This is a genomic window from Rhizobium sp. 57MFTsu3.2, from assembly GCF_012932765.1.
Lineage (GTDB): Bacteria > Pseudomonadota > Alphaproteobacteria > Rhizobiales > Rhizobiaceae > Rhizobium > Rhizobium altiplani.
Genome location: NZ_JDWI01000024.1, coordinates 1 through 55,757 on the forward strand (window position 1 = coordinate 1; position 55,757 = coordinate 55,757).

At 60.6% G+C, this 55,757-nt stretch carries 60 protein-coding genes and 1 tRNA gene (1 of these 61 running past the window's edge); 28 read left to right on the top strand and 33 right to left on the bottom strand.

All coding sequences use genetic code 11. From position 1 onward, the window contains the following. Positions 1-271, top strand: a 271-nt coding sequence (locus AF71_RS22135) for a transposase (protein WP_210258344.1), incomplete at its 5' end; no start/stop codon positions are given. A gap of 52 nt (positions 272-323) precedes the next feature. Here AF71_RS22135 and AF71_RS22140 read toward each other — a convergent pair. The 5 genes from AF71_RS22140 to AF71_RS22160 form a co-directional block, all read right to left on the bottom strand. Beyond that, positions 324-1,118 carry an ABC transporter ATP-binding protein gene (locus tag AF71_RS22140; RefSeq protein ID WP_018855792.1) on the bottom strand — a complete coding sequence of 265 codons (795 nt, stop codon included), beginning with the start codon at positions 1,116-1,118 and terminating at the stop codon, positions 324-326. Beyond that, positions 1,115-1,996: an ABC transporter permease gene (locus AF71_RS22145; protein ID WP_016556625.1), complete on the bottom strand. Its 882-nt coding sequence runs from the start codon at positions 1,994-1,996 to the stop codon at positions 1,115-1,117. The genes AF71_RS22140 and AF71_RS22145 overlap by 4 nt, the downstream gene beginning before the upstream one ends. 122 nt (positions 1,997-2,118) lie before the next feature. After that, positions 2,119-3,072: an ABC transporter substrate-binding protein gene (locus tag AF71_RS22150; RefSeq protein WP_169683132.1), complete on the bottom strand. Its 954-nt coding sequence runs from the start codon at positions 3,070-3,072 to the stop codon at positions 2,119-2,121. A 95-nt stretch (positions 3,073-3,167) separates the two neighbouring features. Beyond that, a complete protein-coding gene (rlmN, locus tag AF71_RS22155) occupies positions 3,168-4,400 on the bottom strand; it encodes a 23S rRNA (adenine(2503)-C(2))-methyltransferase RlmN (protein WP_018855794.1) in 1,233 nt (410 codons plus the stop codon). A 227-nt stretch (positions 4,401-4,627) separates the two neighbouring features. After that, complete coding sequence (locus tag AF71_RS22160; RefSeq protein ID WP_018855795.1) at positions 4,628-5,197, bottom strand: invasion associated locus B family protein; 570 nt, start codon at positions 5,195-5,197, stop codon at positions 4,628-4,630. Between the two features lie 333 nt (positions 5,198-5,530). Here AF71_RS22160 and AF71_RS22165 point away from each other — a divergent pair, with 333 nt between their 5' ends. After that, on the top strand, positions 5,531-6,091 hold the full coding sequence (locus AF71_RS22165) for a sigma-70 family RNA polymerase sigma factor (protein ID WP_113469732.1): 561 nt from the start codon (positions 5,531-5,533) through the stop codon (positions 6,089-6,091). Positions 6,092-6,098: 7 nt separating this feature from the next. On the opposite strand, the gene AF71_RS22170 is transcribed toward AF71_RS22165, so the two are convergent. Together AF71_RS22170 and AF71_RS22175 are read right to left on the bottom strand one after the other, a co-directional pair. Further along, the gene (locus tag AF71_RS22170; RefSeq protein ID WP_018855797.1) at positions 6,099-6,488 is read right to left on the bottom strand and encodes a YkvA family protein; all 390 of its coding nucleotides are present in this window, start codon (positions 6,486-6,488) and stop codon (positions 6,099-6,101) included. 51 nt (positions 6,489-6,539) lie between these two features. Continuing rightward, a complete protein-coding gene (locus AF71_RS22175) occupies positions 6,540-6,845 on the bottom strand; it encodes a 4a-hydroxytetrahydrobiopterin dehydratase (protein ID WP_169683135.1) in 306 nt (101 codons plus the stop codon). Between the two features lie 34 nt (positions 6,846-6,879). Here AF71_RS22175 and AF71_RS22180 point away from each other — a divergent pair, with 34 nt between their 5' ends. Then, on the top strand, positions 6,880-7,380 hold the full coding sequence (locus AF71_RS22180) for a low molecular weight protein-tyrosine-phosphatase (protein WP_113469730.1): 501 nt from the start codon (positions 6,880-6,882) through the stop codon (positions 7,378-7,380). Here AF71_RS22180 and thpR read toward each other — a convergent pair. Continuing rightward, positions 7,287-7,880, bottom strand: coding sequence for an RNA 2',3'-cyclic phosphodiesterase (gene thpR, locus AF71_RS22185; RefSeq protein WP_083929825.1), 594 nt, complete (start codon positions 7,878-7,880; stop codon positions 7,287-7,289). The two genes, AF71_RS22180 and thpR, sit on opposite strands and share 94 nt — an antisense overlap. Before the next feature lie 68 nt (positions 7,881-7,948). Beyond that, on the bottom strand, positions 7,949-8,593 hold the full coding sequence (locus AF71_RS22190; RefSeq protein WP_113469729.1) for an arylesterase: 645 nt from the start codon (positions 8,591-8,593) through the stop codon (positions 7,949-7,951). 53 nt (positions 8,594-8,646) lie between these two features. Here AF71_RS22190 and AF71_RS22195 point away from each other — a divergent pair, with 53 nt between their 5' ends. The 4 genes from AF71_RS22195 (at position 8,647) to AF71_RS22210 (ending at position 13,468) form a co-directional block, all read left to right on the top strand. Further along, the gene (locus AF71_RS22195) at positions 8,647-9,354 is read left to right on the top strand and encodes an ABC transporter ATP-binding protein (RefSeq protein WP_018855802.1); all 708 of its coding nucleotides are present in this window, start codon (positions 8,647-8,649) and stop codon (positions 9,352-9,354) included. Then, the gene (locus AF71_RS22200) at positions 9,351-11,894 is read left to right on the top strand and encodes an ABC transporter permease (RefSeq protein ID WP_169683136.1); all 2,544 of its coding nucleotides are present in this window, start codon (positions 9,351-9,353) and stop codon (positions 11,892-11,894) included. The genes AF71_RS22195 and AF71_RS22200 overlap by 4 nt, the downstream gene beginning before the upstream one ends. 178 nt (positions 11,895-12,072) lie before the next feature. Next, positions 12,073-12,801, top strand: coding sequence for a Bax inhibitor-1/YccA family protein (locus AF71_RS22205; RefSeq protein ID WP_018855804.1), 729 nt, complete (start codon positions 12,073-12,075; stop codon positions 12,799-12,801). Positions 12,802-12,910: 109 nt separating this feature from the next. Further along, positions 12,911-13,468 carry a GNAT family N-acetyltransferase gene (locus AF71_RS22210; protein ID WP_026371597.1) on the top strand — a complete coding sequence of 186 codons (558 nt, stop codon included), beginning with the start codon at positions 12,911-12,913 and terminating at the stop codon, positions 13,466-13,468. A gap of 7 nt (positions 13,469-13,475) precedes the next feature. Here AF71_RS22210 and AF71_RS22215 read toward each other — a convergent pair whose 3' ends face one another. The 3 genes from AF71_RS22215 to acnA form a co-directional block, all read right to left on the bottom strand. Next, complete coding sequence (locus tag AF71_RS22215; RefSeq protein ID WP_018855806.1) at positions 13,476-13,877, bottom strand: DUF2794 domain-containing protein; 402 nt, start codon at positions 13,875-13,877, stop codon at positions 13,476-13,478. A gap of 365 nt (positions 13,878-14,242) precedes the next feature. Beyond that, complete coding sequence (locus AF71_RS22220; protein WP_018855807.1) at positions 14,243-14,980, bottom strand: thioredoxin family protein; 738 nt, start codon at positions 14,978-14,980, stop codon at positions 14,243-14,245. A 235-nt stretch (positions 14,981-15,215) separates the two neighbouring features. Next, positions 15,216-17,906 (bottom strand): aconitate hydratase AcnA, encoded by a 2,691-nt coding sequence (gene acnA, locus AF71_RS22225; RefSeq protein ID WP_026371598.1) that lies wholly within the window; start codon positions 17,904-17,906, stop codon positions 15,216-15,218. 258 nt (positions 17,907-18,164) lie between these two features. On the opposite strand from acnA, the gene ccmA reads away from it, so the two are divergent. The 5 genes from ccmA to AF71_RS22250 are packed head-to-tail and all read left to right on the top strand — an operon-like array spanning position 18,165 to position 21,050. Beyond that, positions 18,165-18,812, top strand: a complete 648-nt coding sequence (gene ccmA / locus AF71_RS22230; protein WP_018855809.1) for a heme ABC exporter ATP-binding protein CcmA — start codon at positions 18,165-18,167, stop codon at positions 18,810-18,812. After that, positions 18,809-19,468 carry a heme exporter protein CcmB gene (gene ccmB, locus AF71_RS22235; protein WP_113469726.1) on the top strand — a complete coding sequence of 220 codons (660 nt, stop codon included), beginning with the start codon at positions 18,809-18,811 and terminating at the stop codon, positions 19,466-19,468. Before ccmA ends, ccmB begins: the two co-directional genes overlap by 4 nt. Before the next feature lie 48 nt (positions 19,469-19,516). Next, entirely contained in the window at positions 19,517-20,278 is a 762-nt protein-coding gene (locus AF71_RS22240; RefSeq protein ID WP_169683138.1) for a heme ABC transporter permease, read from the top strand. A gap of 2 nt (positions 20,279-20,280) precedes the next feature. Continuing rightward, positions 20,281-20,448 (top strand): heme exporter protein CcmD, encoded by a 168-nt coding sequence (gene ccmD, locus AF71_RS22245; protein ID WP_062374100.1) that lies wholly within the window; start codon positions 20,281-20,283, stop codon positions 20,446-20,448. Next, positions 20,445-21,050, top strand: a complete 606-nt coding sequence (locus AF71_RS22250) for a DsbE family thiol:disulfide interchange protein (protein ID WP_169683140.1) — start codon at positions 20,445-20,447, stop codon at positions 21,048-21,050. Before ccmD ends, AF71_RS22250 begins: the two co-directional genes overlap by 4 nt. On the opposite strand, the gene AF71_RS22255 is transcribed toward AF71_RS22250, so the two are convergent. From AF71_RS22255 to dapF, 5 genes are all read right to left on the bottom strand, one after another. Next, complete coding sequence (locus AF71_RS22255; RefSeq protein ID WP_169683141.1) at positions 21,051-21,638, bottom strand: DUF2585 domain-containing protein; 588 nt, start codon at positions 21,636-21,638, stop codon at positions 21,051-21,053. Further along, positions 21,635-22,279: a septation protein A gene (locus AF71_RS22260; RefSeq protein ID WP_018855815.1), complete on the bottom strand. Its 645-nt coding sequence runs from the start codon at positions 22,277-22,279 to the stop codon at positions 21,635-21,637. Before AF71_RS22260 ends, AF71_RS22255 begins: the two co-directional genes overlap by 4 nt. 64 nt (positions 22,280-22,343) lie before the next feature. Next, positions 22,344-23,936, bottom strand: coding sequence for a signal recognition particle-docking protein FtsY (gene ftsY / locus AF71_RS22265; RefSeq protein ID WP_018855816.1), 1,593 nt, complete (start codon positions 23,934-23,936; stop codon positions 22,344-22,346). 15 nt (positions 23,937-23,951) lie between these two features. Next, entirely contained in the window at positions 23,952-25,226 is a 1,275-nt protein-coding gene (gene mtaB, locus AF71_RS22270) for a tRNA (N(6)-L-threonylcarbamoyladenosine(37)-C(2))-methylthiotransferase MtaB (RefSeq protein ID WP_113469724.1), read from the bottom strand. Further along, complete coding sequence (dapF, locus tag AF71_RS22275; protein WP_018855818.1) at positions 25,223-26,128, bottom strand: diaminopimelate epimerase; 906 nt, start codon at positions 26,126-26,128, stop codon at positions 25,223-25,225. The genes mtaB and dapF overlap by 4 nt, the downstream gene beginning before the upstream one ends. A 206-nt stretch (positions 26,129-26,334) precedes the next feature. Between dapF and AF71_RS22280 the strand changes: the two genes are divergently transcribed. Next, on the top strand, positions 26,335-28,287 hold the full coding sequence (locus tag AF71_RS22280; RefSeq protein ID WP_018855819.1) for an elongation factor G: 1,953 nt from the start codon (positions 26,335-26,337) through the stop codon (positions 28,285-28,287). Here AF71_RS22280 and AF71_RS22285 read toward each other — a convergent pair whose 3' ends face one another. Beyond that, positions 28,288-29,292, bottom strand: coding sequence for an MBL fold metallo-hydrolase (locus tag AF71_RS22285; RefSeq protein WP_113469723.1), 1,005 nt, complete (start codon positions 29,290-29,292; stop codon positions 28,288-28,290). Between the two features lie 303 nt (positions 29,293-29,595). Between AF71_RS22285 and ffh the strand changes: the two genes are divergently transcribed. The 5 genes from ffh to trmD all read left to right on the top strand — a co-directional run bounded on the left by ffh (position 29,596) and on the right by trmD (position 33,295). Next, positions 29,596-31,164: a signal recognition particle protein gene (ffh, locus tag AF71_RS22290; protein WP_018855821.1), complete on the top strand. Its 1,569-nt coding sequence runs from the start codon at positions 29,596-29,598 to the stop codon at positions 31,162-31,164. Positions 31,165-31,180: 16 nt separating this feature from the next. Then, the gene (locus AF71_RS22295; RefSeq protein WP_016556656.1) at positions 31,181-31,501 is read left to right on the top strand and encodes a chorismate mutase; all 321 of its coding nucleotides are present in this window, start codon (positions 31,181-31,183) and stop codon (positions 31,499-31,501) included. A 49-nt stretch (positions 31,502-31,550) separates the two neighbouring features. Further along, entirely contained in the window at positions 31,551-31,919 is a 369-nt protein-coding gene (rpsP, locus tag AF71_RS22300; protein ID WP_018855822.1) for a 30S ribosomal protein S16, read from the top strand. 117 nt (positions 31,920-32,036) lie between these two features. After that, entirely contained in the window at positions 32,037-32,606 is a 570-nt protein-coding gene (rimM, locus tag AF71_RS22305) for a ribosome maturation factor RimM (RefSeq protein WP_018855823.1), read from the top strand. 8 nt (positions 32,607-32,614) lie between these two features. Then, on the top strand, positions 32,615-33,295 hold the full coding sequence (trmD, locus tag AF71_RS22310) for a tRNA (guanosine(37)-N1)-methyltransferase TrmD (protein ID WP_018855824.1): 681 nt from the start codon (positions 32,615-32,617) through the stop codon (positions 33,293-33,295). A 39-nt stretch (positions 33,296-33,334) separates the two neighbouring features. Here the strand turns inward: trmD and AF71_RS22315 are convergent, their stop codons facing one another. Beyond that, positions 33,335-34,192, bottom strand: a complete 858-nt coding sequence (locus AF71_RS22315; protein WP_348644146.1) for a cytosine permease — start codon at positions 34,190-34,192, stop codon at positions 33,335-33,337. Positions 34,193-34,419: 227 nt separating this feature from the next. Between AF71_RS22315 and rplS the strand changes: the two genes are divergently transcribed. The 6 genes from rplS to AF71_RS22345 all read left to right on the top strand — a co-directional run bounded on the left by rplS (position 34,420) and on the right by AF71_RS22345 (position 40,126). After that, entirely contained in the window at positions 34,420-34,956 is a 537-nt protein-coding gene (rplS, locus tag AF71_RS22320) for a 50S ribosomal protein L19 (RefSeq protein WP_018855826.1), read from the top strand. A 201-nt stretch (positions 34,957-35,157) separates the two neighbouring features. After that, positions 35,158-36,027: an aldo/keto reductase family oxidoreductase gene (locus tag AF71_RS22325; RefSeq protein ID WP_169683145.1), complete on the top strand. Its 870-nt coding sequence runs from the start codon at positions 35,158-35,160 to the stop codon at positions 36,025-36,027. 154 nt (positions 36,028-36,181) lie between these two features. Beyond that, complete coding sequence (locus AF71_RS22330) at positions 36,182-36,979, top strand: transporter substrate-binding domain-containing protein (RefSeq protein WP_018855828.1); 798 nt, start codon at positions 36,182-36,184, stop codon at positions 36,977-36,979. 22 nt (positions 36,980-37,001) lie between these two features. Further along, positions 37,002-37,823, top strand: coding sequence for an amino acid ABC transporter permease (locus tag AF71_RS22335; protein WP_026371599.1), 822 nt, complete (start codon positions 37,002-37,004; stop codon positions 37,821-37,823). Between the two features lie 245 nt (positions 37,824-38,068). Further along, positions 38,069-39,478, top strand: coding sequence for a 3-isopropylmalate dehydratase large subunit (gene leuC / locus AF71_RS22340; protein ID WP_018855831.1), 1,410 nt, complete (start codon positions 38,069-38,071; stop codon positions 39,476-39,478). A 111-nt stretch (positions 39,479-39,589) separates the two neighbouring features. Next, positions 39,590-40,126 carry a histidine phosphatase family protein gene (locus AF71_RS22345; RefSeq protein WP_018855832.1) on the top strand — a complete coding sequence of 179 codons (537 nt, stop codon included), beginning with the start codon at positions 39,590-39,592 and terminating at the stop codon, positions 40,124-40,126. 56 nt (positions 40,127-40,182) lie between these two features. On the opposite strand, the gene AF71_RS22350 is transcribed toward AF71_RS22345, so the two are convergent. Together AF71_RS22350 and AF71_RS22355 are read right to left on the bottom strand one after the other, a co-directional pair. Continuing rightward, positions 40,183-41,013: an aldo/keto reductase gene (locus AF71_RS22350; protein ID WP_169683148.1), complete on the bottom strand. Its 831-nt coding sequence runs from the start codon at positions 41,011-41,013 to the stop codon at positions 40,183-40,185. Positions 41,014-41,151: 138 nt separating this feature from the next. After that, complete coding sequence (locus AF71_RS22355; protein WP_340651761.1) at positions 41,152-41,673, bottom strand: L,D-transpeptidase; 522 nt, start codon at positions 41,671-41,673, stop codon at positions 41,152-41,154. 170 nt (positions 41,674-41,843) lie between these two features. Between AF71_RS22355 and AF71_RS22360 the strand changes: the two genes are divergently transcribed. After that, positions 41,844-42,527, top strand: coding sequence for a response regulator transcription factor (locus AF71_RS22360; protein WP_018855834.1), 684 nt, complete (start codon positions 41,844-41,846; stop codon positions 42,525-42,527). 1 nt (position 42,528) lies between these two features. After that, positions 42,529-42,984, top strand: a complete 456-nt coding sequence (locus AF71_RS22365; RefSeq protein ID WP_018855835.1) for a cyclic nucleotide-binding domain-containing protein — start codon at positions 42,529-42,531, stop codon at positions 42,982-42,984. 4 nt (positions 42,985-42,988) lie between these two features. Here the strand turns inward: AF71_RS22365 and AF71_RS22370 are convergent, their stop codons facing one another. From AF71_RS22370 to tesB, 6 genes are all read right to left on the bottom strand, one after another. Further along, positions 42,989-43,792, bottom strand: a complete 804-nt coding sequence (locus AF71_RS22370) for an exodeoxyribonuclease III (RefSeq protein WP_018855836.1) — start codon at positions 43,790-43,792, stop codon at positions 42,989-42,991. Between the two features lie 126 nt (positions 43,793-43,918). Further along, positions 43,919-44,590, bottom strand: coding sequence for an outer membrane lipoprotein carrier protein LolA (locus tag AF71_RS22375; RefSeq protein WP_025658123.1), 672 nt, complete (start codon positions 44,588-44,590; stop codon positions 43,919-43,921). Positions 44,591-44,726: 136 nt separating this feature from the next. Further along, positions 44,727-47,387 carry a DNA translocase FtsK gene (locus AF71_RS22380; protein ID WP_026371600.1) on the bottom strand — a complete coding sequence of 887 codons (2,661 nt, stop codon included), beginning with the start codon at positions 47,385-47,387 and terminating at the stop codon, positions 44,727-44,729. 241 nt (positions 47,388-47,628) lie between these two features. Continuing rightward, the gene (locus AF71_RS22385; RefSeq protein ID WP_018855839.1) at positions 47,629-49,062 is read right to left on the bottom strand and encodes an ammonium transporter; all 1,434 of its coding nucleotides are present in this window, start codon (positions 49,060-49,062) and stop codon (positions 47,629-47,631) included. A gap of 28 nt (positions 49,063-49,090) precedes the next feature. Then, positions 49,091-49,441, bottom strand: a complete 351-nt coding sequence (locus tag AF71_RS22390) for a P-II family nitrogen regulator (protein ID WP_018855840.1) — start codon at positions 49,439-49,441, stop codon at positions 49,091-49,093. Between the two features lie 211 nt (positions 49,442-49,652). Beyond that, entirely contained in the window at positions 49,653-50,537 is an 885-nt protein-coding gene (gene tesB, locus AF71_RS22395; RefSeq protein WP_018855841.1) for an acyl-CoA thioesterase II, read from the bottom strand. A 53-nt stretch (positions 50,538-50,590) separates the two neighbouring features. Here tesB and AF71_RS22400 point away from each other — a divergent pair, with 53 nt between their 5' ends. Then, positions 50,591-51,838 carry a ubiquinone biosynthesis hydroxylase gene (locus tag AF71_RS22400; protein ID WP_348644147.1) on the top strand — a complete coding sequence of 416 codons (1,248 nt, stop codon included), beginning with the start codon at positions 50,591-50,593 and terminating at the stop codon, positions 51,836-51,838. On the opposite strand, the gene AF71_RS22405 is transcribed toward AF71_RS22400, so the two are convergent. The 4 genes from AF71_RS22405 to AF71_RS22420 all read right to left on the bottom strand — a co-directional run bounded on the left by AF71_RS22405 (position 51,839) and on the right by AF71_RS22420 (position 54,343). Continuing rightward, entirely contained in the window at positions 51,839-52,027 is a 189-nt protein-coding gene (locus tag AF71_RS22405; protein ID WP_007794429.1) for a Trm112 family protein, read from the bottom strand. 9 nt (positions 52,028-52,036) lie between these two features. Next, positions 52,037-52,702 carry an LON peptidase substrate-binding domain-containing protein gene (locus tag AF71_RS22410; RefSeq protein WP_018855843.1) on the bottom strand — a complete coding sequence of 222 codons (666 nt, stop codon included), beginning with the start codon at positions 52,700-52,702 and terminating at the stop codon, positions 52,037-52,039. A gap of 112 nt (positions 52,703-52,814) precedes the next feature. Next, on the bottom strand, positions 52,815-53,780 hold the full coding sequence (gene trxA, locus AF71_RS22415) for a thioredoxin (RefSeq protein WP_113469718.1): 966 nt from the start codon (positions 53,778-53,780) through the stop codon (positions 52,815-52,817). 53 nt (positions 53,781-53,833) lie between these two features. After that, a complete protein-coding gene (locus AF71_RS22420; protein WP_113469744.1) occupies positions 53,834-54,343 on the bottom strand; it encodes a prolyl-tRNA synthetase associated domain-containing protein in 510 nt (169 codons plus the stop codon). 253 nt (positions 54,344-54,596) lie between these two features. Here AF71_RS22420 and AF71_RS22425 point away from each other — a divergent pair. Next, positions 54,597-54,671, top strand: a tRNA-Gly gene (locus tag AF71_RS22425). Positions 54,672-54,844: 173 nt separating this feature from the next. On the opposite strand, the gene AF71_RS22430 is transcribed toward AF71_RS22425, so the two are convergent. Further along, complete coding sequence (locus AF71_RS22430) at positions 54,845-55,018, bottom strand: hypothetical protein (protein ID WP_162745720.1); 174 nt, start codon at positions 55,016-55,018, stop codon at positions 54,845-54,847. A 115-nt stretch (positions 55,019-55,133) separates the two neighbouring features. Continuing rightward, positions 55,134-55,757, bottom strand: partial view of an Ldh family oxidoreductase gene (locus tag AF71_RS22435; protein WP_169683152.1) — the 3' portion only. It continues 426 nt past the right edge of the window; only the last 624 of its 1,050 coding nucleotides appear in the window; the start codon falls outside the window, past its right edge; it ends in the stop codon at positions 55,134-55,136.

The window sequence follows — 55,757 nt, forward strand, 5'->3', positions numbered from 1 at the left end:
CATCCTCGACAATCTCGGCTCTCACAAAGCCAAGGTCATCCGCGATGCTATCAGGGCTGTCGGCGCCAGACTTTGGTTCCTGCCGAAATATTCCCCCGACCTTAATCCGATCGAGCAGGCCTTCGCCAAGATCAAGCACTGGATGCGCCAGGCGCAAAAGCGAACCATCGAGGAAACCTGGCGCCATCTGGGCTTACTCGCCGACACCATCAAGCCAGAGGAATGCGCCAACTACTTCTCAAATGCTGGCTACGCTTCCGTCAAAACATGAAAGGCTCTAAGCGATCGCCGGGAAGCTCTGGCTTCCCGGAAGCTGTCTATCCTCAGCCGATCAGCAGCGCGTCATCGTCCAGGGTCTGGCCGCGCATCTTGCGGAACATCGCGATCAGGTCTTCGACCTGCAGCGTCTTGCGGCTGTCGCCGCTGACATCGAGAACGACCTCGCCGCCATGCAGCATGATCGTGCGGTGGCCATAATCGAGCGCCTGGCGCATGGAGTGCGTGACCATCAGTGTCGTCAGCTTGCGCTCCGAGACGATCGTCTGCGTGAGGCCCATGACGAACTCTGCCATCCCTGGATCGAGCGCTGCCGTATGCTCGTCGAGCAGCAGCACTTCGGAGCCGGCAAGCGTCGCCATCACAAGCGACACCGCCTGACGCTGACCACCCGATAGCAGGTCCATGCGGTCCCGCATCCGATTCTCGAGACCGAGATTGAGCTCGGCAATCCGATCGCGGAAATGTTCGCGCCGCTTCGGACCGAGCGCTGATACGAGCCCGCGCCTTTCACCACGACGCGCCGCAAGCGCAAGATTTTCCTCGATCGACAGCGAGCCGCAGCTTCCCGTCAACGGATCCTGGAAGACACGGGCAACGAGGCCCGCGCGAGCGGCCGTCGATTTGCGCGTGACATCGGTATGGCCAATCAGGACTTGGCCTTCGCTGGCGAGAACATCACCGGCAAGAACGCCGAGCAGCGTCGATTTGCCGGCGCCGTTCGAACCGATAACGGTGACGAACGAACCTTCCTCGATGGTCAGGCTGACGCCGTTCAGTGCCTGTTTCTGCAGCGGCGTGCCCTTGCCGAAGACGACCTTGATGTCCTTGAGCGTGATCACGATGCGGCACCTCCGCGGCGAAGACGGGGAAGAATGAGCGCTATTGTCACCAGAACGGCCGTCACGAAATTAAGGTCCGAGGCTTGCAGCCCGATAACATCGGTGGAGAGCGCCAATTGGATGGCGATACGGTAGAGGATCGAACCGAGCACGCAGCCGACCAGCGCGATCAGCAGGCCACGACGGCCAAGCAGCGTTTCGCCGATGATGACGGCCGCAAGCCCGACGACGATCGTTCCGACGCCCGAGGTGACGTCCGCAAAGCCGTTGGTTTGCGCGAAGAGCGCGCCGCCGAAGGCAACCAGCGCATTCGAGATCGCCATGCCGAGATAGATCTGGCGGCTGGTGTCGACGCCCTGCGCGCGGGCCATTCGGGCATTCGCACCGGTCGCGCGCATCGCCAGACCCGAGTCGCTTTCAAGGAAGCGCCAAACGACGATCACGGCAACCACGACAAGGACGCCGACGAACAGCGGTCGAACATAGAAATCCCGCAGGCCGTGACCGAAGAACGGACTGATCATCGTATCCGCATTGATCAGCGCGACGTTCGGCTTGCCCATGACGCGCAGGTTGACCGAGAAGAGCGCGATCATCGTCAGGATCGAGGCCAGCAGGTTGAGGATCTTGAAGCGCACGTTGAGCATCGCGGTAACGAGACCTGCCGCAGCACCCGCGACCATGGCGATAAGCGCAGCAAGCCAGGCATTGACGCCAGCGATGATCAACACCGCCGTTACGGCAGCCCCGAGAGGGAAGGAGCCGTCAACCGTCAGATCCGGAAAATCCAGCACACGAAATGCGAGGTAAACGCCGAGCGCCACGAAGGCATAAACCAGCCCCAGCTCCACGGCTCCCCAGAATGCGATCTGACTCAAGGCTCATGCCCTTTCTTCTGACTCGGTCCGCCTGTTACCGGACCCAAGCTTTTAATACCATCAGCCGCCCCCGCGTTAAACGGGAGCGGCTGGATGGCTGGTTTCTCCAAAATATGCGGCGATCAGTCGATCGTCTTCGTCGCGCGCTTCAAGACGCTTTCCGGCAGCGTGACGCCCATCTTGGCGGCTGCACCCTTGTTGACGACCAGATCGCTGCCGGCAGCAACCTTCACCGGGATATCGCCCGGGTTTTCGCCCTTGAGGATGCGAACGACGATTTCGCCGGTCTGCTTGCCAACATCGTAGTAGTTGAAACCGAGGGCGGCGACCGAACCGCGCGAGACGGAATCCGTGTCGGCGGTGAAGAGCGGCAGCTTGCTCTCTTCGGCAACGGCAACCGCGCCTTCAAGTGCGGAGATGATCGTGTTGTCGGTCGGGACATAGATGGCATCGGCACGGCCGACGAGGGCACGGGCGGCACCCTGCACTTCCGCGGACTTGGTGGCCGCAGACTCGACGACCTTCATGCCTGCCTTCTCGGCTTCCGTCTTCAGAACGGCGAGCAGAGACACGGAGTTTGCCTCACCGGAGTTGTAGAGATAGCCGATCGTCTTGGCGTTCGGCAGAATTTCCTTGATGAGCGCGACATGTTCGGCAACCGGCGACATGTCGGACAGGCCGGTGACGTTGCCGCCGGGCTTGTCCATGTTCTTGACGAGCTGGGCACCGAGCGGATCGGAAACGGCCGTGAAGACAACCGGAATGTCGCGTGTTGCGGAAACGACCGCCTGAGCGGATGGCGTGGAGATCGGCACGATAACGTTCGGGCCCTCGCCTGCGAACTGGCGGGCAATCTGCGCAGCCGTTGCCGGGTTGCCTTGCGCAGACTCGAACATGAACTTCAGGTTCTCGCCTTCCTTGTAGCCTGCGGCCGTCAGCACATCGAGGACACCCTTGCGTGCGGCGTCAAGCGCCGGATGCTCGACGATCGCGGTGACCGCGACGGTCACGTCTTCGGCCTTGGCAGGCAGGGTCAGGGCCAACGTGGCCGCAACAGCAAGCAGAATTGAACGCATTGGGGTATCCTCCAGACATGATTTTGGCCTGCTTCTAGGAAAAGCAGGCCATGAAATCAATCATTAGAAAACACTGAACGGATCAAACTTGCTGATCAGTCGTCGGCGCCATGGTTGGCGATCATCATCGCCTCGAAGGCCAGCCGCTCGGTCTTGCGCATGCGCTCCGATTCCGACTTCAGCTGACCGCAGGCTGCGAGAATGTCGCGGCCGCGCGGCGTGCGGATCGGCGAGGCATAGCCGGCCGAATTGATGAAATCGGCGAACTTCTCGATCTGCGCCCAGTCGGAACACTGGTAGTTGGTGCCCGGCCACGGGTTGAACGGAATGAGGTTGATCTTCGCCGGCACACCCTTCAGCAGCTGAACGAGGCCCTTGGCATCCTCCAGGCTGTCGTTGACGTCCTTCAGCATCACATATTCGAAGGTGATGCGGCGGGCATTCGACAGGCCGGGATATTTGCGGCAGGCGTCGATCAGTTCCTTCAGCGGATACTTCTTGTTGATCGGCACCAGAATGTCGCGCAGGTCGTCGCGCACCGCGTGCAACGAGATCGCCAGCATCACGCCGATCTCGTCGCCGGTGCGGAAGATCTCCGGCACCACGCCTGACGTCGACAGCGTCACGCGGCGCTTGGAGAGCGACAGTCCGTCGCCGTCGGTGGCGATCAGCAGCGCCTGCTTCACCGCATCGAAATTGTAGAGCGGCTCGCCCATGCCCATCATCACGATGTTGCTGACCTTGCGGCCCTCGGCAGGCATGATCGTTCCTTGCGGCGCTTCGCGGTCCGGGAAATCGCCGAGCCGATCGCGGGCAAGCAAAAGCTGGGAGAGTATTTCTTCAGCGGTGAGGTTGCGGACCAGCCGCTGCGTTCCGGTATGACAGAAGGAACAGGTCAACGTGCAGCCCACCTGGCTGGAGATGCAAAGCGTACCGCGACCCTCTTCCGGGATGTAGACGGCCTCGATCTCGACCGGTCGCCCCGCCCCGCGCGGCGGGAAACGCAGCAGCCACTTGCGGGTGCCGTCGTTCGACACCTGCTCCTCGACGATCTCGGGACGCGCGATGGTGAAATGCTGCTTCAGCATCTCGCGCATGTCCTTGGCGACATTCGTCATGTGATCGAAATCGGAGACGCCGCGCACGTAGATCCAGTTCCAGAGCTGGGCAACGCGCATCTTGATCTGTTTGTCCGGCACGCCCTTTTCGCGCAGCGCAGCCCCCATCTCTTCGCGGCTCAGGCCGATCAGCGAGGGCTTCTGGCCGGCGTCGAGCTGCGGCAACACGCCGGCAGGCTTGGTAACAGTCATCGCATCCATGACGGACATAGTCTCTTATCCCGAATTCAACATGCAATCGCCCCGGTAAGCCGGATGACTTGCGGGCACGACAGGCATGATGGCAGAAATTGAATGCGGACCGGGCGGCAAAGCCGCAATCTATCCGCTGTTGCGCGGGCCTTTAGCATCATTTTCGCCGCGCGTCACTATAGATGGAAACGACGAAGGCCGGCACAAGGCCGGCCTCCTGAAATTTCGTCACCGTAACCGAAGGCTTACTTGCAGCCCTCAACCTGCTTCAGTGCAGCGGAAATCCCGGACAGCGAGTAGCTGTAGGAGGTCGGTGTGCCCTTGCGGGATGTCGCGTTGACCGTCATCGAGTGGCCACCCTTCATCGCCGCGACGAGCGCCGGCTCCTGGGCTGCGTTCTCGACCCAGCCGGCCTTGTCCTTGGTGAACATCACGAAGGTCTTGTTGTCGATCACGACATCGATCTTCGAGTTCTCCTTGACGGTGTAGCCCATCATTGCCTGCGGCTCGTAGGAAATGTTCTGGCCGGGGCGCTGCGAGACGATGAAGAAGTTGTCGCCGTGATCGATGCCGGCCGGCTTCTTTTCCGTCGGCACGGACAGAACGTAGCAGACAGTGCTCGCGCCGGACTTGTAGGAATAGGCGCCCCAAGCCTGGAACTGCTGGATCCGGGTCGGCGCTGTCGAAGCCTGAGTAGCCTGGGGCTGCGCTGCCTGTGGCTGCGCCGCGGGCTGCGACTTCTTGGTCTGAGCGGATGCAATGCCGGCGCCGGCGAGAACGAGGGAAATGGCGATTGCGGTACTTCTAAGAAACATGGATATCCTGCCGGTTCTTGCGATTCGAGCCCGAAGCGAACGGGCGGCGCATAATCACGATCTGCTTTATTTTGACTTAATTCAGGTTACCAAAGCGTCAACGGGGACTGCGAGAAGTCCCTGCCTGTTCCATTCTCACCCAAGTGTCAACATCGGACGCGGCGCCTCGCCCGTAATGAAGTGATGCCGCGTGCGCACACGGCTCAACGTCACGGATGAATCTAAGACATAAAGATTCAGGCAAGAGTTTGACCTTTTCAGAAACCGTTGTACGTCAATAAGTATTAGAAATCCGCTGGAGAACTCGCTGAGCCAGGGGGCTTTAGGCCGGACATGGATGCCGAAGAGAAACAGCGCTTCGCCGCCCTCGCAAGGGCCGTTGCGGAACGCCGCGACCAGGAGGCATACACCGTGCTGTTCGATTACTTCGCACCGCGCCTTAAATCGTGGTTACTTCGCCAAAGAATGTCGAGCGGCGAGGCAGAGGAGCTTGTTCAGGAAGTGATGATCGTGCTCTGGCACAAAGCCGAGCTTTACGATGCAGCGCGATCCTCTCTGTCGACCTGGCTTTTTCGCATCGCCCGCAACCGTCGGATCGATCTCCAGCGCCGGGCCAAAGCACGCACACTGGATCAGGCAGACCCGGCATTGCAGCCGGTCGCCGAAAGCGGCGCAGACGAGATCCTCGTAAACGACGATCGCGATGCCCATATTCGCGCCGCTGTCAGCCAACTCCCCGAAGAACAGCGAGAAATGCTCCGCGCCGCCTTCTTTCTCGGCCAGTCCCATTCGCAAATCGCCGAGGCGACCGGCTTGCCGCTCGGGACGGTAAAATCCCGCATCCGGCTTGCCTTCGGAAAGCTCAGAAAGGTTCTGGAGGCCGAGGGCGCCTGAGGTAACGCTAGATCGTCTTCATGCCTTCAGGCTTATCGGCGAGCGCACGGTCCGCTGCTTCATAGTGCTTCGGTTTCAGATGCCTGCTGACCATGGCGAAGGCCGCGGAAAGGACCGCTACGTCATCCGAAAACCCGATCACGGCAAAAACATCAGGGATCATGTCAACCGGCATGACGAAATAGGCGAGTGCCGCCAGCAGAACGCCGCGCACCCTTGTCGGCGTCTGGGGATCCATCGCGCAGTAGAATGCAGCGACGACATCGCGCGCGAACGGGATCTGCCGTACGGCCTTCTTGAAGGTCGGCCAGAATTTCTTGCGCACTGTCTCTTCGCGCCGGCTTTGCGTATCATCGTCGCCCGGCAGCAGGATCTCACCGAATTTGACGTCGTCCATTCCGATTGGTCCTCTCTTTCACGCGCACATATGGTGACGGCGGCACCGGATTCAATCAAGTCGGCGCACCGCCGCCTTCTCCATCGCTGCCGCCAGCTTGAAATCGAGTTCCGTCAAGCCGCCAGCATCATGGGTGTTAAGCTTTACATCGACGCGCGAATAGACGTTGAACCATTCGGGATGGTGATTGAGCCGTTCCGCAGCAAGTGCCGCTTCGGTCATAAAGCCAAACGCCTCAACGAAATTGCGAAACTTGAAGCTTCGCGATATCGCCGTGCCGGCGGCGTCGAGCGACCAGCCGTCGAGCTTGGCGAGCTCGGCAGCGATGGCTTGCCGTTCCAGTTTTTCCCGTTTCATGCGATTGTCCCTTCTCTTCCGTCATGGACCACAGATGAAACGCATTAGCATCCTGTTTGTTTGCATGGGCAATATCTGCCGCTCGCCTCTTGCCGAGGGGATCCTCTCGCACCTCGTCGATGTGGCCGGCTTTGCCGATCGTTTTGAGATCGACTCGGCCGGCACCGGCGGTTGGCATGAGGGCGAGCATCCGGATCGGCGCTCGATCGCCACCGCGAGAGGCCACGGGATCGACATTTCCCGGCAACGCGCCCGTCAGATCAGGATGAAGGATTTCAGCGGCTTCGACCTGATCCTCGCGATGGATCGCGCAAATGTCGCCGAACTGCATCGCATGAGCCCGGGAGCCGCAAATATCCGCCTGTTCGGCGACTTCGCTTTGGCGAGCGGCGAGGATATACCCGACCCCTATTTCGGCGACAGCGACGGCTTCGAACGCGTCTACGCCAGGCTCTTTGCCGGCTGCAGGAAGCTGCTCGAGACGCTGGGCACCGACAATGCCTCATGGAGAGGGAAGATCTCTTCCGTCAAATAAGGCCCACCGCCGACCGATTCCCTCGACGACAAGAGAACGAAGCGCGGAACGGTGAAGGCCGACGTCTGGAAGTTTCCACGCCCGGCGAGATAGTGCACGACATCGTCGACCCGCGACGACTTCAACCGCGCCAGCGTGACATGCGGCGTGAACTTGCGGGGATCCGGCGGCAATCCGATGCGCTGGCAGATCCGCTCGATTTCCGCCTGGAGGGCGTACATCTCGGGTGAAGGCGAGACGCCGGCCCACACCGAATGCGGTTTTTTGGACCCGAATGCGCCGATACCATCGAGACGTATCTGGAATTCGGGCCGGTCGATGCGGTCGAGCCGATCGACAATTTCGTCTGCCGTGCGTCCATCGACATCGCCGATGAAGCGCAAAGTGATGTGGTAGTTTTCCACATCGATCCATCTTGCACCAGGGAGACCACCGCGCAGCAATGAGAGGCTCATCGCGGCATTGCGCGGAATTTCGAGGGCGGTAAACAGTCTCGGCATAACGAGCACTCCCCGAATCTTTTGCAGGTGCTCACACGGAATCACGCATTGAACACCTGCGCAAGTCCCTAATTCTTCACAGTAGAAATCGTTCCTAAGAATTGCGTGATAGCCGGCTCCATCTTTTCGACCATCACATCGATTCCTTTGCTGTTCGGGTGCATCCCATCCTCAAGCTTCAGACCGGCATCGAGGGCGACACCGTCGAGAAAGAAGGGATAGAGCGCAACGCCATGTTTTTGCGCGAGTTTCGCGTAGATCGGGTTGAAGCGCCCCGCATAGTCGCCGCCCATGTTCGGCGGTGCCAGCATACCGACGAGAAGGACCGCAACACCACGTTCCTTTAGCCGAGCAATCATCTGATCGAGGTTCTTTTCACTTTCCTCCGGAGGGATGCCGCGCAGGGCATCATTGCCGCCCAGTTCGAGAATCACGCCATCGGTGCCGTCGGGGACCGACCAATCGATTCGCGCAAGACCACCGGCCGTCGTGTCGCCGGACACGCCCGCGTTCGCGATCGATACCTCGACACCCTTGGCTGTCAGGGCTGCTTGCAACTTTTCTGGAAAGCCATCACCGGGAGGGAGTTGGTAGCCCGCCATCAGGCTGTCGCCAAAACCGACCAGGCTGATTGTCTTTGCATTGGCTACGACCGCAAAGGCCATCGACGCAACAATGACGGCGATGTGAAGGCCGGCAACTTTAAAACTCATTCCGCTTTCCCTAGATTGGCAAGACAATCGGCATCTATATAGGGCGAATACTGTTGGCAAAAACCATCATCGAGTTGAAGCGCGCCGATTTGACGCTTGGCAGCGCCGCCGCCTCCGTCCATGTTTTGAAGGGCATCGACCTCACGATCGGCACCGGAGAGTCGGTCGGCATCGTCGGACCATCGGGTTCCGGAAAATCGACGTTGCTGATGGTGCTCGCAGGGCTGGAAAGGCTCGATAGTGGCGAAATCAATGTCAGCGGCACACCGCTGCATGCCCTGAGTGAAGACGAGATGGCCGACTTCCGCGGCCGCAATATCGGTATCGTTTTCCAATCCTTCCACCTGATCGCCAACATGACGGCCCTGGAAAACGTCGCTGTGCCGCTGGAGCTCGCTAACCTTCCCAATCCGTTCGAAATCGCCCGCCGCGAACTGAAATCCGTCGGGCTTGGCGATCGGTTGAACCACTATCCCGGCCAACTTTCCGGCGGCGAACAGCAACGGGTGGCGATTGCACGCGCGCTCGCACCGTCACCGGCGCTGCTGATCGCCGACGAACCGACCGGCAACCTCGACACCGACACCGGCCGGCAGATTGCGGATCTCCTGTTTTCCAAACAGGCCGAGCGCGGCATGACGCTGCTGCTCGTCACCCACGACACCGCGCTCGCCAAACGCTGCTCCAGGCAGATTCGGGTTCGTTCGGGCCAGATTGAGAGCGATAGTGCGCCTGTCCAGCCTGAGGCGGCGATTGCATGACATTGCTGACCCCGCGCGTCTCCCTCGCCTTTCGTCTCGCGCTCCGCGAGCTGCGCGGCGGCCTTCGCGGCTTCTACATCTTTCTGGCCTGCATCGCTCTCGGCACCGGCGCCATTGCAGCCGTCAACTCGGTTTCGCAGTCCATCACCAACACGATCGCCACGCAAGGTCAGGAGATTCTGGCCGGCGACGCACGCTTCGAGCTCAACAATCGCGAGGCGACGGAAGCCGAAATGGACTTCTTGCGCGGCTTCGGCAAAGTATCGGTGTCGACGGGCCTGCGCTCGATGGCACGCAAGCCCGACGGCTCGGATCAGGCGCTGGTCGAGGTCAAGGCAGTCGATGGCGCCTATCCGCTCTACGGCACCTTCGCGGCCGAACCGAATTATCCGCTGCACGGGCTTCTGTCGGGGCAGAGCGGTACCTATGGCGCGGTAGCCGCTCCGCTTCTGCTGGATCGGCTTGGCCTCTCCATCGGAGATGAGATCCTCCTCGGCAATGTCATTCTGAACATCACCGGTACGGTCAAGACGGAGCCGGACGCGGTTTCGGAAGGTTTTGGTTTCGCGCCCCGACTCCTTGTGAGCAGGGAAGCACTGAAGGCGTCCGGCCTCATCCAGACCGGTAGCCTGGTCGAGCATGCCTACAAGATTCGCATGGACAACCCGGCCGAAAGATCCACGCTGCGCGATCGCGCCGCGAAGGAATTTCCGTCGGCCGGCTGGTCTATCCGCACCAGCGACCGGGCGGCCCCTGCACTGACGGAGAACATTGAGCGTTTCTCGCAGTTCCTGACGCTGGTCGGATTAACGGCCCTGATCGTCGGTGGTGTCGGCGTCGCGAATGCCGTGCGTGCCTTCCTCGATTCCAAGCGCACGACCATTGCGACATTCAAATGCCTTGGGGCGCCCGCCGCGACCGTCGTGTTGATCTATCTTTTCCAGATCGCCATCATTGCCTTGGGCGGGATGGTGATCGGCCTCGTCATCGGGGCGCTGGCGCCAATCGTAGCGTCGCAATTTCTGGCGCAGTTCCTGCCCGTCTCCACGGCTCTGACGTTCTACCCCGGGGCTCTGGCCCTCGCAGTCCTTTTCGGTATTTTGACAACGCTGGCCTTTGCCATCATGCCGCTTGGGCATTCACGAAAGGTTCCGGCAACGGCCCTGTTCCGCGAGCAGGGCTTCGAGGCGCGGGGCTTGCCTTCCTGGCCCTACATCCTTCTCGCTGCGACCTTTCTTGTTGCCCTTGCCGGCCTTGCCGTCGTAACCGCGTATGATCGTTTCATCGCGATCGTCTTTGTCGGCGCGATCGCCTTCGCTTTCGTGATCCTGCGGCTTGTCGCAGCCGGCATTGCTTGGCTGGCGCGCCGCAGCCCGCGGGTGAATTCGCCAGCCTTGCGGCTCGCAATCGGCAACATCCACCGGCCTGGCGCACTGACGCCCTCCGTCGTCCTGTCTCTCGGTCTTGGCCTCGCACTGCTCGTGACGCTCACCCTCATCGACGGCAACATGCGCCAGCAACTGACCGGGCGCATGTCCGCCGGCGCGCCGAATTTTTTCTTCGTGGACATTCAGGGGTCGGAACTCGAGACATTTCGCAGCGTCGTCAAAGCCGGTTCGCCGGACGGCAAACTGGTCGAAGTGCCGATGCTGCGCGGCCGGATCCTCGCCTTCAACGGCGAGGATGTCACCAAGCGCAAGGTTCCGCCGGGTGGCCAGTGGGTGCTGCGTGGCGACCGCGGCATCACCTATTCGGAAACGCTGCCGGAAAATGCATCGCTGACCGAGGGATCATGGTGGCCGAAGGACTATAGCGGCGAACCGCTCGTCTCCTTCTCTGCCGAGGAGGCAAATGAACTCGGCCTGAAGATCGGTGACACTATCACCGTCAACGTGCTCGGCCGCAACATCACCGCGAGGATTGCGAGCCTGCGCAAGGTCGAGTGGGAGTCGCTTTCCATCAACTTCGTGATGATCTTCTCGCCGAATACATTTCGCGGCGCCCCGCACGCCTGGCTGGCGACGCTCACCGACCCGACGGCGACCTCTGGCCAGGAGGCCGCGATCTTGAAGTCCGTTACAAACACGTATCCGACCATCACAAGCGTGCGGGTCAAGGACGCGATCGACATCGTCAACACGCTGGTGGCGCAGTTGGCGACGGCGATCCGCGCCGCCGCCTCCGTTGCGCTGATCGCCTCGGTCCTGGTTCTGGCCGGCGCGCTGGCCGCCGGTAACCGCGCCCGTACCCATGACGCGGTCGTCCTCAAGACACTCGGCGCGACGAGGCGAATGCTGATCCGTGCCTTCTGCTACGAATATTTGATCCTTGGGGCGGCGACCGCAGTCTTCGCCCTTTTTGCCGGCAGCGTTGCGGCCTGGTTCATCACCGCCCGGATCATGCGCATCCCCTCGCACTTCCTGCCCGATGTTGCCGGCCTGACACTTGTGACGGCTCTGGTCCTGACCGTTGGTATCGGACTCATCGGCACCTGGCGCATCCTCGGCCAGAAAGCGGCACCCGTTTTGCGCGAACTCTGATTGATCAAACGGAGAAATTTCCTTCACCTTACGGCGATTTAACCCGATCGCGGGTTGCAAGGGCCTTGTTTGCGAAAGCCGAAAGGCTCATATTGTGTGCAGGCATGCTGGGCTCCGCAGCGGCGCCCGGGTCGTTGACCCGCCACCGTGTCCACACCGGAGCTTATAAGAGGAAACTATGGCTGACCTTCGTAATTACCAAGGCCGCGTACAGACTGGCGAGATGATCGACCAGGGCCTGCGCAGCTATATGCTCAAGGTCTACAACCTGATGGCGCTGGGTTTGGCGATCACGGGTGTAGCCGCCTATCTGGGCTTCAATTTCGCCGTCCAGGACGGCCAGCTGACGCAGTTTGGCGTATTGCTTTTCCAGTCGCCGCTCCGTTGGGTGATCATCCTTGCACCGCTGGCTGCCGTGTTCTTCCTGAGCTTCAGGATTAACCGGATGAGCGTTGCCGCCGCGCAGACGACCTTCTGGGTCTACGCCGCGCTGGTGGGCCTGTCGCTTTCGTCGATCTTCCTGGTCTACACGCAGTCGAGCATCACGCAGACGTTCTTCGTGACGGCCGCCTCCTTTGGTGCGCTGTCGCTTTACGGCTACACGACCAAGCGTGATCTCTCCGCGATGGGCTCGTTCCTGATCATGGGTCTCTTCGGCCTGATCATCGCGTCGATCGTGAACATCTTCCTGGCATCGTCTGCCCTGCAGTTCGCGGTCTCCGCGATCGGCGTGCTGATCTTCGCAGGCCTTACCGCCTACGACACGCAGCGCATCAAGGAAATGTACTACGCAGCAGACGGCGCGGATGTTGCCGGCCGCAAGGCAATCATGGGCGCACTGACCCTGTATCTGGACTTCATCAACCTCTTCATGTTCCTCCTGCAGTTCATGGGCGACCGCAAATAAGGAACAGGAACGTTATCGAAAAAGGCGGCTTCGGCCGCCTTTTTTGTTGCTCGATCATGCCGAGGATGATTTCTGGAAGAGTCCAACGTCATATCTGCCGGCCGACCGAATGCCCATCTTCCTCCGCGACGCTTCCTCATCCGACCTCCCTGCCATCACGGCCATCTATCGCGAATCCGTACTGAACGGTGTCGCAAGCTACGAGATCGTCCCACCGGACGAGAGCGAGATGGCGGCACGATTTTCCGCAATCACGGGCCAGAGCTACCCCTACATCGCCGCGATCGATGAGAATGGCGGGCTGCTTGGTTACGCCTACGCCTCGGCCTTCCGCACGCGGCCGGCCTATCGCTGGATGGTCGAGGATTCGATCTACCTGGGGCCGGAAGCGCGCGGCAAGGGAATTGGAAGGCTGCTGCTCGCCGAACTGATCCAACGCTGCACCGATCTCGGCTTTCGCCAGATGGTGGCCGTGATCGGCGGCGCGCATCCGGCATCCATTGCCCTGCATCAGACACTGGGCTTTGCAGAAACCGGCCGACTCAAGGCAACAGGCTACAAGCACGGTCGCTGGCTCGACACGATGATCATGCAGCGTGCCCTGGGTGATGGGGCGGCGACCGACCCCGATGCCTCGACCTATCCAGGCACGCTGTTCAAGGCCTGAGCTCGAGCTACTTCTCGACCAGCTTCAACGCCTTGTTGAAGACCTTCAGAACCTGGGGGAGTTCGTGCCCACGCTTCAGGATAACGCCGTGCGTATTGATAACGGAATAAGCACCCTGCTTGGCAGTGAGCTTCGGATTCTTCTCGATGCGAAAGAGTGGCATTTCACCTGATCGCTTGAAAACGGAGAAGACGGCACGATCCTTCAGATGATCGATCGCATAGTCCCGCCACTCGCCCTCGCCGACCATGCGGCCATAAATCCATAAAATCGCGTCGAGCTCGCGTCGGTGGAATGTAACCGGCGCTGGATCCTTGCTCTGCTTGTATTCCTTGAGATCTACGACGACTGAGGAACTGTTGTCGGCTGACCGGCTCTCGCCGCGCCGCAAATCCGGCTGATCTGTCATCAGTCTCCCTGTGCCTCCGCTTGTGACGGGTACATGACAGTTTGCCTTAGCGTTTACAAATTGCAAGCGGGCGATCAGTCACATTAATCATAGTCTGTGCAATCTCCCGAGCGCCGCAATTCAGTCAAAACAGCGCCTCATTTGGAGGAGAAATTCCCTCACGACTGCGCCGCGGGGCCGTTCGGACCCGCGTCGCACCTGATTTGCGCATGATCTTTTTGCCGGATTTGGTCTGCTGAAAAGGTTTTGTGCGAGTTTGGCGCCAGCGCGCCAAAGGGCCCGGCTGACCGTATCGACCTTAACCCCAGCCCCGAATACGATCAGCCGGGCCGCCCCGTTTTCCATCCGCAAGGCAGATGAAACGGTCAGATATTCTTCCCAGCCATGACGACCGTCGCTCCGAGAATCGCCGATGGATTGCCGTCGGCGGTGGAGGATTGAAGTAGAATCGCGCAGCCCTCAAGATCCGGCTTCTGCATCACGCTGGCCGGCAGCGTCAAGCTCGTTTCCTTGCCCTCCCACATGCCGACGGTTTCGACATCGGCAACGCTGTTCAGATAAGCAATCTTCTGACCGCTGTTTTCGCCCTTCTCGACCTCGATGGTCTTCTCGCGGTTGAAATAGACCATGACGACATTGGCTTTGCCCTGGCCCGCGCCAATCTTGATCTCGAGTTGGTCGTCGCGCATCTGTGCGGTGACCGGCACCGACAATCCCTTGCCTTCGGCTGCATAGCTATCGATTTTCTTATTGATCGCGCCCAGGTCGGCCCCTGCCACATGATCACGACCATTGACGATCACCTGCGGCGTATAGACATTGGCGCGGCCCATGGTCTGCGCGTAGCCATACTGGCGCTCGGTGTTTTCTTTCGAACTCAGCGTGTCGGCCCAGCCCATGTAGTTCCAGTAGTCGACGTGATAAGCGAGGGCAATAACGCCGCCAGCCTCGACAATCTTGCGGAAAGCCGCATCGGCTGGAGGACAAGAAGAACATCCCTGCGAGGTGAAGAGTTCGACCACGCCTTTTGGCGCGTCCTGGGCAAACAGTGGGCCGGCAAGCGCCACACCTGCAACCAGAGAAATCAGAAACCGCGGGGACATTCACTGCACCTTTTCTTCAGCAACCACCGCCACCCTTCGCCATAGGTTCCGATGTCTGAACGTAGAGATAATGGTTCCCGATCTAAACGGAAAGTCACGAAGGGGTGAGACCAAGCTTCGGAGAAGCCAAGCTGAAACACATCAGCGTGACCGGGCATCTAAATACCTCGTACTCAAACAAAAAACCGCCGGAAATCTCTTTCCGGCGGCCATTGTCATGCAAGTCTGTTAACAATCAGGCAGCGAGATCGCGCAGAACCGTCTGCAGGATGCCACCGTTGTTGAGGTAGACCACTTCGTCGAGCGTATCGACGCGCGACAGCAGCGGAACTTCCTTCACGGTGCCGTCCCCGTAGGTAATCTTGGCGATCTTCTTTTCGCGCGGCTTGATGTTCTCAAGGCCCTCGATGCTGACGATTTCGTCGCCCTTCAGGCCGAGGCTTGCCCAGGTCGTGCCCTCTTCGAAGACGAATGGGATGACGCCCATTCCGACCAGGTTCGATCGGTGAATACGCTCGAAGGACTGTGCAATGACCGCCTTCACGCCGAGCAGGTTGGTGCCCTTCGCTGCCCAGTCGCGGGACGAGCCGTTGCCGTACTCGACGCCAGCAAAGATGACGAGCGGAACGCCCTCGGCCTTATACTGCATAGCCGCGTCATAGATCGATTCCTCTTCCTTCGACGGATAGTGGATGGTGTAGCCACCTTCCTTGCCGTTCGGGCCGAGCATGTGGTTGCGGATACGGATATTGGCGAACGTGCCACGCATCATGACTTCATGGTTGCCGCGACGCGTGCCGTACTGGTTGAAGTCGGCAACACCGACGTGGTTCTCAAGCAGGTAAGCACCAGCCGGAGACGCAGCCTTGATCGAACCGGCAGGCGAAATGTGGTCGGTGGTGATCTTGTCGCCGAAAAGGCCGAGAACGCGCGCACCCTTGATATCGGAGATGCCGGTGCCGGTCTTGCCCATGCCCACAAAGTAGGGCGGGTTCTGCACGTAGGTCGACTTGTCATCCCAGGCGTAGGTCTGTCCGGCCGGAACGTTGACGGCTTGCCAGTTTTCATCACCCTTGAAGACGTCGGCGTACTTCGTTTCGTAAAGTTCGCGGGTGACGTACTTCTGGATGAAGTCCTGCACTTCGTGCGAGGTCGGCCAAATGTCCTTGAGATAAACAGGGTTGCCGTTCTGGTCTTCACCGATCGGCTCCTTGGTCAGATCCTTCTGGACCGTGCCGGCCAGAGCGTAGGCAACGACGAGCGGCGGCGAAGCCAGGTAGTTCGCCTGAACATCCGGAGAAATACGGCCTTCGAAGTTGCGGTTGCCCGAGAGCACGCCTGAAACGATCAGGCCCTTGTCGTTGATCGTCTTCGAGATCGGCGCCGGCAGCGGACCGGAGTTGCCGATGCAGGTCGTGCAACCGAAGCCGACGAGGTTGAAGCCGAGCTTGTCGAGGTCGGCCTGCAGGCCGGACTTCGCCAGATACTCACCAACGACCTGCGATCCCGGTGCCAGCGAGGTCTTGACCCACGGCTTGGACTTCAGGCCCTTGGCAACGGCGTTGCGGGCAAGAAGACCGGCAGCGATCAGAACCGACGGGTTGGAGGTGTTGGTGCAGGAAGTGATGGCGGCAATCGCCACGTCGCCATGGCCGAGATCGAAGTCGGTGCCTTCGACCGCGTAGCGATTGGAGAGCTGACCGGGCTTCTTGTAATCGGTGTCCATCGAGCCGGCGAAACCGGAAGCGATGTTTTCGAGCGGGATACGGCCTTCAGGACGCTTCGGGCCGGCCATGGCAGGCACAACGTCGCCGAGGTCGAGTTCCAGCGTATCTGTGAAGACGAGGTCCGAACCATCGCCTTCGCGCCACATGCCCTGTGCCTTTGAGTAGGCTTCGACGAGAGCGATACGGTCCTTACTGCGGCCGGACATGTTGAGGTAGTTGATGGTTTCGCCGTCAACCGGGAAGAAGCCGCAGGTCGCGCCGTATTCCGGACCCATGTTGCCGATGGTCGCGCGGTCGGCGAGCGGCATGTTGTCCATGCCAGGGCCGAAGAATTCAACAAACTTCGAGACAACGCCCTTCTTGCGCAGCATCTGCACGACCATCAGCACGAGATCGGTCGCGGTGACGCCTTCCTTGAGCTTGCCGGTGAGTTTGAAGCCGATGACTTCAGGCAGGAGCATCGAGACCGGCTGACCGAGCATGGCCGCTTCCGCTTCGATGCCGCCGACGCCCCAGCCAAGAACGCCGAGACCGTTGATCATCGTGGTGTGCGAGTCCGTACCGACGCAGGTGTCCGGATAAGCAATCGTCTCGCCGTCCTCTTCCTTCGTCCAGACGGTCTGGCCGAGATATTCGAGGTTGACCTGGTGACAGATGCCGGTGCCCGGAGGAACGACGCGGAAGTTCTTGAATGCCTGCTGGCCCCACTTCAGGAAGCGGTAGCGCTCGCCGTTGCGCTGGTATTCCAGCTCGACGTTCTTGGCGAACGCCTGCGGCGTACCGAATTCGTCGACGATAACCGAGTGGTCGATGACGAGATCGACGGGAACCAGCGGGTTGATCTTTTCCGGATCGCCGCCGAGCGACACCATCGCGTCGCGCATTGCAGCGAGGTCGACGACGGCGGGAACGCCGGTGAAGTCCTGCATCAGCACGCGCGCCGGGCGATAAGCGATTTCGTTTTCGACAGCGCCCTTGTTGTTCAGCCATTCGGCAACAGCAAGGATGTGGTCCTTCGTCACGGACTGACCGTCTTCGAAGCGCAGCAGGTTCTCAAGCAGAACCTTCATCGAGTAAGGGAGCTTCGAAACACCCGGCAGGCCATTCGCCTCAGCCTTGGGCAGGCTGTAATAGACGTAGTCCTTACCATTCACGGAAAGCGTGGAACGACAATTGAAGCTGTCAAGAGATTTAGACACGAGAGACCCCGTTTCTGATAGCGAACACAATCGTGCGGACGCCTATGCACGTAATGCACATCAGGATGCGGGTACGGCCATTTCCGCTGTCCGCACGTGGAGCGAAGCCCATGTTCGGCGCAAGGATGATATTCACGCCGACCGCTGGCGTGGTTGCGGGTCTTATAGATAATTTCTATGAAAGGTGCCAGAGAGTGCGTGACCCATTTCGGATTTTTTTGCGTTGCGATGACTGAAAAATTAAACCACGGAAAAGTCATGTCTCTCGAGGCCGCCAATCTGGCTGCGCGCCGGGGCGAAGACCTGATTTTCGAAGGCCTCTCCTTTCGCCTGGAATCGGGCGAAGCACTGGTTTTGACAGGCAAAAATGGATCAGGAAAGTCGACTTTGCTGCGCGTCGTCGCCGGTCTGCTGCATCAGGAAAAGGGCTCGGTCAGCTTCACCGATTCGCTCGGCAACACTCACCGGCGCGTCGGGGAAGTCAGCCACTATCTCGGTCACCGCAATGCAATGAAGAGCGAGTTGACGGTCGCCGAAAACCTCGATTTCTGGCGGTGCTTTCTTGGCGATAGCCATGGCGCTTCCACCGTCTCGATCGACGAGGCAGCCGAGGCGGTCGGTCTCGAGGGCATCACGCACCTTCCGTTCGGCTACCTCTCTGCCGGGCAGCAGCGCCGCTTCGCGTTCGCCAAGCTGCTTATCGCCCACCGGCCGGTCTGGATCCTTGATGAGCCGACTGCTGCGCTGGATAAAAGCGGCGACCGTCTGTTTGCCGAGCTTGTTGAAGCGCATCGCTGCAACGGCGGCATCGTGCTCGCGGCAACCCACCAGCCGCTAGGACTGGAAGGCGCGCAGGAATTGCGGATGGCGGGATTTGCCCACGCCGGACCGGGAGTGTGGGAATGACTGCCCTGCTTCTGCGAGACCTCAAGCTTTCGATACGCGCCGGCGGCGGCGCGCTGATCGGCGTTCTCTTTTTCTTGACCATTGTCGCGGTCATCCCCTTCGGTGTCGGGCCCGATCTCGCACTGTTGTCCCGCATCGGCCCGGCAATCGTCTGGATCGGTGCGCTGCTTGCGGCGCTGCTCGGTCTTGACCGCCTGTTTCAAGCCGAGCGCGATGATGGCTCACTCGATCTGATGCTGATGCAGGAAACGCCGCTGGTGCTGACGGTGCTCGTCAAATGCCTTGCGCACTGGGTCGCCACCAGCCTGCCGCTGGTTATCGCCTCGCCGTTGCTTGGCCTCTTCATGAATATGAGCGAGACCGCCATCGGCGCGACCATGCTGACGCTGCTCGTCGGTTCTCCCGCGATTACCTTCATCGGTGCCGTCGGCGCGGCCGTTGCTGTCGCCTTGCCGCGTGGCGGTCTGCTGGTGTCGATTCTGGTGCTGCCGATGACGATCCCCGTGCTGATCTTCGGCGTCAGTGCCACTTACGCGGCGGTCGAGGGGCCATCGCCCTTTCTGCCGCCCTTCCTCATCCTGATGGCGCTGACCCTCTTCTTCGCGGTGATCGGACCGGTGGCTGCCGCGCTTGCGCTGCGTCACACGTCGGATTGATCGGGCACTCGATTGCGGCGTCAGGCATATCGCGGTAAGGAAAACAGCATGAGCGAAACGAGCCTTGCCATCACGAAATTCAGCGATCTCGCCAACCCGACGCGGTTTCTGGCGCTGGCCGCGCGCATCCTCCCGTGGATGGCCGGTTTCACGGCCCTCTGTTTTATCGTGGGGCTGTATCTCAGCTTCACGACAGAAGGCGACTACCAGCAGGGCGAAACGGTTCGCATCATGTATGTCCATGTTCCGGCCGCCTGGCTGGCGATGATGGGCTACACGATCATGAGCCTCTCGGCGATCGGCACGCTGGTCTGGCGCCATCCGCTGGCGGATGTGTCGGCGAAGGCCGCAGCCCCGCTCGGCGCCGCCTTCACGCTGATTGCCCTGGTGACTGGGTCCCTCTGGGGCAAGCCGATGTGGGGCACCTGGTGGGTCTGGGACGCCCGGCTCACCTCCGTCTTCGTTCTGTTCCTGATGTATCTCGGGCTCATCGCCCTCAATCGCGCGATCGACGACCCTTCAAAGGCCGCCCGCGTCAGCGCCGTCCTCATTCTCGTTGGCTTCGTCAACATCCCGATCATCAAGTTTTCGGTCGAATGGTGGAATACGCTGCATCAATCCGCGAGTGTGCTGCGCCTCGATGGTCCGGCCATCGATCCCGAGTTCCTGCGGCCGCTGCTGGCGATGGCCGTTGCATTCACCGCGCTCTTCCTCACGCTGCATATCATGGCGATCCGCAACGAGATCTGGCGTCGCCGCGTCGCCGCTCAGCGCCGACTGGCCGCCCGCCTGGCAAGCCGCGAGGGATAGTCATGACACACGCTTTCTATGTCTATGGCGCCTACGGCTTTGCCGCCCTTGTCGCGGCCGCGGTTACCCTTTGGACCTGGGCCGATGGCCGCGCTCGCCGGAAGGAACTGGCAGCCCTTGAAGCCTCCGGCATCCGCCGCCGCTCGGCGCGAACAACGGATGGCAAATGAGCACCACCCCTGAAACGAACTCCGCCAAGCGCGGATTTGGACGCTATGCCGTCGCCTTGATCCCCTTGGTTGTCTTCGCCGGCATCGCAGCCACCGCAGCAAAGATGCTCTATGATCAGGACGTCCACGGCAAGAATATCTCGGAAATCCCCTCCGCACTGATCGGCACGAAGGCGCCGGCGCTGAACCTTGCGCCGCTCGAAGGCGCCAACCTGCCGGCGCTGACCGACAGTGCCATCAAGGGAAAACTGACGCTCGTCAACGTCTTTGCCTCCTGGTGCATTCCCTGTCGCGACGAGCATCCGATCCTGATGCAACTGGCAAAGGACAGCCGGCTCAATGTGGTTGCCATCAACTACAAGGACAAGAACGACAACGCGCTTCGCTTCCTCGGCGAACTCGGCAATCCCTTCGCCGCCATCGGCGTCGATCCCAAAGGGCAGGCGGCCATCGATTGGGGTGTCTATGGCATCCCCGAAAGCTATCTCGTCGCCCCTGATGGCACGATCCTCTACAAGCGGGTCGGCCCGTTCGACGATGTCAGTCTCAGGGAAGGCCTCTTCCACGCCGTGGAGACGGCGCTCGGCAAGCCGGCCTCCTGATCAGAGCGCACTCTGCCAGGTCTTGATCGCCTCGACCGGCCAGATCAGCATCAGCACGTTGAGCGTCAGGTTGTCGCGGATCAGGTAGCCGGTCAGAAGCTCGAAGAAGATCGCGATTGCGATCGTCAGTGCGACCGGCGCCCGCGAGGCGAAGAAGAACCCGATCACCATGAAGACCGTGTCCATTGCCGAGTTCACGATGCTGTCGCCGTAATAGTCGAGCGAGATCGTCGCCGTTCGATAGCGGTCGATGATGACAGGCGAATTTTCCAGCAGTTCCCAGCCGGATTCGATGACGAGCGCCAGAAGCAGCCGCATCGCAATCGGCTTGCCGCGCAAAAGAAGGTGCGTAACGCCGTAGAATATGAAGCCGTGAATGATGTGAGACGGCGTGTACCAGTCGGAAATATGCTGAGAGTTACCGCTGGAATTGACGGTGCCTTCCCAAAGCTTGATGTATCCGCAGGTGCAGATGGGGGTGCGGCCCATCATATATTCGGCGATGATCTGGATCAGCAGGACCGCACCGCATGCCGCGAACCAGAAGGTCTGGTGCTTGGCTCTCTCTGCCGTATCCAGTGTCGTCACTTCTCGGTCTCTCCCGCCGAGGTCACAGTGTGCTTCATGATGAGCGGCATCTGCGCCATGGTGAAGATGATGGTGATCGGCATCGTGCCCCAGACCTTGAAGGCGATCCAGAAGTCATCGGAGAAGTTGCGCCAGACGACCTCGTTCAGCACCGCCAGGAAGAGGAAGAAGATCCCCCAGCGGATCGTCAGCTTGCGCCATCCCTCGGCATCGAGCTGAAAGGCCGCATTGAAGACGTAGCCGAGCAGCGACTTGCCGAAAGCCAGGCCGCCCAGCAGCGCAACGCCGAAGAGCGCGTTGACGATGGTCGGCTTCATCTTGATGAAGGTCTCGTTCTGCAAGTAGATCGACAGCGATCCGAAGATGACGACCACGATGCCCGACACGAAAGGCATGATCGGCAGATGCCCGAGAATGATCTTCGAGACCACCAGCGAGGTCACCGTCGCCGCCATGAAGAGGGCCGTCGCCACGAACAGTGGTCCGCCAAGCTCCGACAGAGCCGGAAACCTTTCGACCAGCCAGGCGCCGCGCAGGTTGGCGAAGAAGAAGATCAGCAGCGGGCCAAGCTCCAGCGCCAGCTTCAGCATCGGGTGATGCCGGTCGGCCGCGCTTGGGGTGATATCGCTCTCTGTCGTCATTCTATCTCAAATCCGTTTGTGCCACACGAGACGCTTGCCCGTGTTTGTCGGCATATCTGTGGCATTATTGGCCGAGCCCGGCAATGGCATGCGCGAAATCCTCGGCCTCGAAAGGCTCGAGATCATCGACGCCTTCGCCGACGCCGATGAAATAGACCGGCAGCTTGTGCTTGGCAGAGATCGCCACGAGAATGCCGCCACGCGCCGTGCCGTCGAGCTTCGTCATGATCAGTCCGTTCACGCCGGCAACGTTCCTGAAGATTTCCACCTGCGACAGGGCGTTCTGCCCCGTCGTCGCATCGAGCGTCTGCAGCACCGTATGCGGCGCATCCGGATCGAGCTTGCCGAGAACCCGAACGATCTTCTCGAGCTCTGCCATCAGCTCCGCCTTGTTCTGCAGGCGGCCGGCGGTATCGATGATCAACACATCGCACTTCTTCGCCTTGGCCTGCTCGAAGGCATCGTAGGCGAGACCCGCCGCATCGGCACCGAGCTTGGTGCCGATGAATTCAGACTTGGTGCGGTCGGCCCAGATCTTCAGCTGCTCGATGGCAGCGGCGCGGAAGGTATCGCCGGCGGCAACCATCACCTTGAGGCCAGCGCCCGAGAGCTTGGCCGCCAGCTTGCCGATCGTCGTGGTCTTGCCTGTTCCGTTGACGCCGACGACGAGGATGACGTGCGGCTTGTGGGTGAGATCGAGCTGCAATGGTTTGGCGACCGGCTTCAGCACCTTGGCGATCTCGCTTGCCATGATGCGGCTCACGTCCTCGCCGGTGACGTCCTTGCCGTAGCGCTCGGAGGCCAGCGTATCGGTGACGCGCATGGCCGTCTCGACGCCAAGATCGGCCTGGATCAGCAGATCCTCGAGATCCTGCAGCGTGTCGTCATCGAGCTTGCGTTTGGTAAAAAGGGCCGCGATCTGGCCGGTAAGTTGCGACGAGGTGCGGGCAAGGCCGGCGCGCAGGCGCTGGAACCAGGAAAGTCTTGAGGCCGGCACCAGAGGCGCGGACTCGGAAGCCGCGGGACCGGTGGCAAATCCCTTTGGAAGAACGGGAGTCACGGAGATATCTCCGGAAACGCTATCATCCTCCGCCGGCGTAGATACCTCATGCTCGGCGGGAGAGGCCCGATCGGCGATAGGCTGCTGTTCCACATCGGCTTCAGCTGTAAGCTCTGCAGCCGACGTCTCTTCGGTTTCGCCGAGAGATGCTAGTTCCGCGACACTATCATCCTCTGCCTCATCGCCGATTTCCGGCTGCAGGGAAGGCGCAACAGGAACCGTCTCTCCCAGCGTGCTTCCAGCAGGAGTATCGAGCTCCGCTTCGTCTTCAAGCAACGAGAGCGGCACAAGACCCACATCGCCTACCTGCATCTCAGGCGGCAAGACCTCGGAAACGTCGTCCTCAACGGGTGTGAACGCTTCGGCCTGCTCGGCAAGCTCCTCGATCGAGGCGTCCTCAGCTACGTCATCGGCAGGCCCGCCGGCCGTATCCACCTCTTCCGCCAGAACCAGGTCTGCGGCAACCGGAAGGTTCTCCTCGCGCGAATGCGGCTCCAGCTCGGTTTCGAGCGCTTTCGTCTCGACCGCCCCCGGCGCCTGCTCTTCCTCCGGCTTGGGGCCGAAGGTGAAGACCTTTTTGATGAAATTGAACGCCATGAGGATTCCGTAAACTCAGGCCGCGTCGGCGGCCGTCAATTGCATGTCGAGGTGTTTGCCGTTGTGTCCGGTGATGACAGCCTGCACGAAGCTTCGGGGCGCAAGTCCCGCCGCTGCGACAAGCGTGAAGTTCTCGGTATGCGCCAAACCGTTGTTTTCCACCAGCAGCCATTGCTGCGTTCCGACCATTCCGTCGAGATGGGACTGATGCAGGCGATGTCCAGTGGCGCGCAGTCGCGCTGCCCGCTCCTTGACCAGCGCGCGATCGAGCTGCGGCATGCGCGCGGCAGGTGTCCCCGGCCGCGGGCTGTAAGGGAACACGTGGAGATGAGCGATATTGGCCTCTTCCGCCAGCCGCACCGCATTGGCGAACATTTCTTCGCTCTCGGTTGGAAAGCCGGCGATCATGTCCGCGCCGAAGCTCATCTGCGGCCGCAGACGGCGCACGTCGTTGACGAAAGCTAGGGCATCCGCGCTCGAATGGCGACGCTTCATCCGCTTCAGGATCATGTCGTCGCCATGCTGCAGCGAAAGGTGGAGATGCGGCATGAACCGCACTTCGTCGGCAATGAGGTCCAACAGATGCTTGTCCGCTTCGATGCTGTCGATCGACGAAAGCCGCAGGCGGCGAATATCCGGCACCTGCTTCAACAGCGTCTTGGCAAGCAGCCCGAGCGTCGGCTCACCGGGCAGGTCAGCGCCATAGCTGGTCGCATCGACCCCGGTCAGCACGATCTCCCGGTAGCCGGTTTCGACGAGCTTTCGCGCCTGGTCGACGACCGCCCCCATCGGCACGGAGCGCGAATTGCCGCGGCCATAGGGAATGATGCAGAAGGTGCAGCGGTGGTCGCAGCCGTTCTGGACCTGGATGAAAGCCCGCACATGACCATCGATATGCTTGACCATCTGCGGCGCCGTCTGGCGCACGCTCATAATGTCGTTGACGCGCAGCTTCTCTTCCGCCGAAACGCCGAAATCCGGCAGGGAGCGATAGGAAGCGCTCTTCAGTTTCTCCTCGTTGCCGAGGACAGCATCGACCTCGGCCATATCGGCGAAGGTTTCTTTTTCCGTCTGGGCCGCGCAGCCAGTGACGATGATGCGGGCGTGAGGATTGTCGCGCCGCGCACGTCGGATCGCCTGGCGTGCCTGACGCACAGCTTCGCCGGTAACCGCACAGGTATTGACGAGGATGGCATTATTGAGCCCGGCCTTCTCGGCCTCCGCCCGCATCACTTCGGATTCGTAGGTATTGAGACGACAGCCGAAGGTGATGACCTCGACGCCGCTCACCGCGCTTCGGCTCCCGGCGCCGCATCGCGCGACCACGCACCCGTCGACGGATCGAGCGTGCCCGACCATTCCCATTCAGCCGGGCCCGTCATGATGACGTGAGCATCGCGTTCGCGCCATTCGATCGTCAGAACGCCCTGATTGGGGCTGCTTGCAACCTTCACCGCGACTTCGCGCCCTGTCCGACCGGTGCGGGCGGCGGAAACGGCCGTCGCACAAGCGGCCGAACCGCAGGCGAGCGTCAGTCCTGCGCCCCGTTCCCAGGTGCGCGTCGTGATCGAGTTCGGAGAAGTCACCTGCGCCAGCGTGATATTGGCGCGCTCCGGAAACATCGGATGGTTTTCGAGAAGCGGCCCGAAGCGGCCGAGATCGAACGACATCGGATCACGGTCAACCCAGAAGATCGCATGCGGATTGCCCATGGAAGCGACCGAGGGCGAATGCAGCACGGGATTGTCGATCGGCCCGATTTGCAGCTCGATGCGGCTGGTATCGTGGAATTCTTCCGCAAGCGGGATCTTGTCCCAGTCGAAGACCGGCTTGCCCATATCGACGGAGATCGTCCCGTCTTCATGCTCGGTGGCATTGAGGATGCCGGCCACCGTCTGGAATGTGAAAACCTTCTTGCCGGTTTCCGAAGCAAGCGCCTGCACAACGCAGCGCGTGCCGTTGCCACAGGCCTGCGCCTTCGAGCCGTCGGAGTTCAGAATATCGATCCAGGCATCTGTGCCAGCTGCCTTTGGATCATGGATCGCCATGATCTGGTCGAACTGTGTGTCGTCAGCGGCATTCAGCGCGATTGCCGCCGCAGGCGCTACCTTGTCTGTGCGGCCGCGCATGTCGACGACCAGGATCTTGTTGCCAAGCCCGTTCATCTTCGCGAATTCGACCGTTGCGCTCATAGTGTCATGTCCGCCTCTGTTTGGGCTGTATATGGCGGAAATGCGGGGGAATTACCAGTGGCTTGACTGGCGGTGGATGAGCCACACATTGCCAGAGAGCAAATGCCGTGACCTCATATTTAAGAATGAGTGCAGATATCTAGCGCTTTTCGCCGCTTCGGGGCATTCTTGCTCTGGGATGGTGCTTTTGGCAGGGAGGATCGCCGATGCGCTGCGTCACCGTACTTGGGCCCTCGCAGACGGGAAAAACGACACTCGTCGCAAAGCTGGCCTCGCTCGAGGGAACGCCCAGAAAGTCAGCCTCTCCATATGGATCAAGCCTGACGGAATTTGACTTCAAGGACGAAGCGTGGTGTGCGATCGACACTCCCGGGGCAAATGAGGCACTGGCCCTGGCGCAGGATGCCCTGCTCGTCAGCGACGCCTGTATCCTCTGCATATCGCCGACGCCTGATGAAGCCGTGCTGGCAGCACCCTATCTGCGCGCCATCGAGGCCTCCGGCACGCCCTGCCTGATTTTCATCAACAGGATGGACGAGCCGCGCGGCCGGTTGCGCGATGTCATTGCCGCACTTCAGACCTATTCCAACCATCCGCTTGTCCTGCGGCAAGTACCCATCCGCGAAGGCGACCGGATCGTCGGCAGCTGCGACCTGATTTCCGAACGCGCCTGGCGCTATCGGGAAGGTCAGCCGTCCGCGCTGATCGAGCTGCCGCAGGATGCCGTCGAGCGGGAGCACGAGGCGCGGGCCGAAATGCTGGAACAGCTCTCGGAGTTCGATGACTGGCTTCTCGAGGAGCTCATCGAAGACCGGGAGCCGGCAAGCGATACGCTGTTTACGATCTCTTCGCGAATTCTCAAGGAGAACCGGGTTATCCCCGTGCTGTTCGGCTCAGCCTCGCACAGCAACGGCATCATGCGCCTGATGAAGGCCCTTCGCCACGAAGCGCCGCCGGCAACGGCACTGCGGTCGAGGCTCGCAGGAAGTGTGGAAGAAGCGGCCCTTTCTGCCGTGAGTTTCCACGCCTACCACAAGGCTAATGTCGGCAAGACGGTGCTGGTGCGGGCGCTCGCCGACGGCTTGAAGCAGGGCGCTCCCTTGGGCGGCGCCACGCTGGGTCCGCTGCAGGAGGCCGGCAACGGAAAGCCAATCAGTGGCAGCGTGGAGGCTGGCAGCGTCTTTGCCGCACTCAAATCCGACCATCTGCCAGCGACTGCCCTGCTGACGCAGACAGCCAGCGTCGAGCCGCCCGATTGGACGACACCGCCGACACCGATGCTGGAAAGAATTCTCGTTCCCGGCAGCGAACGGGACGAAACCAAGCTTTCCGCGACGCTGGCGAAACTGGCGGAAACCGATCGCGGCTTGAAGGTGATGCAGGAGGAAGGCACAGGCGCGGCGCTGATCTGCGCCCAGGGGCCGGTCCATCTGCGTGATCTCCGCAAAACACTGTCGGAGGTCTTCCGCGTCGAAGTTTCCGAACGCGCACCAAACCCCGTATACCGAGAAACCATTTCCAAACCTTCGGATGTGCGCTACCGGCACCGCAAGCAAACGGGCGGCGCCGGACAGTTCGCAGACGTGCAACTCAGCGTCAGGCCGAACGAGCGCGGCCAGGGCTTCACCTTCGGCGAAAGCGTCAAGGGCGGGACCGTGCCCCGAAACTACATCCCAGCTGTTGAAGCCGGCGCCCGCGAAGCCATGGAGAAAGGTCCGCTCGGCTTCCAGGTCGTCGATGTCGACGTCGTGCTGACCGACGGTCAGTATCACTCGGTCGACAGCTCCGATTTCGCCTTCCGGACCGCTGGGAAAATGGGCGTCAAGCAAGCGCTTTCACAAGCTTCCGCCGTTCTCATGCAGCCTGTGGTGCGGGTGGAGATCCATATCCCCTCGGTCTATTCCGGCGGAATGGTGACGCTCGTCTCCTCGCTCAAGGGACAGGTGCTCGGCTTCGACCGGGACGAGAACGCGAAGGGCTGGGATATATTTCGAGCGCTCGTGCCTGGCGGCGTGCTTGATGAATTGGCCCGGTCGCTCAGATCGGCAACGCAGGGCATCGGCCACTTCTCCAAGACCTTCGATCATTTCGAAGAACTCTACGGCAAGGAGGCCGACACCATCATCAATGCGCATGGTGCCGGAGCCCACGCGCATTGATCATGCCGCTGGCACGTCGAATACCTCGCCGGCTCTAAGCGGCCTGAACCGCTCCTGCGGTATTTCGCGCTCGGCCAAGGCTGCCTTTAGCGCCTTGACCGGCGTCTCGATTGCCTCGTCGGTCAGCTGGAACGTCGCAAAGTGATGGCCGGCCACATAGGCAGCATTGGCAAGCTCCATTCCCATCACCGCTTCATCAGGATTCTGATGTTGGCCCTTCATGAACCAGCGCGGTTCATAGGCTCCGAAAGGCAGGACGGCGAGGCGAAAGGCACCATGCTTCTGCTGGGCAGCCCTGTAGTTGACGCCCCCATGAAAGCCCGTATCCCCGACATGGTAGATCTTCCCGGCTGGCGTTGACAGGACGAAGGCGGCCCAGAGCGCCATGCGACGATCCCCGGTGCCGCGTGCCGACCAATGATGCACCGGCTCGGCATCGATGCGGATGCCGGCAAGCGGGATGCGCTCGCCCCAATCCATCGCCGTCACCTGCATGGTGGGAACGGCGCGACGAATGATCGTATCGTTGCCAAGCGGCGTTACGACATGCGGCCGATGCCTCGCCTGCAGCCGCCTGAGCGTCGCGACATCGAGATGATCGTAGTGGTTATGCGAAACGAGAACGAGGTCGATCGGCGGCAGGTCGTCGAACGCGATACCGGGTGCCACGACGCGCTTCGGTCCGGCGAAGGCGAAGGGGCTGGCCCGATCGGACCATACGGGATCTGTCAGGATATTGAGCCCCGCGACCTGCACCAGCATCGTCGCGTGGCCGACCATGGTTACCCGCAGATCGTCGCCATCAACGCGCGCATCCGGCTTGGCCGGTACGAAGGGGCTCGGAACCGACTTCGGCCAGCGATCGCGGTTGCCGCCAAACTGCCATCGCATCAGATCTCGAAAACCGAGAGGCTCGATACCATCCGGATTGAAGAAATGCGTGCCGTCGAAGTGATCGGAGACAGGCCCTTGATAGTAGGGATTGCGTCTTTTGGCCGTAGGCATACAAAGCGATTCCGTTGCAGGGAAAGCAGATCTGGGATCGGGCGCGCGCTTTTGAAAGGTCGAAACGCCGTCTTTTCTCGGCGTTCCCTTGACTCGCGGTCCGTTTTCCTGTTTACCGCCGCTCAATCTGCGACGAGCTTCAAGACTCGAGCCACCGACCGGGACCCGTAGAGGTATAAAGAGATCCCGGAGGTCCACACCCGACAGCGCGATGCGCCCTCGGGTGCTTTTTGGCTATGCGTCTTGTTTTCGTCAAGGAAAAGCACAAGGTTTCCGTCTTCAGGAAATCACAAGGAAGAGCCGATGTTTGAGAACCTCCAGGACCGTCTTGGATCCATTCTGAATGGACTGACAGGCCGTGGCGCGCTTTCGGAAAGCGATGTTTCCGCAGCGCTGCGCGAGGTTCGCCGCGCGCTTCTGGAGGCTGACGTGGCGCTCGATGTCGTGCGCTCCTTTACCGATCGCGTCCGCGAAAAGGCCGTCGGCGCCGAGATCCTGAAGTCGATCAAGCCCGGCCAGATGGTCGTCAAGATCGTCCATGACGAGCTGATCGAGATGCTCGGCGGCGAAGGCGTCGGCGTCGACCTGCATGCGGCCGCCCCCGTCGTCATCATGATGGTCGGTCTGCAGGGCTCCGGTAAGACGACGACGACCGCGAAGATCGCCAAACGGCTCACCGACCGCGAGAAGAAGAAGGTGCTGATAGCGTCGCTTGATACGCGACGTCCGGCCGCCCAGGAGCAGCTGCGCCAGCTTGGTGTCCAGACTGGTGTCGACACGCTGCCCGTTATTGCCGGCCAGTCGCCGACCGATATCGCCGCGCGCGCCGTGCAAGCAGCCCGGCTCGGTGGCCATGACGTCGTCATCCTCGACACCGCCGGCCGCACGCATATCGACGAGCCCTTGATGGTCGAAATGGCCGACATCAAGAAGAAGTCGAATCCGCATGAAATCCTGCTGGTCGCGGACTCGCTGACCGGTCAGGACGCCGTCAACCTGGCGCGCAACTTCGACGAGCGCGTCGGCATCACCGGCCTCGTGCTCACCCGCATGGACGGCGATGGCCGTGGCGGTGCAGCACTTTCGATGCGCGCGGTGACAGGCAAGCCGATCAAGCTCATCGGTGTCGGCGAGCGTATGGGCGAACTCGAAGAGTTCCATCCCCGCCGTATTGCTGACCGCATCCTCGGCATGGGCGATATCGTTTCGCTCGTCGAGCGCGCCGCTGAAAACATCGACGCCGAGAAGGCGGCTGCCATGGCCGCCAAGATGGCCAAGGGCAAGTTCGATCTCAACGACCTCGCCGACCAGCTGCGCCAGATGCAGAAGATGGGTGGCATGGGCGGCATCATGAGCATGATGCCCGGCATGGCTGGGATGAAGGACAAGATGGCCTCGGCCGGTCTGAACGACAGCCTGTTCGGCCGTCAGCTCGCCATCATCGGCTCGATGACCAAGGCCGAGCGCGCCAACCCCGATATTCTCAAGCACTCTCGCAAGAAGCGCATCGCCGCCGGCTCTGGCACCGATGCCGCCGACATCAACAAGCTTCTGAAGATGCATCGCCAGATGGCGGACATGATGAAGATGATGGGCGGCAAGGGTAAGGGCGGCCTGATGAAGCAGATGATGGGTGGCCTTGCCGGCAAGATGGGCCTTGGTGGCCTTGGCGGTGGCATGCCCGATCTTTCGAATATCGACCCCAAGCAGCTCGAAGCGCTCCAGAAGCAAGCTGAAGCTGCCGGTCTAGGAAAGCCGGGCGGCGGGCTGCCCGGCCTCGGCGGTGGCGGTTTGCCGGGTCTGGGCGGCGCCAAGCTGCCGGGTCTCGGCGGTGGTTTCCCAGGCCTTCCCGGCCTGCCCAAGAAGAAGTGAAGGGGTCGCGTAGACAATGATTGATCCTGAAATCAAAGCCCAACTTTCGAACTATCGCCAGTCGATCGACAACATCGACGCCGCGCTGGTCCATATCCTGGCCGAACGCTTCCGCTGCACCAAAGAGGTCGGCGTTCTCAAGGCCAAGTACAAGTTGCCGCCGGCCGATCCGGCGCGCGAAGAATACCAGATCGAACGTCTCCGCCATCTGGCGAAGGATGCCAATCTGGATCCGGATTTCGCCGAGAAGTTCCTGAACTTCATCATCAAGGAAGTCATCCGGCATCATGAGCAGATCGCTGCAGACCACGCCGAAAACGGCGCCGCAGCAAAATGAACCATACCGCCGGATCAGGCGGTCCAGAAAAGTCCAAGGAGTAAAGAAAATGGCACTGAAAATTCGTCTCGCACGCGGTGGTTCCAAGAAGCGCCCGTACTACCACATCGTTCTCGCCGACGCCCGTTCGCCGCGCGATGGCCGCTTCCTCGAGAACCTCGGTTCCTGGAACCCGATGCTCGCCAAGGACAACGGCGCTCGCATCACGCTGAACAACGACCGCATCAAGCACTGGCTCGATCAGGGCGCACAGCCGACCGATCGCGTTCTGCGCTTCCTCAACGAAGCCGGCCTCGCAAAGCGCGATGCCAAGAACAACCCGGAAAAGGCAAAGCCGGGCAAGAAGGCTCAGGAGCGCGCTGCTGAAAAGGCTCAGAAGGCCGCCGACGCTGCTGAAGCTGCTGCTTCCGCAGAATAATCGGGAACCTTCCCTTATCGAACGGGCGGCATGGCGACATGCCGCCCGTTTTCGTTTCCATTCCGCTGCACTTCGTTTAAGAGAAGCCCAGATTTGCGGCTTCATGTGAAGGACGTCATGCCAAAGCTTGAAAATCCGGTTCTGATGGCAACGATCGGTGGCGCCCAAGGCCTGCGCGGCGAAGTACGCGCTAAGGCCTATACCGCCGATCCGACCGCGCTCGGCGACTACGGCAACCTGCACAGCCTTGATGGCCGCACCTTCGAGATTCTCGATATCCGGGAAATGAAGAACGTCGTCGTCGTCCGATTCCGCGGCATCAACGACCGCAATGCCGCCGAGGCGCTGAACGGACTGGAGCTCTACATCGAGCGCGACAACCTGCCGGACGAGGAGCTGGAAGAAGACGAATTCTTCTACGCCGATCTCGAGGGTCTGGAAGCGCTCGACGACCAGGGCGTCAGCTATGGCACCGTGACCGGCGTTTTCGACTTCGGCGCCGGCGATCTGCTGGAGCTCAAGGGTCCCGGCAAGCGCCCGGTATTGATCCCCTTCTCTGAAGCCTCGGTTCTCGACATCGACCTTGAAAGCGGCAGGATCACCATCGATCCGCTCGCCGCTGGCCTCGTCGATAGTGAGGATGACGCACCGAACTTCACGCCCGACAAGCCGAAAAAGAAGAAGTGAGGCCGTCGATGGCGTTTCGCGCGACCGTGCTGACCCTCTATCCGGAAATGTTTCCGGGCCATCTCGGCTACTCCCTCGCCGGGAAGGCGATGGAGCGTGGCCAATGGTCGCTCGATACCCTGCAGATCCGCGACTTTGCCACCGACAAACACCGCACCGTCGATGATACGCCCGCTGGCGGCGGCGCCGGCATGGTGCTCAAGCCCGACGTTCTCGCCCGCGCCATCGACAGCGCCTCCGAGAACGACAGCCGCCCCCGGCTGCTGATGAGCCCGCGCGGAAAACCGCTGACGCAGGAACGCGTACGCGAGCTTGCTTCCGGCGATGGCGTCATCATCGTTTGCGGTCGCTTTGAGGGTGTCGATCAGCGCGTCATCGATGCGCGCGAGCTGGAAGAGGTCTCGATCGGCGACTACGTGCTGTCGGGCGGCGAACCGGCTGCACTCACCATACTGGATGCGATCGTCCGCATCCTGCCTGGCGTCATGGGCAATGATCTTTCCGGACTGCATGAGAGCTTCGAAGGCGGCCTGCTGGAGCATCCGCACTACACCCGTCCCCAGGAATGGGAGGGCCGCGAGATTCCGCCGATCCTCACATCGGGCAATCACGGCGCGATCGAGAAATGGCGCCGCGAGCAGGCGTTGCAGCTGACCCGGGAACGACGCCCGGATCTGCTGGAAGAATAAAAAATGCCCGGCCGATGCCGGGCATTCGAGTTTTGGGTGTCAGTTGGTAGCGCCCACCGCAGAGCCGCGTGCGCTCGCGCGCAATGCGTAGTAGACATCACCGCCGATGCCGACGCCGAAGAACCAGCCATAGGTCCCCCACCATTCCGGCAAGATCGACGTGAACGTCGGCAGGATCGATGAGAATAGCGAGCCGACCACGAAGGCGATGAAGGCATTCGTGTGCCAGCCATTCTGGAAGCGGAACTCGCCATACTCCTGATAAAGATCCGCGACGTTCAGCTCACCCTTCCGGATCAGATAGTAGTCGACCATCATGATCCCGAAGATCGGGCCCATCGTCGAACCGATGAAGTTGACGAAGTGCGCGGCACCCGTTTCCCACGGCGCGAACGGATAGAGCACCAACGCAATCAGGGCGGCAATCCAACCGCCCCGCTTAAAGCTGATCTGGCGGGGGAAGACATTCGAGAAATCGAAGGCCGGCGAGACGAAGTTGGCGACCACGTTGATGCCGAGCGTTGCAACGGCGAAGGTCAGCGCCGCAAGCAATGCCAAGAACCAGTTGTCGAACTTCGCGGAGATCGCCTCCGGATGCAGCAGTACTTCGCCGTAGACGGTGAATGCCGCCGTCGTTGTGACACCCGCGACGAGGCAGAAGGCGAGCAGGTTGATCGGCAGGCCCCAGAGATTGCCCTTGCGCAAGGTCTTGGTGTCCTTCGTATAGCGCGAGAAATCGCAGAAATTCAGGTAGAGAGCCGCAAAGTAGGGGATCCATGTCGCGGCAACCGCGGCAAGAGCCGCAAACGAGCCTGGCTCGCCGGCGATGCTGCTCCCCTGTTGTGCATTTGACAAATATTTAATCAAATGAGTCACAGGCTTGATATCGTGCAGCACTGGCAAAAGCCCAGTTTGGCGGTCGGCGCTGCGAAATTTCCGGGCCAAAGGGGTGACAAAGCCTGCGCAATACGGTATGCGCACGCCCGGAATGGGAAAACTCCCATCAACCACGTAAAGAAAAACAGACGAATTCGCTCCTGCCCTCACCGGCAAATATCTGCGGCTCGACCAAGGATAGATCGTTCAGAGCGCTCTGGCTGTTGAACCAACAAAGAGGTTGAGTCATGAATATCATTCAGCAGCTTGAGGCCGAACAGGTCGCCAAGATCGAAGCCCAGCGCACGCTTCCGGAATTCTCCCCGGGCGACACCGTTCGCGTCAACGTCCGCGTCAAGGAAGGCAACCGTACCCGCGTACAGGCCTACGAAGGCGTTTGCATCGCTCGCTCCGGCGGCGGCCTGCAGGAGAACTTCACGGTTCGCAAAATCTCCTACGGCGAAGGCGTCGAGCGCGTATTCCCGGTCTGCTCCCCTGCTATCGAAAGCGTAGAAGTCGTTCGCCGTGGTAAGGTCCGTCGCGCGAAGCTCTACTACCTGCGCGATCGTCGCGGCAAGTCGGCTCGTATCGTCGAGAACACCGGCACCCGCGCTCGCAAGCTCAACGACGCCGAGCGTCAGGCAGTTGCCGAGGAAAAGGCGCGCCTGGAAGCCGAAAAGGTTGCAGCAGCTCAGGCGCTCGCAGCCGAAAAGGCAGCACAGGAAGCTGCAGAAGCCAAGGCAGCAGCAGAAGCTGCCGCAGCGGCTGAACCGGCAGCAGAATAAGTTTCAATCCTTCGAGATTGTGGGAAGGCGACCTTCGGGTCGCCTTTTTTGTTGCTCGCTAGCGCGCCACTGGCGGGTCGGATCGCGTCAGCCGCGCCCACCGCCATTGTCCGAAATTCCAAACAGCCCGTGCGGAATGCATGCCGTTATCGCAAGAGCCGGTCTGACCTATTTCTGCCCTGTCTTTAAACGGAGCAGATCATGTCCAATCTCGAAAAATCGGGCACATTCACACTCGGCGACAGCACGGTGGCGCGGCTTGGCTACGGGGCCATGCAACTTGCTGGCAAGGGCGTCTTCGGACCCCCGAAGGATCGCGCCGAGGCAATCGCTGTGTTGCGCGAAGCAGTCGAAAGCGGCGTCAACCACATCGACACCAGCGACTTCTACGGCCCGCACATCACCAACCAGATCATCAGGGAGGCGCTGCATCCTTATCGGGATAATCTTGTGATCGTCACGAAGATCGGAGCAACGCGTGGGCCAGACGCGTCGTGGAACCCGGCCTTCTCGAAAGAAGCGCTGACGCGGGCAATTCACGACAACCTCAAGAATCTGGGCCTCGAGGTGATCGATGTGGTCAATCTGCGAGCCATATTTGATGTCCATGGCCCGGCGGAGGGATCTCTGGAAGAACCCCTCACCGTCCTCGCCGATCTTCAGCGCCAGGGCCTTGTCAGACACGTTGGCCTCTCCAACGTCACCACCAAGCAAGTCGCGGATGGCAGAAAGATCACCGAAATCGTTTGCGTTCAAAACCAGTACAATCTTGTGCATCGCGGGGATGATCCGCTGATCGACCAGCTCGCGACGGAAGGAACAGCCTATGTGCCTTTCTTTCCGCTCGGGGGCTTCTCGCCATTGCAATCGTCCACGCTGTCGGATGTCGCTGCGGAGCTTGACGCAACACCGATGCAGGTTGCTCTTGCGTGGCTTCTGCAGCGCGCGCCGAATATCTTGCTCATACCCGGCACCTCGTCACGTCTCCACCTCAGGGAGAACCTCGCGGTCGCCGATATCACCTTGCCCACCGGAGCCATTGAGAAACTGGATGGTATCGCGTCTCGCTGACGACATTTGCGATCTGTCCCGCAAAAATCTTCGCATGGAAGGGCGGTCTTTGGACCGCCTTTTCTGATTTTGAACGGCGACATACGGCAATTCTCTTGCCATCCGCTTCGCAACTATGACAGGTTTCGCGAGCTATATTTCGGGGAGATATTTAATGCCGTTCCGTCGCACTGTCCTTGCAGGACTGACCGCCCTCGTCCTGTCGCCGCTGGCCGCCTTCGCCGCCGACCTTCCCGACCTCAAGGGCAAGTCGGTCGTCGTCGTCACCGAGAACGCCTATCCGCCGTTACAGTTCGTCGATCCGAAGTCGGGCAAGGCGATCGGCTGGGAATATGATGCGATGAACGAGATCGCCAAGCGGCTGAATTTCAAGGTCGAGTACCAGAACACCAGCTGGGACGCGATGATCCAGGCGGTCTCCGACAACCAGTACAACATCGGCATGACCGGTATCACCATCAAGGATGATCGCAAGGCCAAGGTCGATTTTTCCGATCCCTACATGCGTTCGCAGCAGTTCATGCTGGTGCGCGGCGATGAAAGCCGCTTCACCGACGCAAAGACCTTCGGCGCCTTCAATGAAGGCCTCGTCGGCGCGCAGCCGGGCACGTCGCCTTTCTACACCGCCGTCTACGAAATCCTTGACGGCAACGAGCAAAACCCGCGCGTCAAGCTCTTCGAAACCTTCGGCGCCACCGTCCAGGCGCTCAAGGCCGGCGACGTCGACGTGGTGCTGACCGACAGCGTCGCTGCCAAGGGCTATGTCGACGCCTCGAACGGCGGCCTGAAGGTCATTGGCGGCCCGCTCGGCACGGAGGATTTCGGTTTCATCTTCCCGAAGGGCTCCGATCTCGTCGCCGCGGTCAATGCCGCAATCGCAAGCCTGAAGGCCGACGGCACCTTCGACGCGCTGAACAAGAAGTGGTTCCTCGACTACAAGATGGGCGAATGATCCCGTCTTCGGTTAACGCGTGATGGCTCCGCAGCCAGCCCCTGGCGGGCATGTGAAGGGCGACTACCCCTGGTGGCTGGTCGCCCTTGTCGCGATCGGAATCGTCCTTGCCGTCGTCATCATCGCCAACGACATCTATGCGCAGGTCTTCCGCACTGTCTTCAATGGCGTCGGCGTTACCATCTTCGTGACGCTGGTGGGCTTTGCGCTGGCGACCCTTCTCGGCCTCGGCGTCGCGTTGCTCGGATTGTCCGACAGTGTCGCGCTCCGCCAGATCTCGCGTTTTTACATCGAGGTGATCCGCGGCGTGCCGATGCTGGTGCTGCTCTTCTATGTCGCCTTCGTCGGCGCCCCCGGCATCGTCGCCGCCTACAACTTCCTGACCAGTCCGCTGATCCAGGCAGGCTTTAGCGAACCAGTGATGGTGCGCGACTTCTCGCTGATGTGGCGAGCGATCATCGCCCTTATGATCGGCTACTCCTCTTTCATCGCCGAAGTCTTCCGCGCCGGCATTCAGTCCGTCGACCACGGCCAGATCGAGGCGGCCAAGGCGCTCGGCCTGTCGCGCTATCACCGCTTCCGCTTCGTCGTCTTTCCGCAGGCGATCAAGGTGATCTTCCCGCCCCTGTCGAACGATTTCGTAGCGATGGTCAAGGACTCGTCGCTGGTGTCGGTGCTCGGTGTCTCCGACATCACGCAGATGGGCAAGATCTATGCCTCCGGCTCCTTTCGCTTCTTTGAAACCTATTCGATCGTCACCTATATCTACCTCATCCTGACGATCGGTTTGTCGCTTGCCCTGAGGCAGGTGGAGAAACGGATGCGCGGGAAAGACCGGCGCTAGCGGCCGAATGATTCGAATTGCCGCCGTCGCGAAAAATTGGTATGTGACAGCGCATGGAATCCAAGTTCAGTTGCATTGGGGCGCATATTTTCGTGCTGCAGGATCACTACCGCCTGCCGGCACGTTTCTTTGCGGCCGTTTCCGGTGCACTCAACAGCCGACTTCGTTGATCGAATGACGGCCCGGCGGGCCTCACCGCCACCAACTCCATTTTTCCATACGCATCCAAGAACGGACCTACCGCCATGAGCGCACCGCGTACCCTTTACGACAAGATCTGGGACGACCACCTGGTCGATCAGCAGGACGACGGCACCTGTCTTCTCTACATCGACCGCCACCTGGTCCACGAAGTCACCTCGCCGCAGGCCTTCGAAGGCCTGCGCATGACTGGCCGCAAGGTTCGCGCGCCGGAAAAGACGCTGGCTGTGGTCGACCACAACGTCCCGACGTCACCTGATCGCCATCTCGGCATCAAGAACGAAGAGAGCCGTATCCAGGTCGAGCAACTCGCCATCAACGCCGCCGAATTCAATGTCGAGTACTACTCGGAAAACGACAAGCGCCAGGGCATCGTCCACATCATCGGACCGGAACAGGGCTTCACCCTGCCCGGCATGACGATTGTCTGCGGCGACAGCCACACCTCGACGCATGGCGCCTTCGGCTCGCTCGCCCATGGCATCGGCACGTCTGAGGTCGAGCACGTGCTCGCCACCCAGACGCTGATCCAGAAGAAGGCGAAGAACATGCTGGTGCAGGTCGACGGCGTACTGCCGGCTGGCGTCACCGCCAAGGATATCGTTCTCGCCATCATCGGTGAAATCGGCACCGCCGGCGGCACCGGCTACGTCATCGAATACGCCGGCGAAGCCATTCGCGCGCTGTCGATGGAAGGCCGCATGACGATCTGCAACATGTCGATCGAAGGCGGCGCCCGCGCCGGCCTGATCGCGCCCGATGAGACCACCTTCGAGTACATCAAGGGCAAGCCGCGCGCGCCGAAGGGCGAGGCGCTGGAACAGGCAATCGCTTACTGGAAGACCCTGAAGTCGGACGAAGGCGCGCATTTCGACCGCGTCGTGAAGCTCAACGCCGCCGAACTGCCGCCAATCGTATCCTGGGGCTCTTCGCCGGAGGACGTCATTTCCGTTCAGGGCGTCGTTCCGAACCCTGATGAAATCCCCGAAGAGACGAAGCGCGCTTCCAAGTGGCGTGCGCTTGATTACATGGGCCTGAAGCCCGGCACCCCGATCACCGAGATCAACATCGACCGCGTCTTCATCGGCTCCTGCACGAACGGCCGCATCGAAGACCTGCGCGCTGTTGCCAAGGTCGTCGAGGGCAAGACCGTTGCCTCGACCGTCAACGCCATGATCGTTCCGGGCTCCGGCCTCGTGAAGGAGCAAGCGGAGAAGGAAGGCCTCGACAAGATCTTCAAGGCGGCCGGCTTTGACTGGCGCGAGCCCGGCTGCTCCATGTGCCTCGCCATGAACGACGACCGCCTGAAGCCCGGCGAACGTTGCGCCTCGACCTCGAACCGCAACTTCGAAGGCCGCCAGGGCTTCAAGGGTCGTACGCACCTGGTGTCTCCAGCGATGGCCGCCGCAGCGGCGATCGCCGGCCACTTCGTCGATATCCGCGAGTGGAACTAAGCATAAGGGCCTCCCCTTCGGAAACGAGGGGGAGGCTATCTCAGCAGACACCGGACGTATTCGGTGCGACAATCGCCGCGTTCGACCCCCTGGCTCCTTTCAGGTGAGCATATGAGCGCCGCAAATCCCTCCACCAAACGACGCCTGCTTCTTCTTCGTCACGCCAAATCCGCATGGCCGGAGGACGTGGCCGACCACGACCGCCCGCTGGCCGGCCGTGGAGAAAAGACAGCGCCATTGATGGGCCGCTACCTCGCGCGTGAAAAGCTTATTCCCGATCTCGTGCTTGTATCGTCCGCGCGCCGCACGCAGCAGACCTGGAAACTCGTCGCCAAAAAGCTGCCGCCCTCGATCGCAAAGCAGGATTCGGAGGACTTGTACGAAGCCTCTGCGGCGAAGATCGCTGCCGTCGTGCAGTCGATCGATCCATCGGTCCGGACCCTCATGCTGATCGGACACAATCCCGGTTTTCAGGATCTTGCGGATGGCCTGATCGGTGCAGGCGACCCGGAGGCATGTGTTGGCATCAGGGAGAAATTCCCGACAGCCGCACTTGCCGTCATCGAGTTCGATGTGGATCGCTGGAAAGGGCTAAAGCCAAAGAGCGGCACGCTGGAGCGGTTCGTCACGCCGCGTTCGCTCGCCTGAGTGAAAACTGCGTCTCCCTCCTCCCCGCATAAAGAGGAGGGAGCGCAAAGTTCAGATCAGAAATTGGCCGTGTACGGATCCGGCCCCATGCGGGCGCTCTTGTCGTCAAGCTTGGCAATCGCCGCCATGTCGGCAGCATCCAGCTTGAAATCGAAGACCTTGAAATTCTCCTCAATGCGCGACGGCGTCACCGACTTCGGAATGACGACGAGACCGCTGTCGATGTGCCAACGGATGATGACCTGCGCGGGTGTCTTTCCGTGCTTCCTGGCGATCTCGCCAATCGTCGCATCGGCGATCAACTTGCCCTGACCGAGCGGGCTCCAGGATTCGGTGGCAATGTTCAGCTTCTTGTGCGCTTCCTGCGCCGCCCGCTGCTGGAAATCCGGATGCAGCTCGATCTGGTTGATGACAGGGACGACACCTGTATCGCCGATGATCTGTTCGAGATGGTCGGGATAGAAGTTGGAAACGCCGATCGAACGAGCGCGGCCCTCTTCCCGGATCTTCACGAAGGCCTTCCAGGTTTCGCGATAGAGCCCACGCTGCGGCGACGGCCAGTGGATGAGGTAGAGATCGACATAATCAGTACCGAGCTTCCTCAGGCTGCCTTCGAAGGCGCGCATGGTCGCGTCGTAGCCCTGGTCGGTGTTGCGGAGCTTGGTGGTGACGAAAATGTCCTTGCGATCGAGGCCGGACGAGCGGATGCCCTCGCCGACGCCTTCCTCGTTGTCGTAGCCGGACGCCGTGTCGATGTGGCGATAGCCGGCGGCAATGGCCGTGCGCACCGTCGGTGCCGCAATCTCCTGGGGCGTCTGCCACACGCCGAGACCGACCTGGGGAATGGAATGTCCGTCATGGAAAGTGATGATGGGTTGCTGTGCCACAATATGTCTCCGTAATTTTGAAGAATTGGACGGGGCATGATTGAATCCGCTTCTTGCGGATTTCCCTGCGCGCATTTCAGCCGTGCGCCGGTCGAAAGGGCATATAGGTAAGCGGGACTGGTTTATCACCCCCGAGCGTCAAAGAACACGAACGACATTGCCTCTGCGCATGAAGGGCAGAAGACGCTGCATATCGCGCGGATGAACGGCGACGCAGCCGGCGGTCGGCTCGTAACCCGGCCTGATCAGATGGAAGAAAATCGCGGAGCCCCGATTGCGCGCCCGAGCCGTGACGTTCCAGTCGAGCACGAGGCAGATGTCGTAGAGGCCGTCCTTGCGCTTCATCTCCTCATGGCTGCGGCCGAAGGGCGCCCGGACCAGGCGATTGTAATTGGCGTCGTCCGGCTGGTCGCACCAGAGCATATCCTCACGGATGCGGCGAATTGCAAGCGGCGTCTCCAGATGTGTGGGCCGGTCGCCACGGCGGAAGCCGGAAAGCAGCTTCATCGAGGCGATTGGGGTGGCGCCATCTCCCTCGCGCTTGAGAACCGTTCGGCCTGAACGACCGATCGCTGCAGGCACCCTGAGGGCGCCGAACTGGATCAAAGCCCTGCTTTTTTTGCCGGGCGCAGGACGAACGAGGAGGGTCGTCGACTTTATCCGCGTCGGACGCCTTGTTTTCTCCATTTTTCTCACATGTGTTTGCGATTGCTAGGATTGTGATTGAAATCACATAGCATCGTATACGACAACAGCTCGGTCGCCCGATCTTTGCCAATGCCGGAAAATTGGCGTAGGAGTGAGGGACCGTAGGCGAGGGAAAGAGCCGCATGACCGCACGCACCATTCTCTTGGTGGATGATGATGACGACCTCCGCGAGACACTCACGGAGCAGCTTTCGCTCTATGACGAATTCACGGTCCTCCAGGAAACGACAGCGGCCAAGGGTGTCGAGCGCGCGCGATCAACGCCGATCGACCTGTTGATCATGGATGTGGGCCTGCCTGACATGGACGGCCGCGAAGCCGTGAAGCTGCTGCGCAAGGGCGGCTTGAAAGCCCCGATCATCATGCTGACCGGCCATGACACGGACTCGGATACGATCCTGGGCTTGGAGGCTGGCGCTAACGACTACATCGCGAAGCCCTTCCGCTTTGCCGTCCTGCTTGCCCGCATCCGCGTGCAGCTCCGGCAGCACGAGCAGAGCGAGGACGCCACCTTCAATGTCGGCCCCTATGTCTTCAAGCCGAGCCAGAAGCTCCTGACGATGGACAGCGGGCAGAAGATCCGTCTGACCGAAAAGGAAGCCGCGATCATTCGCTACCTCTATCGCGCGGAGCAAAAGGTCGTCACCCGTGACGTGCTGCTGGAAGAGGTGTGGGGTTACAATTCGGGGGTGACGACACACACCCTGGAAACCCACGTTTACCGTCTCCGCCAGAAGATCGAACGCGATCCCTCCAACGCCGAGATTCTGGTAACGGAAAACGGCGGCTACAAGATCATACCGTAGCATGGCCCTAAACGACGACATCAGGCTACTGTCGCAGCTGCCGCTGTTCCACGGCATGTCCGAGGATCAGCTGCGTCTGATCGCCTTTGGTGCGGATCGCCGCGTCATGTCGGCCGGCCAGATGCTCTTCCGCGAGGGCTCGCCGGCAGAAAGCGCCTATGTGATCCTCAGCGGCAATGTCGAACTCAGCCGCACCGGTCGCGACGGTCAGCCCGAGATCCAGAACACCGTCGGACCCGGCACGCTTCTATCCGAACTTGCCCTGATCACCTTGGTCGAGCGCAAGTTTACGGCCGTTGCAACGGAAGACACGAGCATCATCCGCATCACGCGCTCACTCTTCCATCGGTTGATCGAGGAGTATCCGGATGCAGCCCGGTTGATCGAGAGCCGTATCCGCGACAATATTGCCGAGCTTGCGGCCAGAGCCGCGGCCCAGCTTCACCGCTTTATCTGACAGATCAGAGATTGAAGTGCGCCGTGACAGGCACGTGGTCGGACGGCCGCTCCCAGCCGCGCGCTTCCTTCAGGATGTCGATGCGCTGCAGGTGTGGCCCAAGATCCTTTGAGCTCCAGATGTGGTCAAGGCGGCGGCCGCGATCGGCCGCTTCCCAGTCCTTGGCGCGATAGCTCCACCAGGTATAGAGCTTTTCGTTCTCAGGCACGTGCTGCCGCATAAGGTCGAGCCAGGCGCCGCGCTGCATCACCTGGAGAAGGCCTTCCGTCTCCACGGGCGTGTGGCTGACGATCTTCAGCAACTGCTTGTGGGACCAGACGTCCTGCTCAAGCGGAGCGATGTTGAGGTCGCCGACAAGGATTGAGGATGTATTCGCCTCGCCATTTGCCTTGAGCTGCTTCATTTCCTCGATGAAATCGAGCTTGTGGCCGAACTTCGGATTGATCTCCCGATCCGGTTCGTCGCCTCCGGCCGGCACGTAGAAGTTATGCAGGCGAATGCGCCGGCTACCGCGCTCGAAGATGGCCGAGATGTGCCGCGCGTCACCGACGTTGCAATAGTCCTGCCGGTGGTCCTCGACCAATGGAACGCGCGATGCAATCGCAACGCCATGATAGCCCTTCTGGCCGTGGATGATGATGTGTTCGTAGCCCATCGCGCGCAACGGCGAGGCAGGAAACAAGTCGTTCGGAACCTTCGTTTCCTGGAAGCAAAGGATGTCCGGCTTATGTTTGAGGACGAATTGCTCGACGATCGGCATGCGCAGCCGCAGAGAGTTGATATTCCACGTCGTAACCGAGAAGCTCATTCCATCTTTGCCTTTCAAAACCGGACGAACTGGCTTTAGAGCAAAGGCTTTGCCGATGGAACGGATACGCGCAAAGAAAAACGCCCCGCGAGATCGCGAGGCGTTCTTCTCATAAAACAGCTGAAATCAATCTCGGTAAGCGGCCGTTCCCGGGATCACTTCATAGGGCACCCTGAACACCTTGTCGTCGAACTGGACGCCCGTCTTGACGTTGAACACCATCACCGAGGTGTCCTTGCCTTGGTTGTCGGTAATCGTCCACTGGCGGAGATCGTAGGTCTTCGGGTCGAACATCATCGTAATTGTCGAGTTACCGAAGATCGTGTTGTTGCCAAGGGCGATCGTCGTCAGGTCGGACTCCTGCTTCACGCTCTTCACCGAGCCGGCCGAGAGATCGATCCGTTGCGCCAGCAGCAGGCTGAGCGGCGTCTTCGACAATGGGTAGAGATCCCACGTCTTGAGCTTCATATTTCCAACAGCAACGTTCTTGCCGTCCGCGATGACACGGATCGGTGACGGATTGTCATAGTTGAAGCGCAGTTTGCCGGGGCGCTGAATGTAGAACTTTCCGCCGGTCTGCTCGCCACGCGGGCCGAATTGAACGAATTCGCCCTGCATCGTAGCGACGCTCGAAAAGTGATCCGCGATCGCCTGCGCGGTGCTGGCACCTGAAGCAGCGGATGCCGCTTGCGCATAGGCAGCAATCGGAATCGCAGATGCCGCAGCGGCGGCCAGCGAGCCGAGAAGATGGCGCCGGCTCAGCGAGATGCGATCCAAGATGGAATCGGAGTTGTTCATCTATGTCTCCTTTATGCAATTCGAATGCTGCGGAAACGCGGCGCCTTCATGGCGTAGTTCGCAGACCTGCATAAACTAACGGTTTCAGCGCGATCAGGTTTCCGTGATCCCGGCATCATTTTGATTGCTGTCGACCTCAACGGTCGAGAATATCGTCTTCGGTCGGAACCAGGATCTCGCGTTTTCCAGCATGGTTGGCGGGACCGATGATGCCTTCCTGCTCCATCCGCTCGATCAGTGATGCGGCGCGGTTGTATCCAATGCCAAGTCTACGCTGAATATACGACGTTGACGCCTTTCCGTCACGCAGAACGATGGCGACAGCCTGGTCGTACGGATCGTCGGAATCGGAGAGATTGGACGTCCCTGCCGGACCGCCGCCGTAGTCGCCGTCTTCGTCGTCATCGGCGGTGATGGCGTCGAGATATTGCGGCGAGCCTTGAGTCTTCAGATAGGAAACGATCTCCTCCACTTCCATATCGGCAACGAACGGACCATGGACGCGCTGAATGCGCCCGCCGCCGGCCATATAGAGCATGTCGCCCATGCCGAGGAGTTGCTCGGCGCCCTGCTCTCCGAGGATGGTGCGGCTGTCAATCTTCGACGTCACCTGGAAGGAAATGCGCGTCGGGAAGTTTGCCTTGATCGTGCCCGTGATGACATCGACGGACGGACGCTGGGTCGCCATGATGACGTGGATGCCGGCCGCGCGTGCCATCTGCGCCAGGCGCTGCACAGCACCTTCGATATCCTTGCCGGCGACCATCATCAGGTCGGCCATCTCGTCGATAATGACGACGATGTAAGGCATGGGCTGCAGGTCGAACTCTTCCGTCTCGTACATCGCTTCGCCGGTATGGCGGTCGAAACCGGTCTGGACGGTGCGCGAGATCACCTCGCCCTTGGCAAGCGCCTGCTCGACGCGGCTGTTGAAGCCGTCGATATTGCGGACGCCGATCTTCGACATCTTCTTGTAGCGCTCTTCCATCTCGCGGACGGTCCACTTGAGCGCAACGACTGCCTTCTTCGGATCCGTCACAACAGGCGAGAGAAGGTGCGGAATGCCGTCGTAGACGGACAATTCGAGCATCTTCGGATCGATCATGATCAGGCGGCACTGCTCCGGCGTCATGCGGTAGAGCAGTGACAGGATCATGGTGTTGATGGCGACCGACTTACCGGAACCGGTCGTACCGGCAACCAGCAAGTGCGGCATCTTCGCCAGATCAGCAATCACGGCCTCGCCGCCGATCGTCTTGCCGAGCGCCATGGCAAGCTTGGCCTTGGAGCCCTCGAAGTCACGGGAAGCGATGAGTTCACGCAGATAGACGGTTTCGCGCGTGGAGTTCGGCAGTTCGATGCCGATCGCGTTGCGACCCGGCACGACGGCGACGCGGGCAGCGATCGCGCTCATCGAACGGGCAATATCGTCGGCAAGGCCTATGACGCGAGACGACTTGATGCCAGGCGCAGGTTCCAGTTCGTAAAGCGTGACGACCGGACCGGGACGAACGTGGATGATCTCGCCCTTGACGCCGAAATCCTCGAGCACGCCCTCGAGCATGCGCGCATTCTGTTCCAGCGCGTCGGCAGATAGTGTTGAATCTCGCACGACATTCTTCGGTTCCGCGAGAAGGTGCATCGACGGAAGCTGGAAGCCCTCGGGACGAATGAACGATCCCTGCTGCTCCCGTTCGAGACGCGCACCAGGTTTCGGCCGCGCCGGAGGCTGCACGACGCGCGGTTCCGCGCGCCCGGTCGCCTTGGCCGGCGCGCGAATCATCCAGTCATCGTCATCAGGCAGGATATCGGCCGGCCGCGGCGGCATGTCGTCGAACGGCAGATCGTCGTCATCGTCATCATTGTTCAACGAAATGGACGGCGTAGAAACAATGCGGCGCTGCGAGGCAGCGCGCGGCTCCATTGATGGCTCCATGCGATCGCCGCGCCCGGCCGGCGCCTTTGCGCGAACCGGTTCGTTCAGCTTGCCAAACTCGTCGTCGTTGAAGTCGTACGGCGACTCGAAATCATCCTGCCGGCGCTTGCGCGGACCCATGCCGAGCAGCCGGCGCATTCGGGCCTGGCTCATGTACCAGGCGTGCGTCAGCGCACCGAAGGCAAGCCAGCCGCCTTCATCGTCATCTTCATCTTCGTCGCCGACCGAGCGCAGCTTGGAGCGAGTGCTTGCGTAGGCTTCCTCGGCCTCCTCTTCATCGTCCTCGCTGCGACCGACGATGCCGGCAGCAAACAGCATCATCCAGACGGTCGGGACAGCGAACACGCAACCGACGGCGGTCGCAAAAGCGCCCGTCGGATAGGCACCGACGAACAAGGCAGGAAACCGCAGGATCATATCGCCAATAACGCCGCCGATGCCATTCGGGATCGGCCAGGTGAGTGGTGGCGGGAAGCAGCCAATAACGGCGGAGGAGAGCACGGAACCCAAGCCCCAAGCTGCGGCGCGCGCGGGAATGCGGCTGAAACGCCTGCCTGAGATCAGAGCGAGAGCCCAAGCGACAACCGGCAGAAGCGCCACGACACTGGCCAGGCCAAAGAATTGCATGGCGATGTCGGCGAACGCGGCGCCGCCATAACCCAGGATGTTCGTCGGTTGGTTCCCGGTCGCATAGGAATAGCTCGGGTCCGCGACGTTCCAGGTCGCGAGCGCTGCGACCGCCAATGCGAGCAGCAGGAAGATGGCGAAGCCAAAAAGGGTCTGCGCCTGCCGGAACATGAAACCCGAGAGGGAAAAACGGTCCGGCCGGCCATCCATTGCTGGCGATGTGCTTCTTGCCATGTGTGTACCCGTCCAATGCGTGAGAGCGTTCGAATCGCCAAGCGTCTGCGCTCAGTACCTTCGCCCCACCTAATCAGAGGACAGTTAAAGCGGTATTAACCATGCCGCCCCCACATCTTGCAGCGGAAAATAAAAAAGCCCGAACCTATGGAGGTCCGGGCCAAGAGCGGTCTATTCGGATGAATAGGCCGCGACGGGCTGTTCAGCGGCGCCGGCTTGCGCCAGCGCCGCAATGCCTTGATTACGCGTGGTAAGCGGCTTCGCCGTGGGTCGAAAGGTCGAGACCTTCGCGCTCGGCTTCGACAGAGACGCGCAGACCGATAACGACATCAACGATCTTGTAGAGGATCAGGGAACCGATACCCGACCATGCGATCGTTGTCAGGACGCCCTTCAGCTGAGCGAAGACCTGCGTCGCCGTGCCCGGATAGCCGGCGGCGAAATCGGCCGTCGAGTAATCGACAATGCCTGCGCCGCCGAGTGCCGGGTTGACCAGGATACCGGTGCCGATGGCGCCGAGGATACCACCGATGCAGTGAACACCGAAGACATCGAGCGAGTCGTCGTAGTTGAACTTGTTCTTCACGACGTCAACGAAGAAGTAGCAGACCGGCGAGACGATGAGGCCGAGAACGATCGAACCCATTGGGCCGGCGAAGCCAGCTGCCGGGGTAACGGCAACGAGACCAGCGACAGCGCCCGAAGCTGCACCGAGCATTGAAGCCTTGCCGCGGGTGAAGTTTTCAACGAGGCACCAGGACACAGCGGCAGCAGCCGTTGCGACAAAGGTGTTGATCATCGCGAGCGAGGCGTAGGCATTTGCTTCGAGGTTCGATCCGGCATTGAAGCCGAACCAGCCGACCCACAGAAGCGAAGCACCGACCATCGTGAGGGTCATGGAGTGCGGTGCCATGATTTCCTTCTTATAGCCCGTGCGCTTGCCGAGCATGATGGCGCCGATCAGACCGGCAATACCGGCATTGATGTGGACGACCGTGCCGCCGGCGAAGTCGAGCGCTCCGTAGGAGAAGATCAGGCCAGACGGCGAAGTGTAGGAGCTTGGGCCACCCCAGAACCAGACCATGTGTGCCATCGGGAAGTAGACGAAAGTGACCCACAGAACCACGAACAGCATGACGGCCGAGAACTTGATGCGCTCGGCAAAGGCGCCGACGATCAGGGCTGGCGTGATGCAGGCGAAGGTCATCTGGAAGCAAACGAAGGTCAGCTCGGGAATTGCAACGCCCTTCGTAAAGGTCTCTGACAGGGTGGTCGTGTCGACGCCTGCAAGGAATGCCTTCGAGAAGCCGCCGACGAAGCTGTTGAGCGAACCGCCGTCCGTAAAGGCCAGCGAATAGCCGTAGGTAACCCAGATGATCATGACCACGGCCGTGATCATGAAGACCTGCATGAGAACGGAAAGCATGTTCTTGGCGCGGACGAGGCCACCGTAGAAAAGGGCGAGGCCCGGAATTGTCATCAGCAGGACAAGCACGGTGGAGATGAGCATCCACGTGTTGTCACCCTTGTCGACCGTCATCGCAGGAGCAGCAGCGGCGGCAGCAGGCGCAGCCGTCGTGGCGGCATCCTGCGCGAAGGCGGCGACCGGCGCGAGCAGCGCGGCAGACGCAGCAGCAAGCCGCGCATATGTGGAGGAAAATTTCGAGATTGACATTGAAAGAGGCTCCCTTGCTCTGCCGCTCTTACAGCGCTTCTGTGTCGGTTTCGCCGGTGCGGATGCGCACGGCATGGTCGATCGAATAAACGAAGATCTTGCCATCGCCGATCTGGCCGGTCTTGGCGGATGACACGATGGCCTCAACGGCCTTGTCGACGAGTTCGGAAGCAACCGCGATTTCGATCTTGAGCTTCGGCAGGAAGCTCACCGCATATTCCGTGCCGCGATAAATCTCAGTATGCCCCTTCTGGCGCCCGTAGCCCTTCACTTCGGTCACGGTCAGGCCCTGGATGCCGATCGCCGTGAGGGCTTCGCGCACCTCGTCCAGCTTGAACGGCTTGATAATGGCCATCACAATTTTCATCTGGTTTCCCATCCTTCGTTATCCTCGGCGCGGAGCCGACTCTCCTTGCCGCTGACGTTCACGAACAGCGACCGGGGATATACATTCAAGGAGCGTGCCAGATTCCCACGAGGAAGCTAACATATTGAAATATAATGGTTATATAAAGCGGCACTAATAAACAGGCAAATGACTGCCCAATAATCGCTCAAAAAATACCCAAATGAACAAATGTGCCTACATTTTATTCATTTGCCCTTTTACGAATCAGCCCCTCCTGCGCCACCGACGCAATCAGGGTACCGTCCCTCGTAAACAAGCTACCGCGAGTGAGGCCCCTCGCGCCGGAAGCCGAAGGACTGTCCTGCGTATAAAGAAGCCAATCGTCGAGTTTGGTTGGCCGATGGAACCACATCGAGTGATCGAGGCTCGCAACCTGGATCGTCTGATCGAAGATCGACGTTCCATGCGGATAAAGCGATGTGTCGAGCAGGGTCATGTCGGAAAGATAAGCCAGGATCGCCGCCTGATAATAGCGATCGTCGGGAACCGGCCCCGTCGCCCGCACCCAGACATGCTGAACCGGATCGAGCTTCTCATCCGAGAAATAATGCGTCAGCGAGATCGGCCGGATCTCGATCGGCCGTTCACGCTCCCAATATTTGCGAATCGGTGCCGGCGCGTTGGCAAGAAACTGTGCTGCGATCTGCCGTTCATCGAGCAGCTTCTCAGGAGCGGGAACATCCGGCATGAGGATCTGGTGGCCGAAGCCGGGCTCCTCGATCTGGAATGAGGCAGAGAGAGCGAATATCGCCTCTCCATGCTGGATGGCGACGGCGCGGCGTGTATTGAAACTCGACCCATCGCGAATCCGCTCGACCTGATAGACGATCGGCACCGAAGGATCGCCAGGGCGCATGAAATAGGCGTGCAGCGAATGTACAATGCGGTCGCGCGCCACCGTGCGCTGTGCTGCCATCAGCGCCTGCGCGATCACCTGACCGCCAAAAACACGCTGCCAACCAACCTGCGGGCTGCGTCCACGAAAGATGTCGACCTCGATCGGTTCAAGGTCCAGCGTGGAAAGCAGCGTCTCCATCGCAGTCGGTTTTTCGGTGTCACGCGTCATTTTGTATAGCTCCGGACGGTAGGAAGTGCGGCAGCGATGATCTATATAGATCAATACGATATTCACAAGAAACGGAACGGAACTCCATGCGGGACATGCTGGTTGTAGGCGCGGGTTATGTCGGTCTTTCCGCGGCCGTAGCGGTCAAGCAGGCAGCACCTCATCTCGATATCGTGGTCGTCGAGGCAGCACCTGCGGGCGTCTGGCAGAAGGACATGCGTGCCTCGGCGATTATCGCCGCCGCCACCCGGATGCTCGAGGTTTTCGGCATCTGGGATGAGATCGAGCCCGAGGCGCAGCCGATCACCAAGATGATCGTTACCGATTCGAAAACCGCAGATCCCGTACGGCCGGTTTTCCTGACCTTCGATGGCGAAGTGGAGGATGGACGGCCCTTCGCGCACATGATTTCGAATGTCACGCTCGTCCGGGCGCTGCGGGGCGCATGCGAGCGTCTTGGCATCGAAATTCGCCACGGCTTCAGCGCAACCGGCCTCTCCGTGGAAGATGCGCACGCAACCGTCACGGCCTCGGATGGCAGCGTGTTGGAAGCCCGACTTGTTGTCGCCTGCGACGGCGTCCGCTCACACTTGAGGGATCTGGCAGGCATCAAGACCGTGTCCTGGGACTATGGTCAGTCGGGAATTGTCACGACGGTCGAGCATGAGCGTCCGCATCACGGCTGCGCCGAAGAGCATTTCCTTCCGTCTGGCCCGTTTGCGATCCTGCCGCTGAAAGGAAACCGCTCTTCGCTCGTCTGGACGGAGCCAACGCCGGAAGCAAACCGTCTGGTCACGTCCGACGATCTCATCTTTGAAGAGGAACTGGAGCGCCGCTTCGGTCACAAGCTTGGCACGTTGAGAACTGTCGGTGACAAGCGCGCCTTCCCGCTCGGATTGACGCTGGCGCGGGCGTTCGTCGCTCCGCGTGTGGCGCTCGCCGGCGATGCGGCTCACGGCATCCATCCGATTTCCGGCCAGGGCCTGAACCTCGGCTTCAAGGATGTCGCAGCCCTTGCCGAAACCGTTGTCGAGGCCGACCGGCTTGGCCTTGATATCGGCTCGATCAACATTCTCGAGCGCTATCAGGCATGGCGCCGCTTTGACACCTTCCGTATGGGCGTCACGACCGATGTACTCAATCGGCTCTTTTCGAATGACCTGGCGCCGCTGCGCATCGCCCGCGATTTCGGCCTCGGCATCGTCGATCGGCTTCCCGGCCTGAAGTCGTTCTTCATCGGCCAGGCGGCCGGCACCACAGCCAAGGACAATCCTCGCCTGCTCGCAGGACAGACGATCTAGTCAGTCGTCCAGTCCACGGGCCTCCGAGACCAGCATGATCGGAATGCCATCACGGATCGGATAGGCGAGGCGCGCCTTCTCCGACACGAGTTCATTGTGCTCGCGGTCATATGTTAGCCGACCCTTTGTCAGGGGGCATACCAACAGTTCGAGAAGCTTCGGATCAACGCGGCTGAGTTTTTCGTCCATGAATCCGTTTTACTGCAGAACGGTGTCCGAGTCACCGAAGACACGCGCCAGCACGATCTCGGTGATCGCGATCAGCGTTTCCGCTCGTGTCTTTAGGTCGGGCGCCTCCAGGAGCGCCTGCTTCTCGGCAGGCCCGAAGGGTGACATCATTGCCAGCGAATTGACGAGCGTCAGGTTGCTGGCGCGCTCGACGCTTTCCCAATCGGCCTCGAGCTTGTTTGCATCGAGATAGGCCTTGAACGCAGCCAGAAGCGCGGCGCGATCGACAGCGTCCTCCTCATCGCGTGCCGAGAGATCGGCAATGAACGGTGCTATGCGGAAGGTCCGGAACGGATTGTGCGTCTCGCGCTCCTCTAGAAGGCGAAAACGGCAGATGCCGGTGAGGGAAACGATGTAGCGACCATCCCCTGTTTCGGCGAAGGATGTAATGCGTCCAAGGCAGCCAACCGGGGCCAGAACCTCGCCCTGCCCTTCCTGGTCCCCCAACGCGGGCTGGACCATGCCGATCAGTCGATTTCCCGACAAAGCGGCGTCGAACATCGCGAGATAACGCGGCTCGAAGATATTGAGGGGTAGCTGGCCTGTGGGCAACAGAAGCGCACCGCCAAGCGGAAAGACAGCGATCGTATCGGGCAGATCACCGGGCTTTAAGTATCGTGCATTCCCCACTTGCATAGAGACTGGTCCTGCGTCACCCGCGGGCGCGACAGGATGCGCCCGCACAATCGGGAATGTGGGGCCCGCCCCCGAAAACGCAAGGGCGGGCGATCAAAACTTGAAGCCCGAATTACGAAAATAGCATGGCCGAGAGCTTGCGCCGTGCCGAAACCGTCGCAGGATCCTTGAAGCCCCAGACGTCGAAGAACTGCAGCAGTTGCCGGCGAGCGCCATCGTCGTCGAAAGCGCGGTCCTTGCGCATGATATAAAGCAGATGCTCTGCCGATTCTTCGCGCCGACCCTCGACGTTGCGGATTTTGGCAAGCTTCAGGCGGGCCTCATGATCGTCGGGATTTCGCGCTAGGTCCTGCTCCAGAGCGACGGGATCACCAAGCTTGCGCGCCTCCTCGATCTGATCGAGCTTCTTCGATACAGCCTGGATCGCCGGGTCCTTCGCCATCTCCTCAGGCAGGTCAGTCAGCGCCTCGCGCGCACGCTCGTGCTGGTTTGCGGCAATCATGCATTCGGCCATTCCCGCCAAAGCCTTCGCATTCTCGGGATCGGCCTGCATGACGGCGCCGTAAAGCTGTGCGGCACCATTGATATCGCCCGATGCCAACAACTCGTTCGCCTCCTTGAGGACGCCTTCGATTTCGGCCGCCTGGTCGGCGCCGGCCGGACCGGCGATCCGATCGATGAACTGGTTGATCTGGCTCTCCGGCACAGCGCCCATGAAACCATCGGCGGGACGACCGCCGACGAAGGCGATTACGGCCGGAATCGACTGGATACCAAGCTGGCCTGCGATCGACGGATGATCATCGATGTTCATCTTGACCAGCTTGACGCGCCCTTGCGCTTCATTGACGACCTTTTCCAGCACTGGGGTCAGCTGTTTGCAGGGACCACACCACGGTGCCCAGAAATCGACCAGAACCGGCTGGTTGCGCGATTCCTCGATGACATCCTTCGCGAAATTCGCGGTCGTCGTATCCTTGATGTAACCGCCCGCGCCCGCAGCCGGGGCCGCCCCGTAATTCGCCGTTGCCGTCATCTGGCCAAAGGAATTGCTGTAAGGATTGTCGTTGCCGCTCATGGATATCTCCCGCCGTGCCGGTCAGCCGGCTTTTCTAGCGCTAAAATCGTATGTCAGGACGTCACTTTCAAGACAAGCGGCTTGTGTCCCGTCGCTTCCATAAAGCGAATAAGATCTCCGCTTGCAATCGAAGTCGTGGCATCATTGGACAGTGGGTGGCAATTGATGATCTCGTCCTTCATCAGATCGGTATCGAGAACGAACGTCACATTTCCACCGGTGTCATTGATGGCCCCAAAAGCCGTGACCGAACCGGGCGCGACCCCAAGATACTCCATCAGCCTTTCCGGCTTTCCGAAGGAGACCTTGCTGGCGGCGCCGATCAGCGTGTGCACCGTCTTCAGATCTACAGTCGCATTTTCTTCAACCGTCAGCAGGAAGAACTGATCCTTTTTGTCTTTGACGAAGAGGTTTTTCGTGTGGCCGCCGGGGATCTCGTCACGCAGTGCGACCGATTCGGCAACCGTAAAGACAGGCGCATGGTTTTTGGTGCTGTGCTTGATATCCAAGCCATCAAGAAAGGCAAAAAGGTCGTCTCTCGTCTTCGGCGTCTCGTCGGTCATCGGAAAATCCATGCGGTCGGGAAAGTGGATGCATGCCTGATTACGTCCCGCCATCATCTTTTGCAACGCTCCCGGTCGACGCTTTGCCCTGCATTTGCGGCACTTCCGATGTCTCCGAACGAGGCCGGCAAATTTTTCTTCGAATTTCCGTCATTTCCCTGTTGCATTTGAAAATCGTTTGGGCGATATAGCGCCCGTCGCCGCAAGGTGGCGCCCACGGTCCTCACAACTACCCCGGACCGATGCGGATTGAGCGGGTGTAGCTCAGGGGTAGAGCACAACCTTGCCAAGGTTGGGGTCGAGGGTTCAAATCCCTTCGCCCGCTCCAAATTTCCTTCTAACAAGTGATCTTTTTTCAGGCTTTGGCCTGACGATCGCTTGTGTTTTCAAGACATTAGAAATGCGTGCTGGGGCTTGGCGAGATCGCCGGGCAACAAAAAACCGACGTTCGGCCGCGCCAAAGTCGTCGGTTCTCGGATCTCGAAAAACGGCCAGCGGAATTTAGTTGCGAGGCGATGTCCAGGCATCCTCCGCGCCTTTCTTGGTCGGGGCGGTTTCGCGCTCGTCACCACGCTCGGCATTGCCGCGATCCGCTTCACCTTGCCGGTCGGCGATGTAGGGTGCGAGCATTTGCTCCAAATGAGCTGCGGTCAGACCTGCTGCAAAACTTCTCACCTCATCCCTCCGACTGTTTACGCTTTGTAAACACTTAGCGGCTGTGAGCGGTGATCGAAACGGCTCGATCGAACTCTCCACGTGCTTTTGTTCAGGATGAGCGTTGGCCCCGAAGCTAGGGCATTGCGACGCCGAGCCGCTCGGCATGGGACGCGAGCGATGCCATGATGTTGGAGTGCAGGGCGACCCCATCCGCCAGGGCAGAGCGTTTGCGCGCCAGGCCGTTTTCCCCGGGCAGCCGAACGCGGGCAACGCCGGGTCGCGGCGGATTGCTGCGACACGCATCGGCGAGCCAGCCGGTCTGCCGCAGAAAGGCATCGCGACCCCCAAATGCGTCAGGATCGAAAACCTGGACGGTGACAGCAGCATTGGTACCCTTCAGCCTGTCGACGCGGCCAAGCCCTGAAAGACCTTGGGTGAAGGCTTCGACATGAAGCGCCATGCCATAGCCCTTCTGGCCATGATCGAGCCCTCCGACCGGCATAAGCGTGCCACCGCGTTCGATCACTCGCGGATCACGGCTGGGCTCGCCGTTCTCGTCCATCAGCCACGCATGATCATATTGTCGGCCCTCGCGGACCAGACGTTGCGCCATGTTGACCGTCGTGATCGAGGCGCTGATATCGATCAGGATCGGATCGCCGGGCGTCGGAATGCCATGGGCGACGGGATTCGGCGTGTAGATGCCCTTTCGCCCGCCGAAGGGCGCGACCTGCGCCCCCGATGGACTGGAACTCGC

Excerpts from the sequence above, each read along its gene's own strand:
- rimM (WP_018855823.1), top strand. The coding sequence starts at position 32,037 with ATGCCAAAGCTTGAAAATCCGGTTCTGATGGCAACGATCGGTGGCGCC.
- AF71_RS22390 (WP_018855840.1), bottom strand. The coding sequence starts at position 49,441 with ATGGGAAACCAGATGAAAATTGTGATGGCCATTATCAAGCCGTTCAAG.
- rplS (WP_018855826.1), top strand. The coding sequence starts at position 34,420 with ATGAATATCATTCAGCAGCTTGAGGCCGAACAGGTCGCCAAGATCGAA.
- AF71_RS22385 (WP_018855839.1), bottom strand. The coding sequence starts at position 49,062 with ATGTCAATCTCGAAATTTTCCTCCACATATGCGCGGCTTGCTGCTGCG.
- thpR (WP_083929825.1), bottom strand. The coding sequence starts at position 7,880 with ATGCCGAGACTGTTTACCGCCCTCGAAATTCCGCGCAATGCCGCGATG.
- AF71_RS22285 (WP_113469723.1), bottom strand. The coding sequence starts at position 29,292 with ATGCCTACGGCCAAAAGACGCAATCCCTACTATCAAGGGCCTGTCTCC.
- AF71_RS22335 (WP_026371599.1), top strand. The coding sequence starts at position 37,002 with ATGGCTCCGCAGCCAGCCCCTGGCGGGCATGTGAAGGGCGACTACCCC.
- AF71_RS22215 (WP_018855806.1), bottom strand. The coding sequence starts at position 13,877 with ATGACAGATCAGCCGGATTTGCGGCGCGGCGAGAGCCGGTCAGCCGAC.
- ccmB (WP_113469726.1), top strand. The coding sequence starts at position 18,809 with ATGACTGCCCTGCTTCTGCGAGACCTCAAGCTTTCGATACGCGCCGGC.
- dapF (WP_018855818.1), bottom strand. The coding sequence starts at position 26,128 with ATGAGCGCAACGGTCGAATTCGCGAAGATGAACGGGCTTGGCAACAAG.
- AF71_RS22295 (WP_016556656.1), top strand. The coding sequence starts at position 31,181 with ATGATTGATCCTGAAATCAAAGCCCAACTTTCGAACTATCGCCAGTCG.
- AF71_RS22365 (WP_018855835.1), top strand. The coding sequence starts at position 42,529 with ATGGCCCTAAACGACGACATCAGGCTACTGTCGCAGCTGCCGCTGTTC.
- AF71_RS22240 (WP_169683138.1), top strand. The coding sequence starts at position 19,517 with ATGAGCGAAACGAGCCTTGCCATCACGAAATTCAGCGATCTCGCCAAC.
- AF71_RS22370 (WP_018855836.1), bottom strand. The coding sequence starts at position 43,792 with ATGAGCTTCTCGGTTACGACGTGGAATATCAACTCTCTGCGGCTGCGC.
- AF71_RS22325 (WP_169683145.1), top strand. The coding sequence starts at position 35,158 with ATGTCCAATCTCGAAAAATCGGGCACATTCACACTCGGCGACAGCACG.
- AF71_RS22165 (WP_113469732.1), top strand. The coding sequence starts at position 5,531 with ATGGATGCCGAAGAGAAACAGCGCTTCGCCGCCCTCGCAAGGGCCGTT.
- ffh (WP_018855821.1), top strand. The coding sequence starts at position 29,596 with ATGTTTGAGAACCTCCAGGACCGTCTTGGATCCATTCTGAATGGACTG.
- rlmN (WP_018855794.1), bottom strand. The coding sequence starts at position 4,400 with ATGTCCGTCATGGATGCGATGACTGTTACCAAGCCTGCCGGCGTGTTG.
- AF71_RS22220 (WP_018855807.1), bottom strand. The coding sequence starts at position 14,980 with ATGTCCCCGCGGTTTCTGATTTCTCTGGTTGCAGGTGTGGCGCTTGCC.
- ccmA (WP_018855809.1), top strand. The coding sequence starts at position 18,165 with ATGTCTCTCGAGGCCGCCAATCTGGCTGCGCGCCGGGGCGAAGACCTG.
- trmD (WP_018855824.1), top strand. The coding sequence starts at position 32,615 with ATGGCGTTTCGCGCGACCGTGCTGACCCTCTATCCGGAAATGTTTCCG.
- AF71_RS22175 (WP_169683135.1), bottom strand. The coding sequence starts at position 6,845 with ATGAAACGGGAAAAACTGGAACGGCAAGCCATCGCTGCCGAGCTCGCC.
- AF71_RS22330 (WP_018855828.1), top strand. The coding sequence starts at position 36,182 with ATGCCGTTCCGTCGCACTGTCCTTGCAGGACTGACCGCCCTCGTCCTG.
- AF71_RS22200 (WP_169683136.1), top strand. The coding sequence starts at position 9,351 with ATGACATTGCTGACCCCGCGCGTCTCCCTCGCCTTTCGTCTCGCGCTC.
- AF71_RS22190 (WP_113469729.1), bottom strand. The coding sequence starts at position 8,593 with ATGAGTTTTAAAGTTGCCGGCCTTCACATCGCCGTCATTGTTGCGTCG.
- AF71_RS22180 (WP_113469730.1), top strand. The coding sequence starts at position 6,880 with ATGAAACGCATTAGCATCCTGTTTGTTTGCATGGGCAATATCTGCCGC.
- AF71_RS22345 (WP_018855832.1), top strand. The coding sequence starts at position 39,590 with ATGAGCGCCGCAAATCCCTCCACCAAACGACGCCTGCTTCTTCTTCGT.
- leuC (WP_018855831.1), top strand. The coding sequence starts at position 38,069 with ATGAGCGCACCGCGTACCCTTTACGACAAGATCTGGGACGACCACCTG.
- AF71_RS22250 (WP_169683140.1), top strand. The coding sequence starts at position 20,445 with ATGAGCACCACCCCTGAAACGAACTCCGCCAAGCGCGGATTTGGACGC.
- AF71_RS22380 (WP_026371600.1), bottom strand. The coding sequence starts at position 47,387 with ATGGCAAGAAGCACATCGCCAGCAATGGATGGCCGGCCGGACCGTTTT.
- AF71_RS22375 (WP_025658123.1), bottom strand. The coding sequence starts at position 44,590 with ATGAACAACTCCGATTCCATCTTGGATCGCATCTCGCTGAGCCGGCGC.
- AF71_RS22405 (WP_007794429.1), bottom strand. The coding sequence starts at position 52,027 with ATGGACGAAAAACTCAGCCGCGTTGATCCGAAGCTTCTCGAACTGTTG.
- ftsY (WP_018855816.1), bottom strand. The coding sequence starts at position 23,936 with ATGGCGTTCAATTTCATCAAAAAGGTCTTCACCTTCGGCCCCAAGCCG.
- AF71_RS22410 (WP_018855843.1), bottom strand. The coding sequence starts at position 52,702 with ATGCAAGTGGGGAATGCACGATACTTAAAGCCCGGTGATCTGCCCGAT.
- AF71_RS22420 (WP_113469744.1), bottom strand. The coding sequence starts at position 54,343 with ATGACCGACGAGACGCCGAAGACGAGAGACGACCTTTTTGCCTTTCTT.
- AF71_RS22205 (WP_018855804.1), top strand. The coding sequence starts at position 12,073 with ATGGCTGACCTTCGTAATTACCAAGGCCGCGTACAGACTGGCGAGATG.
- AF71_RS22260 (WP_018855815.1), bottom strand. The coding sequence starts at position 22,279 with ATGACGACAGAGAGCGATATCACCCCAAGCGCGGCCGACCGGCATCAC.
- AF71_RS22160 (WP_018855795.1), bottom strand. The coding sequence starts at position 5,197 with ATGTTTCTTAGAAGTACCGCAATCGCCATTTCCCTCGTTCTCGCCGGC.
- trxA (WP_113469718.1), bottom strand. The coding sequence starts at position 53,780 with ATGAGCGGCAACGACAATCCTTACAGCAATTCCTTTGGCCAGATGACG.
- ccmD (WP_062374100.1), top strand. The coding sequence starts at position 20,281 with ATGACACACGCTTTCTATGTCTATGGCGCCTACGGCTTTGCCGCCCTT.
- AF71_RS22170 (WP_018855797.1), bottom strand. The coding sequence starts at position 6,488 with ATGGACGACGTCAAATTCGGTGAGATCCTGCTGCCGGGCGACGATGAT.
- rpsP (WP_018855822.1), top strand. The coding sequence starts at position 31,551 with ATGGCACTGAAAATTCGTCTCGCACGCGGTGGTTCCAAGAAGCGCCCG.
- tesB (WP_018855841.1), bottom strand. The coding sequence starts at position 50,537 with ATGACGCGTGACACCGAAAAACCGACTGCGATGGAGACGCTGCTTTCC.
- AF71_RS22280 (WP_018855819.1), top strand. The coding sequence starts at position 26,335 with ATGCGCTGCGTCACCGTACTTGGGCCCTCGCAGACGGGAAAAACGACA.
- AF71_RS22360 (WP_018855834.1), top strand. The coding sequence starts at position 41,844 with ATGACCGCACGCACCATTCTCTTGGTGGATGATGATGACGACCTCCGC.
- AF71_RS22210 (WP_026371597.1), top strand. The coding sequence starts at position 12,911 with ATGCCCATCTTCCTCCGCGACGCTTCCTCATCCGACCTCCCTGCCATC.
- AF71_RS22150 (WP_169683132.1), bottom strand. The coding sequence starts at position 3,072 with ATGCGTTCAATTCTGCTTGCTGTTGCGGCCACGTTGGCCCTGACCCTG.